This window comes from Bacteroides sp. f07 (genome assembly GCF_042854785.1).
GTDB lineage: Bacteria > Bacteroidota > Bacteroidia > Bacteroidales > Bacteroidaceae > Bacteroides.
In genome coordinates, this window is record NZ_BAABXI010000001.1 from 807,400 (window position 1) to 865,070 (window position 57,671).

Below are 57,671 nucleotides of genomic sequence, written 5' to 3' on the forward strand. Positions count from 1 at the left end.
TTAAATTCTTGTTTCTGAGCTGTTTGGGGTTTAATACGGTAACGCTACTATTCCCTAGACCATATTTATTGGCTTCATACAAATCCAATGAAAGATAATTAGGAATATTGTCATTTCCTACTGTACCCCAACCTAAACGAACTTTGAAATTTGAAATCCATTTAATATCTTTCATAAATGCTTCTTCCGATACACGCCATGCTGCAGAGAAAGAAGGAAAGAACCCCCATTTTTTATTTGCAGAAAACACGGTAGAACCGTCGGCACGTACTGTTGCTGTGAATAAATAGCGATTGTCGTAGTTATAGTTTCCACGTGCATAGAATGATAATAAGGTTTTATCGTAGTAAGTGCTTTCAACTCTACTTGGAGTTGCACCTATTCCCATGTTGTCATTTCCCATTTGGTCAAAAGGAAATCCCATAGCTTCACCCAACAAATACTCTGTACTTTTGTGTGATACTTCATGGCCTAACATGACATCATAATTATGCTTCTTGATTTTTTGTTTCCAAGTTAAAGTGTTAAAGTTGGTCCAACGTACATCACGTTGCATTGTTGTGCGTCCATAAGGTTGTTCACCATTACGATATGCTTCTTTGGAACCGTTTTTGTAGAAGATGTCAGTGCGACTATTGGTTGTATTATATGTTCCGGCACTTTTAAAAGTTAATCCTTTTATAATTTGCCAGCTGATTGATGCATTTCCCACCCACATTTCGCCACGTTTATTGTTCGTTACGGACTGTGTTTGCATTACAGGATTAACCTGCGCTAAACTTTCACCTGTTTCCAACATTTCGGGGTCGATAGCTGAATGTAATAATTCCTCGTCAGTCAGTTTATTACCACCAGTGGGACGTGCACTAAGAATTTGTGCTAACATATTAAAACGACCGGAATCTGCAGTTGTTCCTACACCTTTACGATTAGTTAAAGCATAGTTGACAGTAGCATTGAATGATATGTTTTTATTTATTTTTTGATCTATGCGAAATTTGGCTGTTGTTTTGTCAAATCCACTGTTGTTGAAAATACCATTTTCTACATAACGAGAAAAAGCTGCATTATATTGTGTGTCGTTACTACCGCCTCTGAGAGAAATGTTGTGATCTTGAGACCAAGTAGGATTGAATGTTTCTTCCTGCCAGTCTACTCCTTTTACACCCATATAGTCTTCTAATGAATGATACCTGATAGGTTTTCCAGCATCATCAAATTCTTTATCAGAAATATAGCTGTTTAAAAGATCTGTATTTACTTCACCTTGTAACTTTACAAATTCGTATGGAGACAATACATCCAGCATTTTAGAAATTTTACGGTAACTTGCAGAGCCATTGTAGCTTATTTGTGGTTTTCCGGCTTTTCCAGACTTCGTTGTAATCATTACAACGCCGTTTGCAGCGCGTGCACCGTAGATAGCAGAAGATGAAGCATCTTTGAGTACTTCAATAGATTCAATGTCAGAGTTTGATAAATAATCAATGTCGTCTACTTGGAAACCATCTACAATATAGAGAGGGCTTGAATCTCCAGTCAGACTTCCTACGCCACGGATATTGATATTGAACCCGGCGCCAGGAGTACCATCTGTAGATGTGATTTGAACACCGGCAATTTGTCCACCTAATGCTCCTGCTACAGAACTTGTTTGGAAACCTTCAATATCTTTGGCTGCGACAGAAGCAACGGAACCTGTTAGGTCACTACGTTTCATTGCACCATATCCAACTACTACAACTTCATCCAATGCTTGATTATCCGGAATCATTTTTATATTAATAGTTCCTTGACCATTGAATTTTATTTCCTGGGTTTTATAACCAATGTAGGAGATAGAAATAGTAGTTCCCTTTTTTACTTTTAAAGTGAATTTACCATCAAAGTCTGTGATAGCTCCTGTTGAAGTACCTTTAGCTTGTATAGTTGCTCCGATAAGAGGTGTATCTGTTTCATCTACAATGACACCTTTTAATACAGACTCTTGAGCATATACGCTGATTGTGATTATCAGTGTCAAGAGGGTAAACCACCCTCTTATGCTTATTGATTTTATTAGATTGTTTATGATATACATAATTTCTATTTTTAACGTATTAGTATTTAGAAGTTGGGGTCAAACCAAATAGCCAATGGGAATATTCCAGCTCCGCTTTGCGGATCTTTTCCTGTTTTGTCTATGGTCATTTGGAAAGTCACTATACCGTGTGGATATTCTCCATCCACTATCCATTTGTTTGGATTCAATTTGAATGCTAACCCGTTGCTAGGGTCTGCATAACCTACTGTATAGTGTAAGGTATTTGTGTTACCAGTTGAATTTGCGTAATAAGACATAGCATGTCTGGAGCCAGTGTTTGCTCCCTTTACGTTGGACTCTTCAACATATTTAACCCAGAGTGCATTCAAAAAGCTAGAATTTTTAGAGTCACCATTTGTAAATGAACCGCTGATAGCTGTATAGTTGATTGAACGTCTGTAGTCCATTGTAAATAGAGAAGCATCAAATTCGGCATCGCTACTTGTGATGATAGGTGTTGCAGAATAAGTACTGTTGCTAATTGTTTTGGGGTTTACGCAGAATACGAATGGATTGTATTGTACGTGAACGTTGGACACAATCAAGTCATAATAGATAAATACGGGTACTTCCAATGCAAATTCGGAATCTTTATTATCACCTACGGTGGCTGTTACGAAACAGAAGCCCATTCCGTTATTTGCTGCCGGACTGCTTTCTTTGTCCATTCCTGGCCAAATAGCGTTTTCGAATGAAATGGCACCTGTTGCCGCATCTATTTCAACACCATTACAGTTCCTACCGTTTCGAATACTCCAAACGACTTTATTACCCTGTTTGATATCTGTTGTAGGAGCCTCAATACTGAATGCTTTGAGAATCTCCGGAGCTTTAGTTCCTTTTTCTGCGGTAATTCTAAACTGGTTGGCATTATTTTCAACATCTACTCCTATATTATTTCCATAACGTATAAAAGTAAATCTATTTGGATTATTTTTAACTTTCAAGTTAAATGAAGCTTCTTCCGAATTCTTAGTATTTGTTGCGGTTACTGTAATTGTATAGTCACCATTGGGTATGGTATGTCCTTTCTTCGCAGATACTATTCCATCTTTGTCAATACTCAATTGTTTGTTTAAGTCATCCTTCAATGTGAACATAATAGCATCTCCTTCTAATCCTTCATTAGGAGTTACTTTTAAGGGTGACGACTCGTATATTTCTATATCAGATGGATAGCTAAGATTTGCTACAGGGGCAATTCTGTTTACTACTGTAAGTGTGTATGCATTGTTGAATGTTACCCCGTCTGTTGCATACCTATTAGCGACCTTTACAGATATTACATATTCCTGTCCTATTTCAAAACCATGATGTTTGTCTACTGAAAGTATGCCTGTTACTGGGTCAATCTTAATTTTATCAGTCGAAGGTTTAATGCTTTCAATAGAATAGGCAATATCTTCCAAAGAACCTTTTAATGTTGGGCTTTCGCTTTTAAAAGTCGTTTCAGGTCCTTCTGTTGTTTCAGCTTCTATCAATCCTTCGTTAGGCTCATAACTCAGATCTAAAGGCTTGGAAGTCACGTTGATAATTAATGCATTCTCGAAAATACCTTCATCTTCAGAAGATGCACCTGTAGTCAGTTTTAATGAAAGAGTGTGGATTCCCGGTGCTATGTCACTTCCTCTTACAATTGTGATTTCTCCTGTTTGAGAGATATTAAAGAATGAAGCAATTTCACTTTTGGCAATCTCATATTTTGTAATGGAAACATGGTTGCCATCAGTTTTTACTTGTGCAGTAGGCAATTCTTCTGTGCTCTTCGCATCTGAAATTATACTGTATTCCACTTGGATTTCATTAGGCTCTACAGTGATACCATCTGGTACTGGTTTCATCATATTAATTTCTACAATATCTTTGTAGTCGTAGTGTGAGCCACCAGCCATACATGATACAGATATTTTATAAAGTCCTACCGGTGTATCTTTGGCACTGTTGATTTCAATTGCACCAGTTTCTTTATTGATAATAAAATCATTACCTGTGTAGGGCTCACCATTCAATGTTATGCTTGTAATTGTAAAATCAGAGGGAACACTTCCTTTGTAAGAAGGCTCTGAAATTATTCCACTCATAGATGGACCTATATCGGTCATGCCTAAATAATAAAGTGCAAAACCGGTAGTGTCAGTGGTATCCTCATCTGAACAGGATGTATAAGTCATAACTAATACAACTGTCATCAAGGCACCTAAAAACTGTGAAATGTTTTTTAGTAATTTAGATTTCATATTATATGATTATTAATTTTATTTTGAAGAAAGTGTATATTTTGTACCATTTACTGCTACTTGAATGGATACACCTTCCGGATGGAAGGTACCTGCTGTTTCCTCCTCGTTGTCAGTGAATTGGGCATCAATGTTCAATGCTTTACGCTCTTCTTCTGTTCCGAAAGGATAAAGCACGGAAATGTAGCGAGCTGCCATAATTACATCATCTTTTGATGCTGGCTGGTTAACTGTTATCTGATAGCCTAAACGTAATCCGGAAATTGTTCCCATTGCATTAGAAATATCTGTAGCTTGGCTTGATGACAGGATTTTGCTTTCTTGAATTTTGGTTTCAGCAAATGTTCTGGCTAGCATATTCTTGTTGTCTGCAAAATTTGTATATGCCTGACAATAGGGCTGTTCTGTTGTATGTGGCTCAAATACAGACGGAGTACTTTCATCATCAAGTATGTGGAAGTTTAAATTGGTTTTCAGGCTTTTTGCTACCTTTCCATAACCTTCGTCAACGATAACAAAGAATTTTTTGTCCACAAAAAATACGGTTCTACGATGAGTTGCGTTATCAAAAGACGGGTTTTCTGTTACAAGGATATCCGTATTGTTTTTTGTTTCTAATTTGATTAACTTTCCTTCAATTTTTCCACCTTGTTCGCCGCCTATGGATTTACTCATTACGGTTAACGTATTATGGTTTACGGTCGCTGCGAATTTCGTGCGATCGTTGCCACTGTAAGCGTACACACCTGCATCTGGGAAGAAATTACGCCCATTGTGATAGAGTCCGAATGTATTATTGTCTGGTTGGCTGTGCCATTCTTTATAATTATGGTTTTTTAGAATCATCATAGTCGATTCTTTTTTCCATCCGTTGCGTAGGATGTAGTATCCTGAATCATCATAAGATTGTGTCAGGTGTGTTGGCTCTTTTCCAGATTTTCTTTCGGTCGCCATCCATAATAATTCTTGATCATTCGGATACATGGCTACGTATTCTTTTAATCTGTTCAATAAGGTGCTTTTTGCATATGAGCTTGAACGTGTATCATTGAAGTTGTCAAGAGAGTAGTCTGGATAAATTGTATTCATGACAACTTCCGTCGCAGCTTTTAGTTTATCGGTGAAGTTGCCAGGCAATAAACCTATTTTATCATTTGCTTGTGCTAACAAATAAATGGAACGGAAGTCACTAACAGCACCGATATGATAACTTAAATCCAATTCAAATTGTACACCGTCATTATTGAACTGTTCATCCAATTGTACGCCTATTTTCTGTAATCCTTCATTTGTCCATTGTTCCGCATTTTTAAATTCAGGCATCAATATACCTGCTGTAGCTACGGCCTGTGCTTGAGTTAAAAGAATATTTCCTTCTTGATAATAATTTAAACGCATGCATTCAACTTCTTTTTCAAATGCTGTAAGAAAGGTGGACAACCATTCTGGAGTAAAGTTGGGTGATTGAATAAAGTATGCCATGATATCTATTTGTGAAAGTACACGTTCGGCTACTTGTAGTCCTTTCCATTCATAGTCTTTGTCGTTTTCTGAACCACCAGCTGGTGGAAATTTGGTTCCCGGTTCGTATGGATAAGTATCCAGCCAGTCATTATATACTTCAATCCATGACTGAATGTATCTTTCGTCTTTGCTGATACGGTATGCTTTGGCTTGAGGAAGCATCCACTGGTGTCGATGACGTTGGTATCTAAATTCCTGATCTTTTTCAGTGTCTTGATGAGCTGTCCAGTCGATGCCTTTTTTGCTTTCATCAAAGAATGAATAATAAGTTTCCACTTTATTGTCATCAACACTTTCATAGAATCCTCTGACATAGAAACGGTATTCGAGTGCTTGCTCGGCAATTCGCTGGTCTTTTGCCGAGATTGTGGGATTAATTAAATTGATACTTGGATTTGTTACATTCGTTCTATTTCTATAATATTCCAATAGTGCGTGGGCCGCATAATAGTGCTCGCCTGCTTCATAGAAAGACTTTACTCTTTCCAATCCAGGATAATCGAGGTTGATAATTTCGAAAAGTTTAGGTTCGACGACATCATTAGGCTTATTCTCCGGGAGTATTTCTACACCGGAACTAATCTCACCAGATAATAAATCATCGTCATCGTCCACACATCCTGTAAAAGTGATAGCTGTGAACATGCAGGTAATAAAGAAGATGTTCTTCATGCTTTATTAGGTTTTAATTATTAAAAGTTATATTTTACTGTTTGCAAATGTAGCCTGTTTATTTATGATAATTAAGCTGTCTTGTTCAAGCTTTGTTCAAAAATGATTTTTTGATATTAAATTTGTTGAATCATATATTATTTCTGTTTAATAAGCCTGCTATAACTCTGATAGCAGGCTTATTATGTGCCATAATGTAATCTAATCCTATTTATTTACAAAACAGGTTTTGTACGTTTTTAGATATCCTATTGGATGATTTTTAATCCAAAATGATTATGGGAAGTATGGGGAATCGGGGAGATGACAAACTCCGGTTCTTCTCCTTTTGGGGAAATGAACACCTCTTCTCCTTTCTTTAAATCAATTTGGTAAGTACTGTTTTCGAGGGATTGCACAGTGAAATTTCTTTTTCCATTAAAGACAGGATTAGTTATGTCAGTCGTTATAATACAAGGCTCCCCTGCCAGGCTTTTGATATGGATAAATTGTGTCTTTCCCTTTTTTCTGCCGGCAGATACTTTGAATGCCCCTTCCGTGCGCAGACCGGAATATGCTATGTCTTTCCATGCATCTGGAATAGCCGGGAAAATGCGGATCTTACCACCCCAGCTTTGAAGTAACATATCATGAATACTTTGAGCACCGGATAGAGGTGTCTCAATAACCGGGCCGCTTTCCTTATACATGGTAGTAGGGCTGAGGAACTTGCCGAATAATTTGTTCAAATAAGATAATGCGTCATTTCCTTTTCCAATAGCAGAAGATATGGAAGAAGCACCTGTACATGAGTAGCCTAAGAGCGCCTTGGGTTTGCTTTGCCAAAAAACGAGTGATTTCTCAATCGTTTCAATATCGCCTGGTTGCTCTTTATTGATAAGATATAGGGGATAGATGGCAAGTAAGTGTGAATAATGCCTGTGCGAGAAAGCATATGGCATGTCCTTCCCGATAAGTAATCCATTCTCATCCATAGGGTAAGGAGTGAGATTATGAAGAACGTCTTCCCATGTTTCAGCCAATGGATCTTGAATATTCAAGCGTTGTGCTGATTCCAGTAGTGTCTGGCATCCCCAACGTAATAGTGCAAGATCAAAATTGCAATCTTCCGCAGTATCGTACTCTGGAGAGTAAGTTGCCGGAAGATGAAGTTTTCCATCTTCTCCCTTTTTTAGAAAGTGCAGATAGTAGTTGATTGATTCTTTCAATAAAGGAAATAATTTATTTCGCAGGATATCATCATCCATCTTGTGGCGATAAATAAGCCATAGGTTATGGCAAGCCCACGGGAGCAAACCTACTTGCGCTCTTCCTTTTCCTGGAATACCTACCTCTGTGCTCATACATTCCAAATTGGAAGCGACTCCTATTCCTAACGAATTATGGCGATAAGCCGGATTAATATTGAGACGTAGCTGGTCTATGTGATTGTAAAGTGCATTTTCTAAAGAGGCTGCGAGATCTAAATGGTCGGAAGCATTCAGTGCCCAGTATGTGAGCTGTACATTGAGGTTCCACCAGGCATTTGGCCAGGGAGTCTCCGTCAGCCATGGCCCTGTATTGTCTATTAGGGCACGGTCGCCACGGGTGGCAGAAGCTAGTTTGTACATTTGAATCCAATAAAAGTTCTCTTTTTGCGCTTCCGGCAATGTAATGAAGCTACTTGGGTAAAAGGAATTCCACCATTTACGATGTGTCTTTTGCAAGGATGGATAGCCTTCGCGTATAGCTTTCCGGATTTCAGTTTTACATATTTCACTCGAATTGTTTTGAGGGTATGTATGTGTAAGGTTTATCCATAAAGTACGTTCTTTTTTAGTCGGTTGAGTCTCTTTCCAGCCTACTGTTGTCTCACCACCTGCCAGTAACTTCTGAACAGATAAGTTGATATCCCCTTTCCGGTTGATTATCGGTGCAGGGTTGAGTTCATAGTCTTTGGGAATTTTATTGGTTTGTCCCCGTCTTTTAAAAAGTAGATAGCGGGGACTGTTAGCTTCTGCGGCTACCCATTCCCATTTGAAGTCATGCTCTTCTCCTTCAGTAGTTGCTTTTACTGCTATTATCATATTGTCAGAGTGGACAAAGGTTTGTAGATGGATAACCCCTTTGGTAGTGATAATATCTGTTGATGCTTCGGCATTCCAAAGGTCAAGACGCATCTTGCCGCTGATTATTTCTCCTTTGGGATGCAGGGCAAAATATCCGGTAAGTAGTCTGGGGATTCCGAATACATCTCTTTTTGTACGATGATCGTGCACATCACAGTTGCCCGTTTCAAGACGTAAGTAGTTTTCTCCGGGTTCTTTATAAATCATTAATCCTAATCTGCCGTTGCCCAGATAAGCCGATTCATGCCAGTATTCAGGTAACTTTTCCCATATCATATCTTGCCGGCTCATGAATTCAGGCCAATTAATATCCTGTTTAAGAGTTATAGGTTGGGCATCTACAGTGAAAGAGTAGATTAAAAATAAAAGGATGCAGTTAAAGTATCTGCGTCGAATGTTCATAGTGTTGTTTTTTATATTAATTCTTAAGCTGGTAATTTAAATTATATGTATCATTATCAATAGTCACTTCGATGGAGACATTGTCCGAATTTGAAGGATTATCTGTAAATTTAGCATTAATCTTGTGATTGGAAGCTGTTGTTACCGGATATAATATGGTAATATAACGTACGGATGTATTTTTCTTTTTCTCCATGACAAGTGAATAAGCCTTTCTGACAGAGAATTTTCTATCTGTCTGATAAGAGATTCGTCCCTCAAAAGGTTTTAATACAATGTTTTGATTCCCAAAACTGCGAATAAGTAAGTTATTATTGTCTTCAAAAGTAGTATGCGCACCTATCTCTTGAATATCCAAATTGACATTGTTGACTGATGCCTCGTCACAAAGATGGAAATATAATTTGGAATATCCGGTAGCTGTTCCGAAGCCTTCATCCACGAAAGCGAAGAATTCGACAGGCTTTTTCATATAGAAGATGGCGCGTCGGTGTTTGAAGTTACTGTATCCTTGATTTTCCGTTACTATTAGTTGGTAATTATCGTTTTCTTCCGATAATAATAATTTGCCTTGTGCCTTGTTGATATTTTCACTTCCGGTAGCTTCATGCTCTTCTGATTGTCCTAGGACCATTGTGTTGTGTGTCTTGGTTTGGCGGAACCATCTGCGTAGTTCCATTACTTCCGTATCATTTTCTTTCATATATGAACAAACTCCGGAATCAGGAAAGAAGTTACGTCCATTGTGATATAGCTCGAACGTCCCGTTATCGAGTTGGTTGTGGCTTGAGTCTTCTAATTTGGAAGATATATTGTTGCTGTGTACCAACATCGTCGATTGGGGAGTCCAGCCATTGCGTAGTACATAAAATCCTGAATATTCGAATGTTTTGATTTTATTATCGGGTGGAGTTCCTTGTCCATAAGTTTTCATGTAGTTAAGTTCTGAATCATCCGGGTACATTTCAGCGTATTTTACGAAATTCTTATTCAGTACGCTGCGTGTTTTTATCCACGAATCATTGAATGCGGGACTGCAATTCTTACTTCCTTTTGTGAAGTAATTGGGATATGTAAAGTGCATGACGACTTTAGTCGCTTTCAGTAGGGCGTTGTCCAGTTCCGGAGAAAGCAGATTGTCCGGTAGCTTGTTCAATTGGATGAGTCTTTTTAAATCGTATAGACCGTCCACTATACCGATATGATAATGGAGTGAGAGGTCATTCGTCATTCCATCTTTTAAAAACAATTTAGAGGTCTGTTCATTGATGATGTCGCATCCCGTTTTTTGCCATTGTGGGGCATTTTTAAGTTCAGGGAATAGAGTCCCTGCAAATACTAATGCTACTGCCTGGCTCAGTAGAATATTGTTTTCTCCGGCATATTTGTACAAGGACAAATAGTCGGCGTGTTCTGCAAAGTGTATGAGGAAAAAAGAAAGCCATTCGGTAGTGAAGTTGGGAGAGGACTTGAAATACTCGAATGACTCTGTTTGTCCCATGATACGTGTGGATACTTGAAGTTGATACCATTTGAATTTGTCCGGTTTCCCATCCGGCTTGGGGTTCTTGGCAATCCAGTCGGCATACACTTCTTTCCATGAGAGCATGTATTTTTCATCATGCGAGTTTTGGTAGGCTTTCCCTTGAAGGGGGATCCAATTGTGACGATGCAATTGTTTCTGATATTCGTTGTCAGCACCCTTTGGAGCAAATTCCCAATTGATTGTTTTATCGTTGTTTTGCAATGAATAAGGAATCTTTCTAGTTTTATCTTCCAGATAATTGTCATTGACATAAAAACGATATTCGTTTGTCGCATAGTCAGCATAACCCTGTTCCGTTTCATTAAGGGTGGCAGATAGATTCGGATTTAGAATCTCAGTTCTGTTTTGGTAATAGGTAAGCAGTTTTTGCATGGCTGCATCGTTATCACCGGCTTTATACAAAGCCTTCACTTCTTCTAATCCGGAATAATCAAGATTGAGAATATCAAATAAAGATTCTTCGGTATCCTCTTTTGGGGGTGTTGGTTCCTCTTTTGGCGGAATGTCGTTATTTTCTTTTTGTGGAATATCATTATCTGTACATCCTGCGAGTGTAATGATAAGAAACAGCCATATATTAATTCGGAATCTGTTTTTGCAATTCATAGTATAAACTTTAGTTTGGATAGATTTTGATTTTTATATTTGAGATGGTCACTAACTCTATGCAAATATATGGGAGAAAGTAGCTTTGTTGTTAATAGTTTTATCGAATAGTATATCAAATTTGTGTAATGATACTGTTGGATATGTATAAAGGACCGTATTCGTTCTCCAAATTATGCGGAAGTATAATGATTTCATCTAATTGAATTGTATAAATCATACTATCCTTTTAATGTTTTCTTCTAATAGAGTTGACTGGTTACAGTTGAGTACCTCATGAGTTACACTTGTGTATCTACTCGGAAAGACAAGTGTAACTTGGCGATTGCACAACTGTAATTCACTAATGATAAAAAAACAGGGGAAGATTATAGGTAATGTGTTGATAGATAGTGGATTCAGAGAAAAATGCAGTTCTCAGTCTGAAAAAAGCAAAATCATCCTATTGTTTTCTGTAAACTAATCTTAATTTCACCCTATTTTTTGGGGTAAATAGCTGATTATTAGTTCTGCCACATTTTTGTATTTCCCCCTATAATACGTAGAATAAATATAAAAATGTGGCAGTTTATGGATTTATGATTTCTCCGAGATTATCCTTTGGCCTTCTTTATATACTCCGTAGGCAAGCATCCGAAATATTTCTTGAAACTTGTAGCAAAGTAAGACGGCGTATTGAATCCTACCATCGTACTGACTTCCGCTACCGTATAACGTCCGTCTTTCAGTAACTTGGCAGCTTCATTAAAGCGAATCTTGCGAATAAAATCAATAGTAGACTCACCGGTGATAGCCTTCAATTTCAGATGCAGGTTGGAACGGCTCATGTTCATTTCTCTGGCAAACTCGTCCGTAGAGAATTCGATGTTATCCATATTCTTTTCTACAATGGCAACGGCGCGTTTCAGCAAGGCTTCATCCATGGCATTGAACGTAATCTTCTCCGGTTCCACTTCCAAAGACTTGGAATAGCGTTCGATCATACGCCTGCGGGTACGCATCATGTTCTGTATCTTTGTAGTCAGTATGGCAAGAGAGAATGGTTTGGGGATATAATCATCCGCGCCCATTTGCAGGCCTTCCATCTGGTCTTTTATTTCGCTTTTGGCTGACAGGATAATAACCGGGATATGGCAGGTGCGGATATTCTGTTTCACATTCTTACATAATTTGATGCCATCCATTACGGGCATCATCACATCAGTAACAATGATATCGACTTCATTGTCTTTCAGTTTCTCCAGAGCTTCTTCACCGTTTCCGGCTTCCAGCGTATTGAATAGCTCGGAAAGTCCGCTGCTGAGATAATGACGGATTTCATTATTGTCTTCTACAATAAGAATCGTTCCCCGCTTCTTGTCACCTGACTCTATGACTTCATTTTCAATCTTTTCCGTATCAATGAAATACATATCCTTGGAGTTGGTGGAATAGACTTGCTCTTCTTCGTTTTTGGTATCGTTGGAAGCTAGCTCGGATGGCTTGTAGATATTTATATCCTGCGGCAGATATACAGAGAATGTACTGCCTTTTCCCTCTTCACTATCCAATTCGATGCGCCCATGATGCAACTCTACCAGACGTTGTACCAATGAAAGACCGATACCGCTTCCCACGTGCTCGCTTTCAATCTGATAGAAGCGTTCGAATATCTTCCCCTGTTTGTTGATAGGAATACCGATACCAGTATCACTGACCTGCAATACCAGATAGTTATTTTCCTCTTTCAGGGTAACAGTGATACTTTGTCCGCTTTCCGTATATTTGAAAGCATTTGAAAGCAGGTTGTTGACTATCAGTTCCAGATAATTGGGATCGAACAACACTTCTTTGTCTTCCAACTCGGAATGGAGAGTATAGGTTATCTTTTTATGACGTGCCAACTTATCATAGAACAGGAAATTATCATGTATCAATTGGTGGGCATTCTCTTTCTTTACTTTTAATTCGAATACTCCAAGTTCAGCGCGGCGATAATCCATCAACTGGTTGACAAGGTGTAGCAGGCGATTGGCATTCCGCTGGATATACTCCAGTTGGTTCCGTGTCCAACGGTCGCTTATTTTATTGATGATTTCCTGTAAAGGAGCCAAGATAAGAGTCAATGGGGTACGCAGTTCATGAGAAATATTGATGAAGAAACGCATCTTCATCTGGTTGATTTCTTCCTGGTGTTCTTTGTCCCTGCGTTCTATTTCCAGTTCCGCTTCCATGCTTTTACGCATCCAGAAGAAACGGAATACGAAAGTGATGAAGCCGATGAAAGTGGCGAGGAAGAGAAGTATTGCCCACCACGTCTTATACCATACAGGGAGAACGATAATTTCGAGTACGGTGGGAGTCATATTCCATTTTCCGTCACTATTGGCAGCCTTTACCAGAAAATGATAAGTACCTTGCGGCAGGTTGGAGTAGGAGACAGAGCGTTTGTCTGTCAGATAATACCATTCTTTGTCATAACCTTCCAGCTTGTAGGCAAATGTATTATGCTGTCCTGAAATATAGTTGGATACGACAAACTCGATAGTAAAGGCGGTTTGCCAGGACTTCAATGTGATACTTTCCGTTTCATTGATATTCTTGGTCAGGATACCTGTTTCATCATCCGGACGAACCGTTTTATTGAACAGTTGCAGTTTGGTTATGACTACCGGCGGAGTGTAAGGGTTGTCCAGCAGTAATTCCGGACGGAAAGTTGTGATACCGTTGATACCGCCGAAATACATTTGCCCGTTGGAAGTGCGGCAGTACGAGGAAGTATTAAACTGGTTACTTTGCAAACCGTCTGATTCGGTAAAGTTGCGGAACTTTTCAGTCTCCGGGTTAAAGCAGGAAATTCCCCGGTTCGTACTTAACCAAAGGCGTCCGAAAGTATCTTCCAGAATACCGTAGACTACATTATTGGGCAAACCGTCGGCTGTGGTATACCGTTTAATTGACTTTTCTTTTTCATTGAAGCAATAGAAACCTTCGCGCGTGCCTATCCAAATGATACCATTATTGGCCTCATAAATACAGTTGGTAAACATTTTCGTAACGGAAGATGTCGGGAGAATAGGCGCCTTCTGTATATCCGACCCTTGTTGCTGAAAGACCGATACCCCCTCTTCGCCGCCAATCCAAAGACGCTTGCGCGAATCTCTGAACAGGATTGTTATCCGTTGGGAAGTGAATGGAGTACCATCTTTTTCCTTGTTTATCGTAGTAAAACTTCGTTTCTCCGGGTTGAAGCTGACCAGTGCACTTAGTGTCCCCAATAAAAGATTACCCTCTCCGTCGGGAAGAATGGCATATACATTTTCATTCACCAGTTGGCTGTTGCGCTGATTGAAACTTTCCATCTGCCCACCGTTACGATGGAGTACGGTCAATCCTCCCGCATGCGTACCTATATATACCAGTGATTTCTGCTCGTCTACATATACCGCTTTGATATTATTGGAACCGATTCCTTTTTCCCGCTCGTCTTCTTGCAACGCATAATGTGTAAACTGTTGCGTACCGGGCGTGAACAGATTCAGTCCGCCATCGTTCGTGCCTATCCATAAGTTCTTGTTCTTATCCTCTACGATACAACTTACGACATTGTCGCTCAATGAATTCTTATAAGGAATGCGTCGGATATTCTTAAAACGGTTTCGGATAGGATGGTAATAGTTCAATCCTCCGAAATACGTACCGAGCCACATCCCCCCTTGTGAGTCCATGTAGATGCTGCGTACGGAACGTTGCGACAGGCTGCCGTTTTCCACCGGGCTGCTGCTGTATGAAATGAACGAGTCGCTTGCCTCATGATAAATGTTTAAGTCATTAAATGTCCCTATCCATAAGCGGTTTTGCGAATCCAGTGCCAGTGAACGTATGTAATTGGAGCTAATGCTCTTGGGATTGGAAGAAGAGTGCTGATAGACCTTTACCTTTTGGGTTTTCGGATTGAGCAGAAGCAGGCCTGCTCCTTCGGTAGCCACCCAGATGCGGGTAGGTGATTGTTGTAAAATAGCTTGAATTTGCTTGCTGTCCTGTATGGGAATAACTTTCTCCAGTTTCTTTTCAGGAATGGAATAGCTATATAGCCCGTTTTCCATTGTGCCGATGTAGATAATATCGCCATATCTGTAGAGAGTGGAAGCTACAATCTTATGCATGGCCGTACTGAAAGAATCATCCACAAATCTGGATTCTTTTATGTCGAACATAATCAGGCCTTCCTGTGTACTTATAAGCAACTGTTCCGGTGATATTTCGGCAATGCCGTTGATTTGCAGGCGTTTCCCTTTCCTTTCATAGAAGAAATTGTTGAACTGGTCTTTTTCTTCGTTATACCATGACAGCCCGTCCCGCGTGCCTATCCAGACCCGTCCCCGGCTATCTGTCTTTACGATTCGTGCGATGTCATTAGCAATGCTGTTAGGGTCATCCTCATTATGCTGGTAAACCGTAAATGCATATCCGTCATATTTGTTCACTCCGTCATAAGTCGCAAACCACATATTACCCCGTCTGTCCTGGTCAATGGCAAATACGGTACTTTGCGACAATCCTTCATTGATAGAAATATAGGAAAAATTGATTTGTTCCGGAATTTCGGAAAAGGCTGAATTCGTTCCTATGCATAAAAAGAACAGGCAGATTACTATATTTTTTAGATAGCTCATTATTAGGTCATAAGATTAATAATGGCATCAAAGATAGTAAATTCTTTTATATGCTGTGTAAAATGACAGGGAATCTGTTCTATTTTTCCAGGGTTATGTTAAATATCTTGTAGGTGTGTAATTAGTGGAGATGCTTACTGAAAAACGAATAAGCCCGGTACATTGGCTGCCCGGGCTTGGTTTATATAGCTTGATTGTGAGATAAGTAGATTATTTGGCTAAATCACCTATCGCATCCAGATTCTTCTGAATATCTTCATCTGTCAATGAATAGTTGACCAAATCGCCGGCCAAATATTTATCATAAGAAGCCATATCGATCAACCCATGACCGGACAGGTTGAACAGGATTACTTTTTCTTCTCCTGTCTCCTTGCATTTATTGGCTTCGCGAACGGCAGCCGCGATAGCGTGGCAGGATTCCGGAGCCGGAATGATACCTTCCATCTGTGCAAACAGGCAACCGGTTTCGAACGATTCCAACTGTTGGATATCCATCGCTTCCATCAGACCGTCTTTGAGTAACTGGGAAACGATGACACCTGCGCCGTGATAGCGAAGACCGCCGGCATGGATATGAGCCGGAGCGAAATTGTGTCCTAATGTAAACATCGGGAGCAGCGGAGTATATCCTGCCTCGTCGCCGAAGTCATATTGGAATTTACCGCGTGTCAGTTTCGGGCAAGAAGCGGGCTCGGCAGCAACAAAACGGGTTTTCTTTCCTTCCAGGATGTTATGACGCATGAAAGGGAAGGAGATACCGCCGAAGTTGGAACCGCCACCGAAACAGCCGATGACCACATCCGGATATTCACCCGCCATTTCCATCTGCTTCTCAGCTTCCAGACCGATAATTGTCTGGTGAAGAGCTACGTGGCTAAGTACCGAACCTAGCGTGTATTTACAGTTAGGAGTCATTTGTGCCAGCTCGATAGCTTCCGAAATGGCTGTACCCAGTGAACCCTGGTAATTAGGATGCGCGGTTAGGATATCTTTACCTGCACGGGTGGACATGGACGGAGAAGGCGTGACCTGTGCTCCGAAAGTCTGCATGATGCTGCGGCGGTAAGGCTTCTGTTCATAGCTGATTTTTACCTGATAAACGGCTGCTTCCAAACCGAATACTTTAGCTGCGTAAGAAAGAGCGGCTCCCCATTGTCCGGCACCGGTTTCGGTGGTGATATTGGTAACGCCTTCCTGCTTGCAATAATAAGCCTGAGCCAGAGCGGAGTTCAGTTTGTGAGAACCGATAGGGCTTACACTTTCATTCTTGAAATAAATATGTGCCGGAGTACCGAGGGCTTTTTCCAATCCGTAGGCGCGTACCAACGGAGTGCTGCGGTAATACTTGTACATTTCGCGTACTTCTTCCGGTATTTCAATCCATGCGTCAGTCTGATTCAGCTCCTGGCGGCATAGTTCTTCTGCAAAAATAGGATACAAGTCTTCAGCTTTCAGTGGTTGCTTGGTTCCCGGATGCAATGGTGGCATCGGTTTATTTACCATATCGGCTTGAATGTTGTACCAGTAGTGTGGAATTTCTTCTTCCGGTAGGATATACCGTTTTCTTTTGTCACTCATAATATTGTGGTTTTTAATTTTCTGCTGCCAAATGTAGACAAAATTTTTAATATTCGGGTAATTTTGTCAACAAAGAATCGGTTTCGATTGTTATTTTAGTTAAGTTTGCACGACGTTATAAAAAATATGATATGAAGATTTATCATAAATTCTTGTTATACCAAAACAAACTGCTAAAACCTTATATACGTATTATACTGGGCTTAGTAGAAGCATTAACCTACTTGGCGTCTCTTGCGCTGATTGTCGGGGTTATTTACGAACATGGCTTTCCGCTGTCGGTAGATGAAATAGCGAAAATACAAGTCCTTTACAAAGCTGTCTGGGTTATCTTCCTGATTGATGTTACCTTGCACATCTCTCTTGAATACCGAAGTACTAAAAAGCAATATCGAAGGTTGGCATGGATATTGAGCGGATTGCTGTATCTCACTTTGATACCGGTCATATTCCACCGTCCGGAAGAGGAAGGAGCTATTTTGCAACTTTGGGAGTTCCTGCATGGAAAGTTTTATCATTTGGTATTACTGCTGATTTTCTCCTTATTGAATCTGTCCAACGGACTGGTGCGCCTGTTGGGACGCCGCACCAATCCGTCTTTGATACTGGCTGTCAGTTTTCTCGCTATTATTCTAATAGGTACAGGATTGCTGATGTTGCCACGATGTACGGTGAACGGCATCACATGGGTTGATTCGTTGTTCACGGCTACGAGTGCGGTATGTGTCACGGGGTTAGTTCCGGTGGATGTATCGACCACCTTTACTACCGGCGGTCTTGTCGTCATTATTTTACTGATTCAGATAGGTGGACTGGGAGTGATGACCTTGACCAGTTTCTTTGCGATGTTCTTTATGGGAAACACTTCTCTTTACAATCAGTTGGTTGTACGTGATATGGTCAGTTCCAATTCATTAAGCTCGTTGCTGTCCACCTTATTATATATATTGGGATTTACTTTGGTGATTGAAGGCATCGGCATGGTTTCTATCTGGTTCAGTATTCACAGCACACTGGGAATGAGTTTGGAGGGTGAGCTGGCTTTTTCCGCTTTCCATTCTATTTCCGCTTTTTGTAATGCCGGATTCTCCACACTTTCCGGGAATTTAGGAAATCCGATGGTGATGACTAATCATAATTGGTTGTTTATCTCAGTATCCTTGCTGATTATCCTGGGTGGTATCGGTTTCCCTATTCTGGTAAATTTCAAGGATATAGTATTGTATCATTTGCGTCATTTCTGGAAATTTGTACGTACCCGCAAACTGGAAAAGCACAGAATGCTCCATCTTTATAATCTGAATACGAAGATTGTATTGATAATGACTTTCCTGCTGCTGGTTATAGGTACACTGGCAATTGCTGCTTTTGAATGGAATGCTTCTTTTGCCGGAATGCCCGTCGCAGATAAATGGACGCAGGCTTTCTTTAATGCAACTTGTCCCAGAACAGCCGGCTTCAGCAGTGTCGACCTGGCTTCTTTGAGTGTACAGACATTATTGGTTTACCTGGTATTGATGTGGATTGGTGGTGGGGCACAATCTACTGCCGGTGGTGTCAAGGTAAATGCTTTTGCGGTAGTCGTCCTGAATCTTGTAGCTGTGTTACGTGGTTCAGAGCGGGTGGAAGTATTCGGCAGAGAACTCTCTCACGATTCTATCCGGCGTTCCAATGCGACGGTGGTCATGTCATTGGGAGTACTATTCCTCTTTATCTTTATATTGAGCATCCTTGAACCGCAGGCATCATTGATGGCGTTGACTTTTGAATGTGTGTCGGCGCTTAGTACGGTAGGTTCCAGTCTGAACCTGACTCCCCAATTATGTGATGCAAGTAAGTTATTAGTAGCATTATTAATGTTTATCGGGCGTGTGGGCTTGATTACGTTGATGCTTGGAATTGTGAAACAGAAAAAGAATACAAAATACCGTTATCCGAGTGATAACATAATCATAAACTAAAGATATGAAGTATATTATTATCGGCTTAGGAAATTACGGCTATGTGTTGGCCGAAGAATTATCTGCGTTGGGACACGAGATTATTGGCGCGGATATTAGTGAGAGCCGTGTGGATAGCATCAAAGATAAGATTGCCACTGCATTTGTGATTGACGCAACGGATGAACAATCCTTGTCGGTACTTCCGCTGAATAGTGTGGATGTGGTGATTGTCGCGATTGGCGAGAATTTCGGTGCGTCTGTGCGGGTAGTAGCCTTGTTGAAACAGAAGAAGGTAGCCCGTATTTATGCTCGTGCGATTGATGGGGTGCATAAAGCCGTACTGGAAGCTTTTAGCCTGGAGAAGATATTGACGCCGGAGGAGGATGCCGCCCGCAGCCTGGTGCAGTTACTTGATTTCGGGACAAACATGGAAGCTTTTCGCATTGATTCGGAATATTATGTCGTGAAGTTCACCGTACCGCATAAGTTTGTGGGATATTTCGTTAATGAACTGAATTTGTATGAAGAATTTCACTTAAAACTTATCGGACTGAAACGGGCGGATAGAGTAACCAATTGCCTGGGTGTTTCTCTGACAGAACTTCATGTGAAGAACGAACTGCCGGAAAATGAAAAAGTGGAAGAAGGGGATGAATTGGTTTGTTACGGTAAATACCGGGACTTTCAATCTTTCTGGAAGGCTATTTGATGATTATTCATGTTGGCTTATAAAATATGATTAGAAGAGCCGGATAATCTGTTGTAATCTGAAAAGACTACAATGATTATCCGGCTTTCTTATAAAGTCTAATTGGGAACAGCGTAATTATTTTGCCTGAAGACGGACTGTTCCGGCTTTCACACCGCCTGCTTTGGCGGTCAGTACGATTTCTCCGGCTGTTTCATCAGTCTGCACAATAGCCGTCAGCATTCCATAGAAAGCATGCATCTTCGGGAGATGGAATTGTTCCAGATTGGTGGGGTCGCCATTGGCTACTGCCCGGAATTTGCCGGCTCCTTTTACGGAGAAGTTTATCAGCCGGTTGTCGGCAGGACAGAGGTTACCGTCCTTATCTACCACTTTTACGGTGACATAGGCGAGGTCTTTCCCGTCGGCTGTCAGTTCGTTGCGGTTGCTGGTCAGTTCGATATGATGAGGCTTGCCGGCAGTGCGGACTGTTTTTTCTGCTACTGCTTTTCCGTCCTTGTTATAAGCTACTACTTTTACTTCGCCCGGTTCATATACGGCATCCATCCACATCAAGCGGTAACGGTTCTTCAAAGAACTGTTGTTCTTGCTTTGTTTGCCATAGCTTTTTCCGTTGATAAACAGTTCGGCTGTCGGGTAGTTGGTATATACGAATACCGGAGTTATCTCACCTTCGCGCCCCGGCCAAGTCCAATGAGGAAGGATATGCAGTGTCTCTGCATTCCTGTTCCATACGCTACGGTAGAGATAGTAGCGGTCTTTAGGAATACTGGCAAGGTCGATAATGCCAAACATGGAACTATGATTCGGCCATGAATCGGTATCATACGGTGAAGGCTCACCCAGATAATCGAATCCTGTCCATACGAACTGTCCGATAGTCCAGTGGTTATCATCGGCTAATGCGAAATCTTCATCCGGAATATTCGACCAAGGGCATACTTCCACGTCATACGAAGAACATTGGTGGTCTTCATATTTAGCACCTTTCTTATCTTCCACCGGAAATTTGTAGACTCCTCGTGAACTGACGGTAGAAGCTGTCTCGCTACCTAGAATCAAGTTCTGTGGAAGCTGGTCGTAAGATTCTTTATAACGCTGCGTACGATAATTAAGTCCCGGAATGTCAATCATTGCTGCAAAACCGTTGGCAAGCACACAGCTCACTTGATCCATTCCGCAAGTCACAGGGCGGGTCGGGTCTTCACGGTGGCAGATGTCCTGCAGGAACTTAGCCACTTTATAACCGACTGGGCTACACTGAGTGGGAACTTCATTACCGATACTCCACATCACTACACAAGGATTATTACGGTAATTGTGAAGCATATTCACCATATCGCGTTCCGCCCATTCATCGAAATAACGGTGATAACCATTTGTACATTTGGCAATATCCCATTCGTCAAACGGTTCAATCATCATCATAAATCCCATTTCGTCACATAGTTCAACAAGTTCCGGAGCGGGCATATTGTGCGATGTACGGATAGCGTCACAACCCATATCTTTCAGAAGGGTAAGTTGGTGGCGGAGTGCCGCTACATTGATAGCCGCTCCCAACGGACCCAAGTCGTGATGATTACATACTCCCTGGAATTTCCGGTGTTCTCCGTTCAGGTAGAAACCTTTATCAGCGATATACTCAATGCTGCGGATACCGAAGCGGGTAGTATAGGTATCTACCAGCTTGTTGTCTGCATAGATTTTAGAAACCGCTTTGTAGAGAGACGGGCTTTCCGGCGACCAAAGTTCAGGTGCGTTTACAATGAAATTCTGTTCGAACGGCTGTCCGTGGTTGATGCGGCTTGTATTCTCTTTACGGGTAACGAGCTTTCCGTCCGGAGACAGTATTTCCGTCTCTACACGGATTTGTGTTTTTTCACCGGCATTTTCTATCTTCGTTTGCAGGCGTACGGCTGCAAATTCTTTGCTCACATGAGGAGTTGTAATCTGTGTTCCCCATACAGGCACATGAACTTTGTCGGTAACAATCAAGTGTACATTGCGATACAAGCCGGCTCCCGGATACCAGCGCGAAGATTGCGGACGGTTTTCCAGACGTACGGCGAGTGTATTGCTCTTTCCGTCTTTATTCAGGAAAGGAGTCACATTGCAATGGAAAGAATTGTAGCCGAAAGGCCAGAAGCAAGCTTCTTTGCCGTTTACATAGACGCGGGCTTCACTCATAGCGCCGTCAAAGAGTAGGGTCACTTCCTTATCGGCAGGAGTATCAAAACTGGTACGATACCAACCGGAGCCTACATAAGGCAGTCCACCGGTGCGTCCTGTTTTCAAAGATGCTTTTTTCTCGAAATTCTGTGTGACGGCAACATTCTGAAGGTCGTTATTCATGTCGAAAGGGCCAAAGATTGCCCAGTCGTGCGGGATGACGACCGATTCCCATTTTGTGTCATTAAACTCAGGCTGACTAGCTTCTTTGAAGTCTCCTTTACTGAATTTCCAGTTCTTCTCGAGCAGCGTCTCGCTGCGCTGCGCCTGCAGGCTGCAAGCGGCTCCCATCAAAAGTACAGTTACTAACTGTTTTTGGTGTTTCATGTTCATTTTCACTTTTCAGGTATAAATAATTTTGGATTCGGGGTAAAGATATAAAAAAGCTTCCAATAATTTTATCTCTTGAAGGCATTAAATGAATCAGTGGGTCTGCCGCTGTCGTCAAACATTCCTTTGTGGTAGCCTTTCCAGCCACCATAGCACTGGGGTTCCCAAGTGAAAACGCCGAGGCATTGGTCTATTTCTTTAGCTTTGGTCATGAAGTCGGTAAAGAATGCTTCTGCTTTTTCATAATTCCAGTTGACGCCGATTTCACACATCATTACCGGAGTGTTGTATTTGGCTATTAGTGCTTTCATATTGGCGATACAGGCGTTATTCATAGCTTCCCAGTTATCGGGTTCTCCTTCATCGGGCATCATGTCCGGATAGAGTGACATACCGATGATATCCCATTTGCCTCCGTTTTGTTTTAGTCCGTCAAAAATACTGTTATACAGACTGGCCCTTTGTCCCTGGTCAAGGTGTACGATGACTTTGGCATCCGGATAGATTTCCTTTACCGCATCATAACCGGAGGTAATAAACCGGGCGAAGTTTCTACTTCCTTCATCTGTTGTAGTCTGGCCGGTGGGAAACAACATACCTTGATGTGTCTCGTTGCCCACTTGTACCCATTCCACATCAATGCCATTTGTTTTCAGCATATTAAGCACCTCTTTGGTATGGTCGGCAATAGCTGTTTTCAGTTCTTCCACATTCATGTTTTCCCAAGCTGCCGGCTTGTATTGTTTTCCGGGGTCGGCCCAAGTGTCGCTATAGTGGAAATCTATCATCAGACGGAAGCCCAGTCTTTGCGCTCTCCATGCCTTGACTAAGACATCGTTCTTGTTACACCAACCGAATACGTCTTCACTGGGATTTACCCATACACGCAGGCGGATAGCGTTCATGCCGAGACTGCGCAATAGTTCCATGCATTCTCTGTCCTTTCCGTCAGCGTCATAAAACAGATAGCCGGAGTTCTCCATCTCCGTCAACCAACTGACATCAGCGCCTTTGGCAAAGCCGGACATATCGTAATATTCTTCTTGTTGTTCCGGGAATACAGGAGTGTTTTCATCGTCGTTGCAGGCGGTGAAGAAGGCTCCGCACATAAGTGCGGAAGCCAGAAGTATATGTTTGAATCGTTTCATAACTCGTTCATTTAATTTTGTTTATCCATTGTAAATGTCATAGTTCTTATGTCAAGAGTAATCAAGTATGTACCGGCTTCTGCGGGTATATAGCTGCCGTCGCCAGCAGATGGCGCGAGATACAGACCGTCGGTACTTCCTTTAAGAGACCAATCCCAATTTTGATTTAATAAGAAATAGAATCCATTTTCTGTGTTGGAGATATTGCAGGTAGCACTCCACGTTTGTGTACCGGCGTTATATGTCATTACATCACTGGTTAATGACCAGTTGTTGAATCCACCACAGATGTTGATTTGACTGATTTTTGTCGGTGTCCATGTCATGTCGCGAAGGCTGGCTGTAATCATAAAACTTTCAAGGGCTTCTTGGTCAAACCAAAAACTCCAATCAGAACCGGCAACTAAACTTTGAGGAGAGCCGTCCACCGGACCATACCATATACTCCCTTCTGTGTCTGCAATCTTGAAATTCTCCCAACCGGTTTTCATTTGGAAAACACCTTGGAATGTACCTTCTTCTCCTTCTTTACCGGTAGGTGTCAGGGTAGTCAAGAATTGGGGGGATGTTTCTGCACTGTATATGGCTAATGTTGCCGGATAGGTAGGCTCGCTACTTCCTCCTGCGGTTACTGCCGCAGTCCATTGTTGCGGATTACTTAAATCAATCGTTAACGTACATTCGCCTGCTTGCGGAACATTAACCGTGATATCACTGGAGGTTGTTCCGAAAGTAAGCCCGTTGGAATTTCCGTTGAAGGCGAACGGGGTATCTTTAGCTAGTTCATCACTGATTGCGTTGTCGCTTCCGGTAACGGTTGTATGGTCATATTGCTTACCTGTACCACTAATCTGAATGGTGATATCTCCGGCTTCTGTTGCCGTGAATGTTCCTTGCCATTGATTGGTAGAACGGTTGTAAGTCATAGTGATGCCTTCTATTCCGTTGACGGTGAGTGAAGGCAGTAGTAATGCAGTCCATTGTTTGGCCGGAATATCGAAATTTACATAATAACACCCTGCCGGATTCGGGAACCAGATGCCCCATGTGCCTTCGGAAGTAATGATGAAAGGCTTTCCGATATCACTGGAGTTAGCTGTTCTCCAGATTGTTCCGTCAGCTTCCTGGAAAAGGAAGTTCATCCAACTGGTCGCTCCGATAAATCCTGTATAGATTCTGTTGGAGTTGGTGGAGAACAAGTCCAGGTTCGTGTCCTGTGCGTTCTGGTCAAGGATATTTCCGAATCTCATATCCAATTCGTAAGAAGTAACATTAACCTTTTCCACATTACTGTAAACCGGCTCCATATTATTTCCTGTTGTACCTTTCAGACGGAAATAGAAAGGGGTAGCTACGTTAGGGGTTGCTCCTAATGTATTGGCAACGATATTCAGGGTGGCACCCGTATAAGATTTGGAAAGTCCGCTTTCGGTAGACTCCACTATTGTCCCGGAGAAATCCTCATTCAATGATACTTCCAGTGCGGTTTTCAATACATCGGGGGCTTTCAGGACCGGGTCGCTGATTTGCAAGGTGCGTTCTGTCCAGGCAAATGATAAAGCGTAAAGTTTGGCGGTGGCTTCGGTCAGCACTACAGCGTCAGAGGAAGCAATCAGTTCGTTCTCTGTCGGGGTGGACAGAAAATATTTATCTCCGTCGTTCTCGCAGGCTCCAAGAAGCAGAAGTGCGGAGAATATTATTAATAGTTTATTAATTCTTTTCATATTGTAGTTCCGTATTAGCATGATTAATAATTCTCATTGAATAAATTCGGATTTGCGGTGAGTTCAGTGTTGGGTATCGGGTAGATATTGTACTTGCTGTTGACCGGCGCGCCATTCTTTTCCCCACCTTTCCATTGCCATAAATATTTGTTGGTTGTGAACATACCGAAGCGGATTAGGTCTGTACGGCGATGGCCTTCCCAATAAAGTTCGCGGGCACGTTCTTTCAGAATGAAATCTTCCGTCAGGTCTGCATCGGCTTTTTTATGGTTGTCATCACCGTAAGCACGTTCTTGCAATTCGTTTATATATCCCAGGATTGTACCCCTGTCGCTTCCGCTTCCGCCGCGTACTACGGCTTCTGCCATCATCAGATACACATCCGCCAGGCGAAACAAAGGATAGTCCGTATTGACGCCACCATCTGCTGTATTCGAGGCTGTTTCCCCTGCATCAGTCAGGTTAGTCCATTTAGTGACAAAGTAACCATTGCTTTGGTCGTCTATCTTATCCAGGTTCAGCGTTTGCCCGTCGGTGAAGAACATAGCACGTTTATCCTCTTCTCCCGTGAACAGGGAAGGGATTTCTCCACGTACACGGAACATGCCCCAACCGCTTTTCACTCCGTAATCTTCCGGTTTCTGCAAGTCCGAAGTATTACTTACCGCACCGCAGACAATGTAGGTGGAAGAACCCCATGATACGGTATGCGTAGCATCTACCGGCAAGGTAAAGATGATTTCATTGGCAGTGCGTTTATCATTATCTGCATTGAACAGTTTGCTATAATCATCTTCCAGCGAATATCCCTGCTTGATAACTTCTTTGCAGGCACTGATACATTCGGTATATTTCGGTGTATTGATGTAAACTTCCGCATTCAGATACAGTTTGGCCAGCAATGTGTAGGCAGCTCCCTGGGAAGCCCGTCCGTAAGGACAGTTGGCTTTGTCGAGCATATCGCTTGTGATGCTTGTCAGTTCCGATTCAATATAGCTGAAAACCTGTGTAGCTGTATATCGCGGAGGCAGATAGCCGACAGTCGGGTCATTCTCTGTAATAAATGGGATATTACGGAACAAATCCATTGCATGATAGTAGAACAAGGCACGCATGAAACGGGCTTCGGCACGGTAATGACGGATTTCACCCTGTTCCTGTTCCGTGAATTGGGAGAGTTTTTCATCCGTAGCATTACGGAGAAACTCGTTGCACAGTGCGATGTTGTAATAAATACGATAGTACATATCCGATACCCAAGGGTCGTTGGCATCCCAACTCAGATGAGTCAGTCCGGTAACATTATCGCCTGACAGCCAGGTGGAAGCTACCTCGTCCGTTCCACATTCCTGTAGATTGAAGAAGCAACGCATATAATCCTGACCGCTGTTACTGCTCAAATCCTCGTCGCCGCTTTTTTCCTGACCTGTGGTCACCATGGCAGCATATATTTTGCCTAAAACGGCTTTATAATTATCGGCACTTGTGTAAATCGTAGAAGATGTTTCGTCTTCATGCGGATATTGGTCCAAGTCGCCTATACAGGAACCCAGCAGCAATGCGCTGCAAAAATAGAAGGCTGTATATAATATCTTTTTCATGATTCGCTTGTTTTTAAAGGATTTAGAAATTGAAACCTACGTTAAGTGAGAATGTACGTGGACGCGGGTAGAAGGAGTTATCCACTCCGTCGGGCACTTCCGGGTCTACGCCACTGTACTTCGTGATGCAGAATACATTCTGAACCATTGCACTGACATTCAGGCTGCATCCCTTGCAAATTTTCCCGAAGTTGTAGTTCAGTGACAAGTTATCCATTTTCAGGAAAGAAGCATTCTCTACATAGTAATCGGACAAGTATTGGCGGGACTTGAATCCGGTTTCCAGATAACTGGTCGACAGATTGTTCAACTGATAAGAGTTGTAGCTCACTGTTTCCCACGCTCCGGCATTCATTGCCATGGCATTGTAGACGTAGTTACCGATATTGGCACGCAGACTGGTATTTAATGTCCATTTCTTCCAGCGTAGGGAAGTGCTGAAACCGAGGATATAGTCGGGAGCGGGAGAGTGGTAACGGTATAAATCTTCCGTGTTGATTTCCCCGTCTCCGTTGAGGTCTACGTAAGCACCTTCTACGGGCTTTCCGGTCTTTTCGTCATAGAGTTGGTGATACACGTAGAACATATAAGGAGCGTATCCTTCGGTCAACGTCTGTACTTGATAGCTGTCAATGGTTGGGCCGACCGAAGTATTGGTTGCGGCAGCACCGGCTACGAGTGACAAGTTCTTAACTTTCATCTTCTGCCATGTCATATTGAAGCTGACATCCCAGTTCCAGTCTTTTGTCTGAACAGGCGTTGCGTTTATACTGAATTCGATGCCCTGGCTGTCCACATTTCCTACGTTCGTAGTGATATTACGGTCGAAAGTCGTTCCGGCAGCAGCGGGAACCGTGGCAATCAAATCCTTTGTCTGACGGGTGTAGTAGTCGAAGCTACCTGTAATCCGGTCTTTCAGGAAGCCGAAGTCAAATCCGACGTTCCATGAAGTGGTCGTTTCCCATTTCAAGTCGGGCACGTACGAACTGGGACGATAGGTATGAATGTATCCGTTGCCCATGCTGGCTTCCGCTCCATTCTGGCTCTGAGTGTAGATAGGCAGATAATTATAGTTGCCGATACCGTCCTGCTGTCCGGTCACACCGTAGCTTGCACGGATTTTCAGGTTGCTTAATACTTTATTTTCTTTCAGGAAAGATTCTTCCGTCACTCTCCAGCCCAAAGCTACCGAAGGGAAAGTACCCCAACGTACATTCTTGGCAAAGCGTGAAGTGGCGTCCCGGCGGATAGTCGTAGTCAACATATATCGTGAATCGAACGAATAATTCAGACGGCCGTAGTAGGAGAGCAACACGTGGCGTTCGTCCTTCGCCTTGGAAGTCTTTTGTATCTCTCCCAGCGTATTCATTTCGCTATAAAGCGGAGTGGTCGATTTCCAGTACTGATAGTCGTAGCCGGCTGTCACGTCAAAGCTGCTCTTGATAGATTCGACGAGTTTGTTGTAATTGGCGTATAAGGTGAGCAGGCGGTTTTCCTTCTTTTCGGGGCCGTAGCTGTAATCCAGACCGGAGGTATTATAGTTTTGTGCCGCTTCTGCCGGGACATATACGCTGCCCTTGCCTTGTGCGTAGTCATAACCCAGTGTAGCGTGTAGCTTTAGGTCGGGGAAGAAATGAACACGGTAATCCGCATCTACATTTCCGATAAAACGTCTTACGTTACTTTGAGAATCATTCATTTTAACAAGTCCTACGGGATTCATTACAGCACCGTTGACGGGAGCTCCTGTGTTGTCCGTTGCTTCCGTGTATCCGCCGAAGGTATCCAGTCCCGAATAGACGGGAACCGTCGGATTCATGGTGGCCGCCGCCCAGATGGCGTCTGTATTGCCGAATGTGTTGTTATTGATAGAACCTTTGGCGTTGATATTCAACTTCAAGTGGTCTTTGAAGAAAGAAGGAGTCAGCATGATGCTTCCCGTATAGCGTTCCGCATTGTCGGTGCGTAGCAGACCGCTTTGGTTATAATAGCCTACCGACACACGGAACGGCCAGTTCTTGGCAATCTTTCCGGAGATGCTCAGATTGTTGTCCGTGCCGAAAGCGTTCTGATAAATCTCATCGTTCCAGTCCGTGCGGGCTGTTCCCAACAGAGCTTGCTGGGCGGTAGTCCCTTGCGTCCGGATTGTGTTGACGAACTGGTCGTAGCTCAACATATCCGCCAGTTTCGTACGCGTCTGAATGGAATTGGTAGTGCTGAATGTGATTTGCAATTTGTCCGAAGTCCCTTTCTTGGTAGTGATAAGGATTACCCCGTTGGAGGCACGCGAACCGTAGATGGCGGTGGAAGAAGCGTCTTTTAGAATCGTCATGCTTTCAATGTCGTTCGGGTTGATGAGGCTCAGGAAGTTTCCGTCGTTGCCGCTGATACCGCCCTGTTCCAAAGGGACACCGTCCAATACAATCAACGGGTCATTGCTGGCATTCAGTGAGGCACCGCCACGTACGCGAATCGTACTTCCCGCCGTGGGCGAACCGCTGTTGGACATAATCTGCACACCGGAGATTTTGCCGTTAATCAGTTGCTCGGGAGAACTGACCAGTCCCATATTGAAGTCTTTGCTGCTGACGTTTGTCACCGAGCCGGTCAGGTCACTCTTACGTTGCGTACCATATCCGATAACGATTACGTCACTTAATACCTGAGAATCGCTTTTCATCTGTACGTTCAATACAGAACCGCTTGCAGGAAGGGCTACGACTTTTGTTTCGTATCCTACATAAGAGAATTGCAACTCTTTGCTGCCTTGCGGCACGTTCAATGTGTAGTTACCGTCAAAGTCGGTAACCGTACCGGTAGAAGTGCCCATGATGAGGATGCTTACTCCAATCATCGGTTCTTTGTTCTCATCAATCACTTGTCCGGTGATTTTTTTGCCAGCCTGTTGGGCGAGGGCAGGAATCGCGCCTCCTAAAAAGGCTGTACACAATATTAGCAGTACAGTCAGATGGCGTAGATTTAAGATGTTCCTATTCATAATTAATGTGTTATTGATAATAGATTTATTGTATTGATTCTTATTTATTTCTTCTCTTGCTTTTCACTAATATATTTCGTATCTTTAAGAATTTTCCGCCTTTTGGAAGCTGGTGGTCACATTGCATGGTGATAAATGTCATGTTATAGAGTGACATTTGTTTCTTTATAAGGTGACTATTGTCACCTTGCAACGGGATAACTACGCGAGTGCATAAAAGATTATAGTTTACTGCACTCAAAATTCTTATTCTCCGCACTGAAAACTCTTATTTTCTGCATTAAATAAAAAACTCTTAGATATGTTTATTCCAGCCATACATCGCCGAGTTCAATCTCTACGGTTGGCTCGCTGGCTCCCGACATCGACAGTTCCAGTTTCTCTATCTTTTCCGGTCGGAAAGGAATTCCCGTCTCCGGGTGGAAATATTGTTTCAGGAATGTCGGATAAGCTATGGGCAATAATGCCGTGTCCGTCTGGCGCAATTCTTTCAGAGGTATCCGTATAATACCATCTGCAGTCGGAGCAGAGCATAAACTTTTGTAAGTATATCCGTCCGAAGTGACGAAACCTGCGCTGAATCCTTGTGGAAGGGGCTTGTCACAGTTTACGCGGATGCAGAGCGTAGTACAGTTTTTCACTTTATCTTTTCTTTCTTCGATTCCATCTTTCACGAATGTGCGGAGAAAGTGTTGCGGATTCTCTCCTTTCGGCGTGAATCTGAACCGGAGCAGCGGTTTTTCAACCGGAGAAGAATCAATCAAAGTACGTTGCAGGTCGTTCCATTCGGGAAGCGTATATGCTTCTATCCGGCTATCTGTATCTGTTATTTTCAGCAGTTGTATCGCACTGCCTGGGACGACAACACGAGTAGTCCAGTATGAATCGGAAGTGTAGTTCCAGTCTAATGGAGTTCCTTTTGTTCCCGAGGAATTTCCGGTGGCGGAGTTTCCGGCAGGATAAGTACGGGTGCTGTCGCCCCGGCAGACGATGATGTTATACCTGAAACAATCTTCCTTTATTTTTTCGGCAGGAATAGTAGCCTGATATGTATATCCGTTTGTACGTTTCATCTTTATATACGGGTTATGCTCGTTCCAGAAAGAAACCTTATCTGTGTAGATGATGACGGAATCGGGTAAAACACTTCCTGCTACTTGTGCGTTAATAGTCAGCGTTTTGCCTGCTTCAACAGTTGTTGCCGGAGTATGGGCGACTTTATAATTCATAGCGCGGGGAGCGGGAGCAACAAATTCTCCGATTCGAATCGAATTCCATTGGGAATCCCTTTTCCAGTTCTGCTTCGGGCTGCAACCGTTACGTTTCAACAGATAAACACCCGGATGAAGGTCACGGATAACTCCATCCGTTACTGTTTCTTCTTTCCGGCTATTCTCCTTATTTAGAGCGGTAAGAGTAAATACTTTACCCAAATCGGGGATTTGTAAGGCCATATCCCATGCACCGTAAATAATGCTGACCACTTCCTTCTCGGGTGACGGCTTGGCAAACGGGTCATTGACTACTATCGCATCCGGCATTATTTCGAGTCGCCATACTCCTGATTCGAGGCAATCAATGAAATAAGCTCCCGTACCTTCATAACCTACTATCGGCGAACTGCCGCATCCGGCAATTGAAACCAACTTTGATGCATCCTTGGGCTGTGTATTTGTCTGATTGGAGTAATAAAACTTCTCCCCATTATTCAACTCACTTAAATCTTCCGTATAACTGACGCGAAAGCCGTCACCGAATATAGTATCCTGCGGATAACTTCCATACGATTCTCCTCTTTTCAAACTTCGGGCAGCTTCGGCGGCGATTTTCATACTGATAGCTTTATTGGGAGTATAGGCAAGATTCAGAAAATGAGTCTGATACTCCGTATTGGCAGACGCAATGTCTATCGGGTCATAGGCAAACTGCGTAATCCACTGGAAACCGGCTGTGCGGAAAGTACGCGCCATAGCCGGATACATATAAGAATACATAATATCCGCCGGGTCGAATTCATATATCATCCGTGCTTTCTTGTTGAATCCTTTCACTTTATCGGCAAAGGGAATGTCATAGCGGTCTACGTAAGGGAGAAAATTCCCTTGTTGCATGTGTCCGGCCACCAGTCCGATAGGATACCATTGATAGGTAGTTCCTTGAATGGCTGTCTCATAGTAAGCATCTACCACATATCCGTTATGGCTTACATTATAGAATACAGGCTTGCGGTTTCCTGTTTTATTGATTGCTTTCAGCATCCGGTTGATATAGGTTTTTACATCTTCTTTTGTGCCGGAATGGCAGGGTTCGTTATTAATCTCGAAACCTACGATAGAAGGGTCGTCCTTATAAGCCAGTCCCGTATAAGGATTGGTATGTTTCACCAGGTCACGGAGATAAGTTTCCTGTGCGCTGATAGCTTGCGGATTGGAGTGTATATCGCATTTATCATATTTATAAGAGAAACCACCCGTTTGTATGTTTCGTTCCGGGTAACCATTTCCGAAGTTAGTCTGTGCGGTGATGACAATATGGATATTGCGCTCTTTGAGCTTGGCAATCAGATAATCCATGAGGTCAAGATGCTCGTTTTCGAGTAGATTACCCTGTTCGTCGGTCAGTTCCACGTCCCATAGATGAATGCGGTAGGCGTTCAGTCCCAGGCGGGAGAGATGGTATACATCTTTATCTATAGCAGCTTTGCGGTCGAGTCCCAGATAGCCGAGTGCGCGGTAGGCGTGGGCGAAAGGCAAGGTATAATTCGTTCCGAAGAAAGAGGCCTCTTCGCGGGTGTCGCTCCAGCACATCACTCCGTTTCCGTCTATATATATAATAGGTGGATTCGTTTTTCCCTGTATACCGGTGAAGAGGAACAACAAGCAAATAAAGGTAAGGATAAACTGTCTTTTCATGCTATCAAATTTAGCGGGTTATTTATGCCGACAAAGGTATACGAAGTGCTGATTTGATGAAAGCACAGATTGGACATATAAGGATAAAAATAGGACGAAAGGGGCTTAACTTCCTATGAAAGCGTTATTTATAAGTTCATATTTTAAAGTGACGGTGAAGAAGCGTTGAATTGTCTCATTGCATATATTGCTTCGGCGTTTCTCCGAACTCAGCCTGGAAACATTTGGAGAAATAAGAGTGATTGGAGAAACCTACCATATACATCACTTCGGCAACAGTGAATTTCTTCTGTTGCAATAACATTGCCGCCTTTTTCATCCGGATGGACTTGATATATTCTACCGGAGACATTCCCGTCAGTTGTTTAATCTTCCGGTAAATCTGCTTGTTACTGAAGCCGGAAAGTTCGCACAAAGCATTAACATTCAGGTCTGCGTCGGAAAGATGGTCTTCGATCAGGCGGATAATATTCGACAGGAATTTCTCATCCTGGGATTCGGCTTCAATCGGTTTGAGTACAGGCAGTGATTCCAACGACTTTTTCGTCTGATTAGCCGGTACTTCTTCCTCTTCGATGGCGGCGACAGGAATGCTCAGCCCTACACTCGTTCCCTGGTTCTCTTCAGAAGTGACACCGTTGATATGTCCTCCATGCAGTTCCGTATAAGTTTTCACTAGATAAAGTCCGATACCTGTGCCATCCTTATGTCCCGAGCGGGGAGACTGGTAAAAGCGCTGGAAGATATATGGAATGTCCTGTTGTGAAATTCCGGTTCCGGTGTCTGAAACACAAATATCCAGTTGCCCGCTTTCCTGCGAATAGAAAAGGGAGAGACGTACGCTTCCGCTGTCCGGGGTAAACTTCACGGCATTTGAGAGCAGGCTGTCCAGTATTACTCCCAGTTTGATAGCATCCATATCCGCATAAATCTTGGCCTTGTTCGCTTCGAACTGGAAAGTGAGCCGCGGGTTTTCTTCATAAACGGAGAACAGGCTGCGACTGAAAGATACCAATTCAATACGCGACAGGATAAGCAACGAATCCGCATTGTCCTCAATCCGGTTGAAGTTGAGCACCTGATGAATCAATGAGTTTATCTTCATCGCATTACGTTGCACTTCTTCTAGAGTTTGCTTCTCATGCGTCGCTTCCGCGGCAGGAAGCAATTGGCTGACAGGAGCGATAATCCGGCTGAGGGGCGTTTTCAGTTCATTGGACAGGTTGGTGAAGAATGCCATTTTCTGACGTGACTGTTCCAGAATCTTCTCTTTCTCCAGACGTTCCATCTTCAACCGGTTTTTAACCCGGAAAAAGTTGATAGTCCAAGCGACCAGGCTCAGGAATAAAAGGCAGTAGAGTACTTTCGCCCAAAGCGTATAATACCAGGGTGGCAGAATCTTTATATCCAATATATAAGGGTGCTCGGAAGGAAATCCGTTCTTTTCTACTTTGCTGATAAGTAGCTGATAATCTCCATAGCTTAAATTGCTGTAAGTGATACGGTTTGTGTTGGATTTCAGAGAATTCCATTCTTTATCCATCCCTTCAAGCCTGTAAACGAATTTGTTTTTTTCTTCGAGAGAATAGGGGAGGTCGGACAACTCAAAAGCCAGATTGTTCTGGTCATGCTTCAATTCAATGGCGTTTGTGTAGCGGATATTGGGGATATCTGCGGTAGCCGGATTCATCAATTGATTATTGATGTACAGAGCTGTCAGGAGAATGGGGCGTTCCTGATGATGCATTGCCTGTATATCGGGATGGGATACGGCGAAACCGTCGGCACCGCCCAGATAGATATTCCCGTCCTTCGAATCGAACAGCAAACTGGTAAAACGTTTGTCCGTCATATTCTGCTGACGTGCCTCCATTGTTTTCCGGTTGATAATCCATAGCCCGTTGGTGGTGGAAACCCAAATATGGTCTTTCACCGATGTCATGGACAGAATCTCGTTGTTATTGAAACTTCCGAATGATATGCTTTGCCGGCTGGAGTCTTTAGGATTGATACGCATCACTCCCCCGTGATATCCGACCCACAGCATACCGTCTGTATCGCAAAGCAGGTAGTTCGGACTCTTTTCCCCACTCAACTCGTCGGCAAATAGCTTGGTGATTTGCCGTGTACGCGGGTTGATTTTGTCCAGCCCTTTACTATTGTACAGCAATACCCATACGTTCCCTTCTTTATCGGGCATGATTTGATTGATAAACATACCCGACAGTCCGTTGTGAACGGAGTAATTTTGTTCGGCTATGTATTGTCCGCCGGCAGATTGCATTAATTTATGCTTGTCTACTACAAAGATTCCACCCAGACAGGTGGCAATCCATAGATGGCCGGAATTGTCTTCAAAGAGGTAATAAGCCCAGTTTGTATTGTAAGTCCCCGTGCTGTCAATGATGTTATAATGTATAAACTGCTGAGTGGCATAATTATAACGGTTGATGCTGCCATCCGTAGCTATCCATAATTGCTGTTCCTTATCTTCGTAAATATGACGGATACGGTTGTGGGATAAAGGATATGTTTTATCTCCCATTTTATACCAGGCTGCCTCGTGGCGTGTTCCGGTGGGGTGGATGAAACGGAGTAGCCCGTTCGTGCCGCCAAACCAGTAAAAGCCTTTTGAATCGCGGAACAGTGAGTAGAACTGGTTTCCGTCTCCCGTGCCCGTGATTTGGGAGATTGGCACGAATTGCAGGGCACTGTTATAGCGTGACAAAGAGATTCCATAATCAGTCCCTAACCAAATATTCTGTTCCTGATCGGAAAAGATATTCCAGACGATGTTGTTGGTCAGCGACTGGATATTGCGTGAGTCATGAATGATATGTTGCAAAGGCTCTTCATCGTTCTTATATACATAAAGTCCGTTATCCGTACCAGCCAATAAGTTTCCGTCTCCATCCAAAGCCAGTGATTTGATGGAGTTATTATGAAAAACTTCTATCGCATTCATCTTTCCTGTTGCAGGAATGTATTGGAAGAGATAGCCTTCCATGCCAATCCAAATGCACTGCCGGGTGATATCTTCCAATAAGGAATTGACAAACAGATTGCTTATCGCCCGGTCGACAGGCAGAAAAATGCTTTTAAACTTTCCATGTTCCGGTATATAACGGCACAAACCATTATAAGTGCCCACATAAATCTGATTGTCTTTCGTGTGGATAATAGAATAGATTGTATTATGAGACAAGCCGCTACGATTGCTGTTGAAACGGGACAACTTGCGGTCTTTTAACCGGTAAGTGTAGAGCCCGTTCAACGAACCTATCCATAAGGTATCTCCCTGAAGTGCCATGGTGCGGACATCGGTGGGGAAATCCGTCTCCGGCTGTTCATATTTGTCTGTGTGGTAATTGTAAACAAGTATTCCGTTATCTGTTCCCAGATACAGATACGTATTGTCTGCGATAATACCGCAATAGATGCGTGTATTATTGCGTTCGCCATACGTGAAATGTTGTTGGGTGGAATAGCCGTCATAACTGAATAATCCTTTGTTGGAACCTATCCATATCAGCCCCTCGCTATCTTGCAGGAAACAACTGATAACCGAAGCTTCGGCACCGAGATAGATATTGTCGAACTGCTGATAATTCACTTTTTGCCCATATACATCACAAGGGATGCAGCAGATGCAAATGAGTAAAAGAATCCATCTAATCCGTCGGTACATGGTATCAGGTTTACAAGTTTTATTTCGCAAATGTAGGAAAAATGTCGGTTACACTTGTAAATATCCCGCTCTTTTTGTTCCTTTGTTACCTATTTATAAACAGAAAACTTTAGTATGGGAAAACTAATTTATTTGCTTTTGTTGCCATTGGCAGTGGCTGTGACTGCATGTGGCGGTAAAAAAGGAGCTTCAGATAATAAATCGACGTTGGCTACAATGGACAGTGTGGATGCCCGCGGACTGCAACGTATGCAAACTTCCAAAAGCGAAACGGACTTCAAGTTTAAAGGAAAAGATTATCATTCCATGGTTTCGCGTACGCCGGACGAAAGTCTGCCCCATGTCACCAACGAAATGGGAGATACCTATGTCGATAATAAAATCGTGTTGCGCCTGACACGTGGCAGCGAGAAGGTGTTTGATAAAACTTTTACTAAGAATGACTTCTCGTCCGTAGTGGATGCTAAATTCCTGTCGCATTCTGTCCTTGAAGGAATCGTATATGACAAGACCACTCCGCAGGGAATAGTGTATGCGGCAAGTGTTTGTTATCCGCAGACGGATTTGTATATGCCGCTTTCTATCACCATTACTGCCGATGGAAAGATGAGCATACAAAGAGTGGATATGCTTGAGGAGGAATATAATGACGAACCGTCCAATTAAGCCTGTGAACGGGTACTGACAGTAGAATTATACAAATGTGAAAACATTTGAGACAAATGAAGGGCAGCCGAAGAGGTTGCCTTTCGTATTTTTGCACTGTCAACAAACTTAATACCGAATAGAATGAAGAAAAACATTTTAGCTGTCTGTGTGGTAGCAGCAGGATGCACGGCACTGACCGCCCAGACTAAAAATACACAAACGCTGGTTCCACTGACCGAACGTGTAAACGTGCAGTCAGATTCGGCACGTATCAATCAGATTATAGATGGTTGCTGGGTAGCAGTCGGTTCTAAAAAGCCGCATGCCATTCAACGCGACTTCACCTGTATGTTCGACGGAAAACCTTCTTATCGTTTCGAACTGAAAGAAGATGATAACACACTGTCGGGATACGCCAAAGGGGAAACAAAAGGGCGTGCGGAATTTTCTTATTGTTATGCAACTTCCGATGATTTCAAAGGGAAGCCTGCCGATACGTATAAAAAGGCACAAATAATGAAGACTGTATATCATCATGGTAAAGGAGCTTGCCCGCAAGGCTCTTCCCGCGACTATGAATTCTCGGTATATATTCCTTCTACATTGGGCAGTGATGTCTCGACAATTTTTGCCCAGTGGCACGGAATGCCGGACCGTACTTTGGTTCAGACTCCGCAGGGTGAAGTGAAGACACTGACTGTTGATGAATTTATCGAACTGGACAAGACCACTATCTTCAAGAAGAACATGGGACACGAGAAAAAAGCCAAACTGGACAAGCAGGGCAATCCGGTAAAAGACAAACAGGGCAATCCGGTGTACGTAGCCGGTAAAGCCAACGGCTGGCTGGTTGAACAGGGCGGGTATCCGCCTTTGGCATTCGGATTTTCCGGCGGCTGGTTTTATATCAAGGCAAACTCCGACCGTAAATGGCTGACGGATAAAGACGACCGTTGCAACGCAAATGTAGAAAAAGCGCAAATAATGAAGCCTGTGACCTCTGAATATAAAGCATCTACCATTGCTTACAAGATGCCTTTCGCTGATTTTCCGAAGGATTGCTGGATTACGTTCCGTATCCATATTGACTGGACGGTCTATGGGAAAGAAGCCGAAACAATCGTGAAGCCGGGTATGCTTGATGTGCAGATGGACTATCAGGACAAGGGAAAAAAGGTTAGTAAACATATTGTGGATAATGAGAAAATCCTGATTGGACGTAACGACAAAGACGGCTATTATTTTAAATTCGGTATTTACCGTGTAGGTAATAGCACGAAGCCGGTATGTTACAATCTGGCAAACTATTCAGAGAGGTAAATTAGTCAAAAAGGTAAAGAGAGTGTGTTATCCGGATGTTCTTCAGTGGGCATCCGGATATTTTTTTTATGTGAATCTGGTAATATTAAAAAATGTCAATAATCATATGCCGTTTGGCAAATACGTTCCAGGTATGCGAAAAGATTCGTTTTTTTGCCACCTGCCAAATGGTATATGTATAAAATAACTAGTGATGTAAATGATGAGTAAAAATGGATTTAGCCGGTGTGGGGAACTCTACATCGGTCGTTTACGAAAAGAGGGACGCCACTCTACGGCGCACGTCTACAAGAACGCCCTCTTTTCTTTCAGCAAGTTCTGCGGCATATCTAATCTGTCGTTCAGGCAAGTCACCCGTGAGCGTTTACGGTGCTACGGGCAGTATCTTAATGAATGTGGTCTGAAGCCTAATACGATTTCTACGTATATGCGCATGCTTCGTAGCATTTATAATCGGGGAGTGGAAGCGGGGAATGCCTCTTACGTGCCGCGGTTGTTCAGTGATGTCTATACGGGCGTGGATGTCCGTCAGAAAAAAGCCTTGTCTGCCGCCGAACTGCACAAACTTCTTTACGAAGATCCTAAGTCTGAGCGTTTACGCCGTACACAATCTATTGCTGCTCTGATGTTCCAGTTTTGCGGGATGTCATTCGCAGATTTGGCTCATTTGGAAAAATCGGCTTTGGAAAGCAATGTATTGCGTTATAGCCGTATCAAAACTAAAACTCCTATGAGTGTGGAGGTGTTGGACAGTGCAAAGGAAATGATTGACCAACTACGGAACAAGCAGGACTCTCTGCCCGATTGCCCTGATTACCTATTCGATATTCTCCATGGTGACAAGAAACGGAAAGATGAACGTGCTTACCGTGAATATCAGTCTGCCCTCCGTCGGTTTAATAATAACTTGAAGGATTTGGCAAGGGCGCTACATCTGAATTCTCCGGTTTCTTCCTACACGTTCCGCCATTCCTGGGCTACTACCGCCAAGTATCGGGGGGTCTCAATTGAAATGATTAGTGAATCATTGGGGCACAAATCTATAAAGACCACGCAAATCTATTTGAAAGGCTTCGGACTGGAAGAACGTACAGAGGTAAATAAAGGGAATTTATCTTACGTAAGGAACTACTGCGCTAGCAGATGACTATGATATAATGTATTGGTAATCAGTGATAGTAACTAGCCGTTACTTCTTAGGTAACGGATATAAATTTGACGCAAAGATAGACAAAAACATAGATAGCACACAAATATTTCTTCACTTTTTTTAGTTTTATCTGAAACATAGGGCAAAAAACTATCTGAACATGAAATAATATAAATTTCATGCTCCAACTTTTTATTGCCAAAATTCAGGGACTTTCTCGCTGAATAATAGGCAGTTGCTTTTCTCGTGCCCTGTCTATGTGTGTAATTTCCCTTTTCATTGCTGTGTGTACTCAATCCGTTACCTAAGAAGTAACGGACAAATATGGGGTAAAAAAACATGATTTTAACAAAAGCAAAATCAGTAATTGCTGGGCCTAGTAATGGGACAGGGGAAGGCGTAGCACACTCTAAACGCTGGTATGTAGCTTTGGTTCGTATGCATCACGAGAAGAAGGTTGCAGAGCGTTTGGACAGAATGGGGATTGAGAGTTTTGTTCCTGTCCAACCGGAAATTCATCAATGGAGTGACCGGCGAAAGATGGTCGAGTCAGTCTTGCTTCCAATGATGGTTTTTGTCCATGTTGAACCGAAAGAGCGCATGGAAGTTTTGAGTTTTTCTACAGTGAGTCGTTATATGGTGATGCGGGGTGAGAGTGCACCGGCGGTGATTCCTGATGATCAAATGGCGCGTTTCCGTTTTATGCTTGATTATTCCGAAGAAGCAATCTGTATGAACAGTTCTCCTTTGGCACGTGGTGAAAAGGTTCGTGTCATCAAAGGTCCTTTGACCGGACTTGTTGGTGAACTGGTCAATGTTGACGGTAAAAGTAAGATTGCCGTTCGCTTGAATATGCTTGGTTGTGCTTGTGTTGATATGCCTATTGGTTATGTAGAGGCAATCAGCGAGAAAAACTAATTTTTCCCCTCTTTTTTGTTTTATCCTCAATTTATAATGAATATGAAAAGCTGTAGAGTTTCCTTCCTTTTTATGTTATTAGCATGTGTTTTGGGTGGGATGACTTCTTGTGTGTCATCCAAAAAGATGCTTTATCTGCAAGGTGCTGATAAACTGCATGAGAATCCACAGAAAATAGAAAATAATTATGAATTGCGTATCAAACCGGATGACCAGCTTCTGATTACGATTAATAGTAAGGCTCCGGAGTTGTTAACTCCTTTCGCGAACAGCCAGGTATTAGGTTCAAGTTCGTCTACGAATACCCAGGAAAGCACCGGCCTTTTAGTCAGCCAGAGTGGTAAAATAGAAATACCTGTTTTGGGTGAGATGCAGGCGGCAGGGTTGACACGCCAAGAATTGGCGGATGCGATTAAAAACAAACTTATTGAAGGCGAGTATATCAAAGATCCTACCGTATTAGTACGCTTTAAAGGTGCAAAAATAGTAGTGCTCGGTGAAGTGGGCAGTCCCGGAGTAAAAGACTTGCCCGGTGAACGTGTTACCATACTCGAAGCTATCGGACTGGCAGGTGATTTACCGCCGACAGCCCATCGGGAGAATATTTTGGTTATCCGAGAGGAAAATGGTGAACGTAAGAGTTATAGCGTTGATCTTACTTCGGGAGAAGATATTTTGAATTCCCCCGTTTTTTATCTTCAGCAGAATGATGTAGTTTATGTGGAACCCAACAAGGCTATTAATGTGAAAGGAAGTTCCGCACTTACCTATCTGTCTGCCGGTAGTAGTATTATTGGTGTATTAGCTTCTGTATTATCATTAATATTTATTCTTGCAAAATAAAAAGATGGAATATACACAAGAAAATAATGAGAAAACAGTTAAAGAAAGCGGATTTAATATTAATTTACGTGATGTCGTTGAATTAATAATCGCTAATTGGTACTGGTTTGCTCTTTCGGTGTTTATTTGTGTGAGTATAGCTTACCTTTATACCCGTACTTTAGTTCCCATCTATCAGCATCAGGCTGTGATGTTGGTAAAAACGGGAGGGAAGAGTACAAATTCCGACATCTCTGCTATGTTGGAGTTGCAGGGTGGAGTTACCGGTAGTGGTGTGGAAAATGAAATGTTTATACTCCGTTCTTATCAATTAGTGCGTGAGGTTGTCAATCGCCTGCATCTGGATGTATCATATGAGAAAGAAGGCTTTTTCCGTAATACATCTTTATATGCTGAATCTCCGATTGAAGTAAACTTCATAGACCCATATCATACTTACTATCGTACGAATGTCACTCCATTGGATGTGAAGAACTACTCCATTTCGGGTGAAAAATACGCTTATGGTGATACCATTCAAACAGAAGCCGGAAGAATCGTAGTGAATTTGAGACCTGAAAATCTTAGTACCTATATAGGTAAGCCTGTCCTGGTGACACGAATGAATCCCGAAGTGGCAGCGTCCATATATAAAGGTGGTATTTCAACTTCGCTTGCAGGTAAAGGAACTTCTATGGTACAGATTACCTGTACGGGAGATAATGTATCCCGTGCCGATGCGATCCTGAACGCTTTGATTAATGTATATAATGAAACTATCATTGAAGACAAGAACCGCATAGCGGTAAATACTGCCAAGTTTATAGATGAACGTATTGCAGTAATCGGTAAAGAATTAGGCGATGTAGAAGAAGAATTGACTGACTTCAAGCAGCGTAACCGGATTATAGGTTCGGAAGGAAACGGAACGCAGTTTCTTGCTGAAAGTAGCCGGATGAAAACGGAAAATCTTCAGATGGAAACGGAATTATCCATTGCCCAATCCATTAAAAGCTATTTATTGGATGCTACCCGAAACAATCAGTTAATACCTAATGTATCCGGTGTCGGAGATGCAAGTGTACAAAGTCAGATAACTGCTTATAATGAATTGATGCTTCAACGCAACCATCTGTTGGCTGAATCCGGTGCAAAGAATCCCGTTGTACAGACTGCAGATAAGAATCTGGCAGAGATGCGTACGGTAATTTCCGGCTCCATGGATAATTATATAAAGAATCTTCGTCTACGGTTGGAGAAAACTCGTGCAGTAGAACGTCAGATCAACTCTGAAATTCAGGCTGTTCCCAAGCAGGAGAAGATGGCATTAAGCATAATCCGTCAGCAATCCATCAAAGAAGCGTTATATACTTTCCTGTTAAATAAGCGTGAAGAAAACGCACTGCAACTGGCAGTAACGGAAGCAAATATCCGTGTAGTGGAATCTCCATTTGGTTCCAATGCCCCTATTGCTCCCCATTCTACAACTTTTTTGTTGGCGGCTTTAGTTGTAGGATTGGCTATTCCATTGGGGATACAAATATTAATCATGCTATGGAATACATCTGTCCGCGGTAGAAAGGATATTGAAGATTATACGACGATTCCACTTTTGGGTGAGATTCCTTCCCGCAAGGAAAATATGGCAGACGATGCCATTGTGGTAGACGATAAAAAGAATGACATTATTTCCGAGTCGTTTCGTCTGCTTCGTGCCAATATAAACTTTGTAGCGAAAGATGCGCGTGTTCTCATGTTCACTTCTACCATGCCGGGAGAAGGAAAGTCGTTTGTATCTCGCAATTTGGCAGTGGCAATCGCTATTGCCGGGAAAAAAGTGGTATTGGTTGATACTGATATGCGTAAGAGAACGCAAAGTAAATTGGCGGGAATTAAACATAAAGATGGATTGAGCACATACCTGTCTGGACAACACAATGATGTTGACAGCATTTTGGATAAAGGACTGATTCATCCGTCTGTCGACTCCCTGTTTGTTGGTCCTATTCCGCCTAATCCTTCCGAACTATTGATGAGTGAACGGTTGGAGAAATTAATAGAGGAACTGAAGAAACGCTATGACTATATCATATTGGATAATGTTCCGGCACAAGTTGTGGCAGATGCCGCCATTGTGAATCGTGTAGCAGAACTGACTTTGTATGTCATTCGTGACGGACAACTTGACCGTCGCTATCTTCCGGAATTGGAACGACTGCACAAGGAAGGTAAGTTTAGTCACTTGTGTATTGTATTGAATGACAGCCATATTGAAAAGAAAAAATATGGCTACGGTTACGGATATGGTTATGGCTACGGGTATGGTTATAAATATGGGGAATATAAATAATAGAGATGAAACAAAATTTGGAAAAATTTATCCGGTATATAAGCAGGACTTATTTTAGTTATTGGATAATATGGGGAATTGACTTAGTCATTTCGGTGACTTCCACCTGTTTCACTTATTGGTGGATACATTATCTTACGGGTACATTACTGAATGGTTGGGGAATGATTCAGGTCGGAGCTTTAGCAGCGGTTGCCACTACGATAGCTTCCTATCTGTTTCACACATACCGTAATACTGTACGTTATTCTCAACTGCGTTGCTTATGGCCGCTCATTTGTAGCTCGTCATTTAAGATGGCATGTATAGGAATCGCTGTCTTTGCCTTCCTGCCTTCTGTCAGCTTATCGGCCAATCAGAAACTTCTATTTATCCTATTTGACGGAATGTTGACTATCATTGCATTTGCTACATCCCGTATGCTGATGGTTATTATCTACGAGGCTTTGATAGATATGATGAATAAGGAGAATATGCGTATCTTGATTTATGGAACGGACGATCAGAGCGTAGCCTTGAAGACTCGCTTGTTGCATAGCTCTCATTATAAAGTAGTAGGTTTTTATTGCTATGGCACTATCTATAAGCATCGTCGTTTGGCAGAATTGCCTATCTATTATTTTACGAACGAACAGACTTTCCATCAACTGGTCCATAAACGCCATATTCAAGGTATCCTGTTTGCTCACAATGAGTCGACCCGTGCGGAAGAGACCCGTTTGCTTCAATACTGCAAGGATAACCATATAAAGACACTCATTGCTCCTTCTATCAGTGAAGCTGACGAAGACGGGAATTTTCATCAATGGGTACGTCCGGTAAAAATCGAAGACTTGTTGGGACGCCCTGAGATTAATATCAATATGGGTGAGGTCGCAGATGAATTCAGTGGAAAGGTGGTCATGGTTACAGGAGCTGCCGGTAGTATCGGTAGTGAACTTTGCCGTCAATTGGCGCAGATGAATATCAGTAAACTGATTATGTTCGATTCAGCCGAGACTCCTTTGCATAACATTCGTCTTGAGTGTGAGCGGAAGTACCCTAACCTTGACTTTGTTCCGGTGATAGGAGATGTCCGTGTGATAGACCGTCTGCGTATGGTGTTCGAAATTTATCATCCTCAAATCATATTTCATGCAGCAGCCTATAAACATGTTCCGCTGATGGAAGAAAATCCTTGTGAAGCTGTCTTGGTGAATGTCACAGGTAGTCGCCAGGTAGCGGATATGGCAGTGAAGTATGGTGCGGAGAAGATGGTAATGGTTTCCACGGACAAGGCTGTCAATCCTACCAATGTGATGGGATGCTCCAAACGATTGGCGGAAATCTATGTGCAGAGTTTGAGTTATGCCATTAAAGAAGGTAAGATAGAGGGTAAAACCAAATTTATCACTACTCGTTTCGGCAACGTCTTGGGCAGTAATGGTTCGGTGATTCCCCGCTTCAAGGAACAAATAGAAAATGGCGGTCCCGTCACCGTGACACATCCTGATATCATACGCTATTTCATGACTATCCCCGAGGCGTGTCGCTTGGTGATGGAGGCCGCTACTATGGGAGAAGGAAATGAGATCTTTGTATTCGAGATGGGTAAACCGGTGAAGATTGTGGACTTGGCTACCCGTATGATAGAACTGGCGGGATATAAGCCGGGAGAGGATATTGAGATTCAATTTACGGGTCTTCGTCCGGGAGAGAAATTGTATGAGGAAGTGTTGAGTAATGAGGAGAATACGATTCCTACTCATCATAAGAAGATAAAGATAGCTAAGGTTCGGAGATATGAGTACGCAGATATTGTAGAAACATACGATGAGTTTGAGAAACTATCTCGTTCAGTGAAGATTTGGGATACGGTGAAGTTGATGAAACGGACGGTGCCTGAATTTAAGTCGAAAAACTCGAGGTTTGAGGAGTTGGATCAGAGAGATTAAGTCTCAGTTGTTTTTTTATTTATAATTCTTTTTGGTATTCCTTTATTTTATAAATTGATGTTACAAGTTTCAGTTATAATTCCTATTTTCAATGTAGAAAAATACATTGTGAAATGTATTCATACATTGATGAGACAAACAATGAAAGAAGGTATTGAATTTATTTTTATTAATGATTGTACACCTGATTCTTCTATGAAGCTGCTTAATGATACTCTTTTACTTTATCCCGAAAGAGCATCTCAGGTTATAATTGTTAATAATGAAAGAAATTTAGGAATTGCGGAAACTCGAAAAGTGGGGGTGCGGAATGCGTCTGGATTATATTGTGGGTGGTGTGATCCTGATGATTGGGTAGAATTGGATATGTTTGAAAAGATGTGGGAAAGCTCTTCACAAGGAGAAAAGGATATTATTGTGTGTGATTGTTTTGAGGAGACTAATGAGGGGAGGAGGATTACATCATTTATTCCAGCAGCAACTCCCCATGATGTTTTAGCTAATAGTTGGAAACATAGATATATGCCTTATGGCTTGACTTTTCAATTATTTCGAAGGACATTGATTTTAGATTCGATAGAGCAATTGGTGTCGACTAATCAAGGTGAGGATACTTATTTGATGAGATATGTTTATTTTTATGCAAAATCAATTTCTTTTGTTTCAAAGCCTTTATATCATTATAATAGGATGAATGTGGATTCAATAACACATAATCCGCTACTCACACAAAAAGAATGGAATGCGCATCAACAGAATATTGAAAAAATTGATAAGATTTTATGCGGAGATGAATATGGACGTAATAAATTTCGTATTTCTATGAGTTCTTTGAAATTTAATAGGAAGTATCAATATAGAAAATGTTTTAAATCTATGTATGATTATTATACGAAATATGCAGAATGCTATAAAGATATCAATGAATTTCAAAATGTTCAGTCCAGACGATACAGGATAAAAACTTATTTTATGTATAATTTTTATCTTCTGTTTTGGCTTTTCTTTTATAAAGAATGGAAACGAAATTAATATATTAATTAAATAGAAAACAAGATATGAGAATTGTAGTAGCAGGAACTGGTTACGTTGGTATGTCAATTGCTGTTCTATTGGCACAGCATAATGAAGTAGTTGCGGTGGATGTTATTCCTGAAAAAGTTGATCTTATAAATCAGAAGAAATCACCAATACAAGATGAATATATCGAGAAATATATGGCAGAGAAAGAACTTAATCTAACTGCTACTCTTGATGCTAAATCTGCATATAAGAATGCAGATTATATAATTATTGCTGCACCTACTAACTATGATCCGCAAAAGAACTTTTTTGATACGCATCATATTGAAGATATCATTGATTTGGTTTTAAGTGTTAATCCTGATGCGGTAATGGTCATTAAGTCTACTATTCCTGTTGGTTATACACGTTCTCTTTACTTGAAATATGCACCTTTGTTTTTACATCATCCTGCATTTAAATGTAAGAAATTTAATTTACTCTTTTCTCCAGAATTCTTGCGTGAGAGTAAAGCGCTTTATGATAATTTATATCCGTCACGTATCATTGTTGGATATCCCAAACTGATTCCTATAGATGGAGGGCATTTTATAGAGGAGAATGCGGCTATTGAGGCTATAGGTAATTGTGCTGCGGAACAGCATGCTCGTGTTTTTGCTCAGTTGTTGCAACAAGGAGCTATGAAACAACAGATCGATGTGCTTTTTATGGGACTGAAAGAAGCAGAGGCTGTAAAGCTATTTGCTAATACTTATTTGGCTTTACGAGTAAGTTATTTTAATGAGCTTGATACTTATGCAGAAATTAAAGGGCTTGATGCACAAGCCATAATTAAAGGTGTCGGATTGGACCCACGTATTGGCACATATTATAATAATCCTTCATTTGGTTATGGAGGATATTGTCTGCCTAAAGACACTAAACAGCTTCTTGCTAATTATGCGGATGTTCCACAAAATATGATAACTGCTATTGTAGAGAGTAATCGTACTCGGAAAGATTTTATAGCCGACCGTATTTTACAAAAAGCAGGGTGGTGTCCTTGCAGCAAGGGAAATGATGAATTCAATAAAGAAATGCGGGACTGTGTTATTGGAATTTATCGACTTACAATGAAAAGTAATAGTGACAACTTTAGACAGAGTTCTATTCAAGGTGTAATGAAACGTATTAAAGCCAAAGGTGTTGATATTATTATATATGAACCTACCCTTGAAGATGGTACTACATTTTGGGGCAGTAAAATTGTGAATAATCTTTTTGAATTTAAGAATAAAAGTAATGTTATCATTGCTAATCGTTATGATGTTTGCCTTGAGGATGTGCAGGCTAAAGTATATACACGGGATATATTTAAAAGAGATTAATGATGTCTGAATACCCTCTTATATCTGTTATTATTCCTGTGTATAATGCTTCGAAATATCTGCATCGTTGTATTGATTCTATTTTAGTACAGGATTATCCACAGATTGAATTAGTGTTGATAGATGACGGGAGCAGTGATGAGAGTCCTATTATTTGTGATAAATATGCTTCTGAATATGTAAATGTTATAGTGGAACATATTTCGAATGTAGGAGCTTCATTGGCACGTAAAAAAGGGATAAATCTTGCCAAAGGTGTTTATTTGACATTTATCGATAGTGATGACTATGTAGCGGTCAATTATGTGTCGGCTATGTATAAAGCTATAAGATATTATGATACACAAGTAGCTGGTTGTGGTGTGCAAATTGTAGCAGTTGATGATAAGATTCAGCGGGAATCACAACCTCAAACATACTTATTGGAAGGAGAGATGTTGATGTCTCGTTTCTTTAATTATGAGTTTTGGGGGATGTGTGGCGGACTTTATGAGGCAGATATTTTTCAACAGTTGATTTTCCCAAAAGCAACACTTAGTGAAGATTATTTCATTAAAACTCAATTGTTTTTGTATGATTGTCGGATGGCATATGTAGATGCTCCTTTGTATATTTATGAAAAGCATATAGGTTCACTTTCAAAAACACCTCTGTCAGTTCGTGCTTTTGAGGAATTTGAAAATGTAAGTTCTGTTTATGATTTAATTAAGGTAGAAGCTCCTATATATACATCATTGGCATTTAAAAATGTTGTAGAGACAAGTGTCAAATTATTGTTGATGGGAACGGCAAAGGAGCGTATGCAGTACAAAACCCTTTATCATCCCATTAGCGCATTGCTTAAAAATACCACTGGTGAAATTTGTAACAACCCATATTTGCTAAAAAAAATAAAAATAGTGGCACTTATATTGCGCTTTTTCCCAGCTATGAGTGGAGTATTTAATTGGATTCTTCGTTAGTTAGAGCAAATGTCAGATAATTTAAGAAACAAAATGTTTTCTGGGATGTTTTGGACACTTTTGCGCCAAACTTCTTTACAAATGTTTTCTCTTGTTGAAGGTGTCATACTTGCACGATTGTTATCCCCTTCAGACTATGGTTTACTTGCCATGCCGGCTTTTTTTATGGCTATATCAGGTTGTTTTATAGATTCCGGTTTTGGTTCGGCGTTAGTACGCAAACAGGACAGAAAGCCTATAGATTATTCTACTGTTTTTGTCACTACTGTATGTATGACAGCTTTCTTTTCTATATTACTTTGTGCTTGTTCTCCGCTTATTGCAGACTTCTATAATGAACCGATACTGATAAAAATTATTTGTGCCAATGCGGCTTTACTGTTTTTGAATTCATTTTTATCTATACAAAATACACGTTTGACAATCAAGATGGATTTTAAGGCACAGAATCTGTTTAGGGTGATAACTAATATAACTATTGGCATTACAGTTATAATTTGTGCATTTTGTGGAATGGGGGTTTGGGCTATGGTATGGCCTAATTTCATTATGCCTTTTATGAATGGATATCTTTATTATCGTCACGATCCATGGTTTCCTGGTTTTAAGTTTTCTTGGAAAGTTTGGCGTGAATTTTTCGGATATGGCTCAAAACTTCTTGTGTCTAACTTAATTACTACGACTTTTGATAATATATATCCATTGGTAGTTGGTAAGAAATTTTCTGCGTCTGACCTTGGCTATTATTCAAAGGCGCAATCGTATGCTTCTTTGCCCAGTTTTACTTTACAGACTGTTGTTGGACCTGTTGCTTTTCCTGTCATGTGTTCTATTTCAAAAGATGAACAAAGATTACAAGAAGCTTATCAGCGGCTTGTAGCTTTAACGTGTTATATGACGTTTCCTATGATAGTTGGACTTGCTGTGTTGGCTGAGCCTTTTGTTATGGTGTTGATCACCAGTAAATGGGAGGCAGCCATCATATATTTGCAAGTACTCTGTTTTGCATGTATGTGGAATTCATTTAATGTACTGAGTTTGGATGTATTTCAAGTTAAAGGGCGCTCTGACTTGTTTTTGAGGTTAGAAATTGTTAAAAAAATGCTCAGTATTGTCATTCTTTTGGTTAGTATTCCTTTTGGACTTCTTATTATGTGCTATGGACAAGTCATTGCTGCTAATGTAAGTACATTTATAAATGTATACTACATTAAAAAGGTGTTAGGGATGGGGTATTGGCAGCAGTTGAAGAACATTCTTCCATCCTTTTTCTATGCTGCATCTATGGGAATAGTTGTATACTTTTTGCTCATGTTTGTTAAGTCTTATGTTCTAAAATTGATTGTTGGATTCTTAATTGGTGTTTTATATTATTTTATTATTTCTGAAATTACTAAGTCTTCAGAATGGGATTATCTTAAAAGACTATTTAAGGATAAAGTGTTGATCATACTAAAAAAGTCACAATGAAAACTCAAATCGTATATTCACTTATAAGTTCTGTATCGGATTACTACTTGGAACAATTGATGATAAGTATATATTCTTTGCATTTATATAATCCGGAAGCAAAGGTAATTGTAGTTACAGATTCGTCAACAGTACAATCACTTGTTGGTTGGCGTGCATGTATTAAGGATATGATTGATGAGTTGAAAGTGGTACCTATGCCCGAAGGTTATAACAATATGCAATGTTCTCGATATTTGAAGACTAATTTACGTAAGTTTCTTACAGGTGATTATCTTTTTATTGATACTGATACTATTATTAGCGATTCATTAGCTGATATTGATTCAACCAAAGCTAATATAGCTCTTGTTGCAGACTGTAATGCAGCTCTTACACTTACTGAGCAAGCTACAATAGAACGATGTGAATTGGGGGGATTTGGTGGTATGAAGGGGAAATCCTATTTTAACAGTGGAGTGATGTGGGTGCGTGATACACAGTTAGCCTCATTGTTTTATGAAGAGTGGTATAAACAATGGCAATGTTCGGTTAGTAAAGGTCTTAGTTTAGATCAACCTTCAATGAATTATACTAATCATCAGAAAGGGGATTTGATAAAGGAATTACCTGGAAGTTGGAATTGTCAGATTTTCTTTGAGGGGTGGGATTATTTGCCACAAGCTAAGATTATTCATTATGCTGGTGGTGGTCATCAAGAAAAAATGCAAAAGCTTTATACATTAGTAAGGGAACAAGGAGTGGACTCTCCTTTTATACAGTCGCTCTTGGCAAGTCCTAAAATTAAGTTTTATGCTTATCTTACTAATCAAATAGCTAATCGTAAAGCTATGTTTCTGTTGTATTTATATGTGAATTACAATAAGTTATATCATTTTATGTTTGACTCTCATGATAAAAAGTAAAATATATTACGGTTTTGATCTGTTGAAATTTTTGATGGCATTGCTGATTGTTGCCGGACATTCCAATTTGTTTATAGAGTATCTAAATGTCTATCATATTGCTTCTATTATTTATTCGTTGGCAGTACCTGTTTTTTTTGCAATTTCAACTTATTTGTATGCTAAAAAACTGATAGCAGCACAATCTAAATTCGATGCATGGCAAGTATGTAAAAAAGATGTCATACGATTGCTTGCTCTTTCTATTTTTTGGATAATTGTGAACTTTCCAATGGCTTATGATACTTTTTTTAGTATAGCTAATTGGAAAGAAATAGTAGTAGGTCTGGCTATACTTGATCCGATTAGAGGATTATGGTTTATTAAGGCGTTAATTATTAATAAAATAGTAATTTTTGTGTTTCGCAATCATGTGAGAACGTTGAGTATTTGTTCTTTAGTTGTATTTGTGTTGTTCTCATTGGGATATACTTCTTTATTGAATGGTTTTTCGGAGTTGTTTCATCCTTATTTCAACTTTTATTTTCATACATTTTTCTGTTGTATAGGTCTTTTGTTTGCAAAATATCCTTGTGTTGCTACTTTTCGATTGGATATATTGAGCATGTTTTTAATAGCTATTTTTATATGGCATATTTGTAATTACGAATATGCAGTGATTGCTTGGCGTATAATCTGTCCGTTTTTTTTTATAAACTTGTTTGCTCGTGTGAAGGAGCCTACAGATGCGATGAAGCCTTTATTCTTATTGATGCGAAAATCAAGTATCTTATTTTATTTTTTGCACTTTAATTTTTTATGGCTGTATGATAATATCTTGAATATTAAATTTTTAAACACTGAGATAAAATACGTTGTAGTATTACTTAGTTGTTTGCTGTTATCTATGTTGATTTTAAAAATAGAGAATAGGAACAAGTTTTTGAATTTTTTGAAATATAGTCATTAGGATATGTCTAAAAAGAAAATATTATTTGTTACGGAGAATCTTTACGGTGGAGGGGTTGAGCGTATTTTGCAAATTATATTATCACATTTTAATTATGATAAATATGATGTGACATTATATTCAATATGTCGGTATGATTATAATTCGAGTTTTTTTTCTCCTTATGTGACTTATAAGTATATTTATGATGCGTTGTCACCACAAGATTCGGTGTGGACTCGTTTATATAAAACGGGCAAAAATAAGTTGAAATTGATGATTTATACATATTGTTCTGCTAATTTGTTTTATAAACTATTTGTGAATGAAAACGCTGATGTAGTAATTGCTTTTATTGAAGGTTATGCAACACGTGTAGTGAGTGGCTTTCCGGAATACATTAGAAAAATAGCATGGGTTCATACAGATTTAGTCAATAATCATTGGACCAAGGTTGCTTATCGCAACAATAAAGAAGAGTTATATGCATATAGTTGTATGGATACTATCGTTTGTGTATCAAGGGTTGTAAAGGAGATGGCTGATAAATGTTTAGGAGTTGGAGATAAAACGATAGTATTATATAATCCTATAGATTATCAAGAAATTGTACGAAAGTCAAATGAATTGGTAGATGTTGCTAAATCTTCAAAACTTCAGATTGTTTCTTTGGGAACTCTTATCCCGATAAAAGGATTTGACCGATTGATACGAGTTCTTGCTCAATTAAATAAGGAGGGGGTTGATATAGAACTTTGTATTTATGGAAGAGGTGAAAATCTGAATGTTTTGAAACAGTTATCTCAAGATTTACATATAAGTGATATAGTACACTTCTGTGGATTTAAAGAGAATCCATATCCATATTTGAAAAATGCAGATATATATGTATGTTCTTCTATAGCTGAAGGGTATAATACAGCCATAACTGAAGCATTGATATTGGGAAGACCTGTGGTATCTACAGAATGTTCTGGTGTGAAAGAACAATTGGGAGATGACAATGAATGGGGAATATGTTGTTCTAATAGTGAGGAAGGTTTGTATGAAGGGCTGAAGGAGATGCTTACAGATGATAATATGTTGCATTATACCCGGCAGGCTTGTAAACGTGGTACTCATTTTACTCTTGAATTGTCCATGAATGAAATATATAAACTGATTGAATTATGATATCTGTTATAATACCTGTATATAAAGTTGAACAATATTTGGATAATTGTTTGCAGTCTGTACTTGCACAAACATACACAGATTGGGAATGTATCTTGGTGGACGATGGTTCACCGGATGCAAGTGGAGAGATTTGTGACCAATGGCATGCGAAGGATGGACGCTTTATATGCATTCATCAAAAAAATCAAGGAGTATCTACTGCAAGGAATAATGGCCTCAAGCAAGCAAAAGGTGAGTATATTGTTTTTATCGATAGTGATGATTGGGTGGGACCAAACTATTTGATTAATCTTAGAAATGCAATAAATGAGGAGGATGTAGATATTGCTGTAAGTGGAATAAAAAATGTTAATAAGAATGAAGATTATGTTTCTTCTATTGATACCACAATACAAATGCGACTTTCTGATTCTGATATATTTTTAGATAATATAGATTTATTATATGCTCCTTTTTCAAAAATTTATCGTAAATCATTAATCTGTAAATATTCAATAGAATTTCCTGCAGGGTTATCTTTGGGAGAAGATATGATCTTTAATTTTTCGTATCTATACCATAGTACAAAATTGAGATTTGTTCCTATCGTTGATTATTATTATCGACAACAAGACAATGGACTTTGTAGTATGTATCGTGTTGACTTGTTCGATTGTTTATTGGGTACTTGGAATTTTAGAGTAGACACTTTGAAAAAGAAAGGTATGTGGAATGATAATATATATAAATATTTTTCGATAAAATTGTGGGGGAATGTATATGATAGCTTGTTTACTAAAATACCCTTGTCGTACAGTGAAATAAGAAGAATTTTAAGCAAGTTGGATACAAACATTTTACGTGAATTCAAAAATGATTTTTCTTGTGCGGCATGGATTAAATTTGCTATTTTATATAAACTAACAGCACCAATATATTTAATTACTCATTTAACTCATTTAAGATAATATGGATTATAGTAAACTGAAACTTGTGATATGGGATCTTGACGATACTTTTTGGCAGGGAACGTTGAGTGAAGGAGAAATTGAAAGTATTGAAGAGAATATTCAGTTAGTAAAGACATTAACAGATTGTGGGGTTATTAATACTATCTGTTCTAAAAATGATGAACATCCTGTAATGAAAAAGTTACAGGAGTGGGGTATTGCAGATTATTTTGTGTTTTCTTCAATCAACTGGTTACCCAAGGGAAAACGTATTCAAGAACTGCTTAAAAATATGGGGTTGCGTGCTACGAATACTCTCTTTCTCGATGACAATATAGTAAACTTGAATGAAGCTAAGTTTTATGAACCAAATTTGAATGTGGCGGAACCTCACATCATATCGGATTTGGTGGCATATTTTTCTGTGCAACCTAAGAAAGATTTGAATCATATACGATTAGATAATTATAAAGTACTTGAAACTAAACGTAAAGCACAAGCTGAAGCCTCAGATAATTTAGCCTTTTTATTTGAGTCGGGGACGCATGTAGAGTTATATAATGATTGTGAGAGTGAGTTTGAACGCATTTTTGAATTGGTGCAACGTACCAATCAGTTGAATTATACTAAAAAAAGGAGTTCAAGGGAAGAGCTCTTGGCAATAATTCATGATAGAGAAGTTTGCTCCGGGTATGTAACTGTGGGTGATAAATTCGGTGATTATGGAGTTGTCGGATTTTATGCAATTAAACACAATGAATGTATTCATTTTCTTTTTTCATGCCGTACAATAGGTCAGGGGGTAGAACAATATGTTTATGCTTCATTAGGGTATCCTAAGTTGACTGTGGTGGGTGAAGTAATTAACAATGTGGATACATCTCCAAAACCAATGTGGATAAATAATGAAAGAGATGGTATTTGTGAATTGGTTAAGTCAAATGCCAAAGTCATATTCAAAGGTGCATGTGATTTGCAAATAGTGTGTGCTTACTTAGAATCTTCTAATATTATAGAAGAATTTACTTATGTGAGTGATAATAATAAGTGGGTGGAACATCATAATAATTCTGTTAATTATTTGAGCCATCCTTTTTTATCGAAAAAAGAGCAGGATGAGCTACTGGCAGATTGTGTCTTTAATGATCCTAAAATGTTTAATACTGCTATATATGATAAGGATACAGCTTTGATTTTTCTAAGCACTATGGTAGAACCAAATCTGGGAATTTATCGTAATAAAAAGACGGGTATACGTATCGCTTTTGGTGAGAGTTGTTATCCGTTGACAGATTGTAATAATTGGGATTTATATATTAATAAGAAAGTATTTACGGCGGAAAATGAATTTACAAAAGAATGGTTGGAGGAGTTTAGCTCTAAATATGAGTTTGAAGGTGAGTTAACACCGAATATGATTCTTGCTAATGCAAAATTGTTATTAACTAAAATTGCACCTCATACGAAACTCTGCTATTTTCTTGGTAGCGAAAAACCATATTTGGCAAATACACAAGAAAATTATAAAGATAGACATATTGTGTATCAGCAGATTAATAAACTATTTCGTGATTGGGCAGCAGTGGAAGAACGTGTGTTGTTGATAGATTTTAATGATTATATTCGTGGTCAGGAAGATTTTACGAATAATATCAACCATTTTGTTCGTAGAGTTTATTATGATGCTGCAACCAAAATTAATGGATACATTGCTGAAATAGCAGGAACCAAAGTGAAACAAAAGTCATGTATTTATCTTTGGTTTTGGAGTCTTGTAGATAGAATTGGTAGAACTGGATTTTATCAGAGTCGTTTTTGGCTGATAGTTAGGAAAATGTATGTATGGGTGAAAAGAAAGTAAGCTTTCAATATCGCATGTGCTGTAATCAAGTTGTGTAGAAATAAAGTAACCTCATTATTTATAAAATAATAGTGTATCATGCAATTACTCGCATTCAATAAAAACAGAACAAATGTCATCAAGGGGGTAGCAATCCTTATGATGATATGGGTACACGCTTTTAGCTCTTCTGATTATTCACGATATATCTCATTGGTGTGGATAAGTGGAAGACCACTGGCTTCATGGCTACATGATGCCTGTAATCCTGTAGGTATATTTATGGTGCTGAGCGGATATGGAATGTTCTTCTCATACCTCAAAGCAAAGAAAGACGGGTTGTCGACTATCAAATGGCAACATTCCTTATCAAGAATAATACGCCTCTATGTACCATTTTGGATAGCCACATTACTTGCAATGTGTATAGAAAAACCACATACTGTTGTGGATAAGTTGACTGATATCCCAATGCTGATTGCCAATCTTACTACCTATAACCCTACTTACAACATGGGAGGTTGGTATATAGCTCCTTTTGTGTTGACAAGTCTCTTTATTGATAGAATTTTCAAGTGGTTTGAGAAGTATGAAATAGCTTTTCTTATCTTCGGATTATTGTTTTACTATGGTATGGCAAAGGTTTATGGCATGGCATACAGCAGAATAGCAGAACACCCGTGGTTATTAATATTGTGTCGGACATCCGAGTTCTATTTGCCAATGATGCTTGGTGCATCAGCAGCAAAACATTCGTCATGGAACTGTAAGTTTATAATGAACGAAAAGATTGTTACAGCTATTTGTGCTGTTGTTGTAATCCTAATGTTTGTATATAGCTCATGGAAGGGCATTCCGGCTTATCCTGTATATTGTGCAGTATTGGTGCTGCTGATAGCCAATGTCAGGTTAAGTAGATACTCCGAAAAGATATTTGCATTTCTTGGAGTACACTCCATGAACATTTGGTTTGTACATACTTTCTTTTTCAAATGGGCATTTATGGCTCAATATCCTATACTTATTCTTATAACTGACATTATAATCAGCATAGGACTATCTTATGTGATTAATTTTTTGTCTAACCCCATTGTCACAAGACTTACAAAGTTTACGCGAGACTATTAATGAGAGGGTGTTTTACTTTAAAGATGTAACCTTAATTAATTGGAAGATTATTGTCACCAAGATGCTGAATAAGATAAGAAAGTAATGGGAAAACAACGCACA

34 protein-coding genes (2 of these 34 only partly in view) are annotated in these 57,671 nt (G+C 40.7%); 20 read left to right on the forward strand and 14 right to left on the reverse strand.

All coding sequences use genetic code 11. The features are described 5' to 3' along the window. The 7 genes from ACGHVY_RS03340 to ACGHVY_RS03370 form a co-directional block, all read right to left on the reverse strand. Window positions 1–2,080, reverse strand: the 5' portion of a protein-coding gene (locus ACGHVY_RS03340) for a SusC/RagA family TonB-linked outer membrane protein (protein WP_390597108.1). Its footprint begins 1,076 nt before the window's first position; only the first 2,080 of its 3,156 coding nucleotides appear in the window; it begins with the start codon at window positions 2,078–2,080; its stop codon lies off the left edge, out of view. Between the two features lie 26 nt (window positions 2,081–2,106). Continuing rightward, the gene (locus ACGHVY_RS03345; RefSeq protein ID WP_390597110.1) at window positions 2,107–4,320 is read right to left on the reverse strand and encodes a surface glycan-binding family protein; all 2,214 of its coding nucleotides are present in this window, start codon (window positions 4,318–4,320) and stop codon (window positions 2,107–2,109) included. An 18-nt stretch (window positions 4,321–4,338) separates the two neighbouring features. After that, window positions 4,339–6,516, reverse strand: a complete 2,178-nt coding sequence (gene hepC / locus ACGHVY_RS03350) for a heparin-sulfate lyase HepC (RefSeq protein WP_390597112.1) — start codon at window positions 6,514–6,516, stop codon at window positions 4,339–4,341. A gap of 248 nt (window positions 6,517–6,764) precedes the next feature. Further along, complete coding sequence (locus tag ACGHVY_RS03355; RefSeq protein ID WP_390597114.1) at window positions 6,765–9,026, reverse strand: glycosyl hydrolase family 95 catalytic domain-containing protein; 2,262 nt, start codon at window positions 9,024–9,026, stop codon at window positions 6,765–6,767. A gap of 16 nt (window positions 9,027–9,042) precedes the next feature. Next, the gene (hepC, locus tag ACGHVY_RS03360; RefSeq protein WP_390597116.1) at window positions 9,043–11,178 is read right to left on the reverse strand and encodes a heparin-sulfate lyase HepC; all 2,136 of its coding nucleotides are present in this window, start codon (window positions 11,176–11,178) and stop codon (window positions 9,043–9,045) included. 593 nt (window positions 11,179–11,771) lie between these two features. Then, window positions 11,772–15,833, reverse strand: coding sequence for a two-component regulator propeller domain-containing protein (locus tag ACGHVY_RS03365; protein WP_390597118.1), 4,062 nt, complete (start codon window positions 15,831–15,833; stop codon window positions 11,772–11,774). A 210-nt stretch (window positions 15,834–16,043) separates the two neighbouring features. Continuing rightward, window positions 16,044–17,414: a TrpB-like pyridoxal phosphate-dependent enzyme gene (locus ACGHVY_RS03370; RefSeq protein WP_308744319.1), complete on the reverse strand. Its 1,371-nt coding sequence runs from the start codon at window positions 17,412–17,414 to the stop codon at window positions 16,044–16,046. Between the two features lie 131 nt (window positions 17,415–17,545). On the opposite strand from ACGHVY_RS03370, the gene ACGHVY_RS03375 reads away from it, so the two are divergent. Together ACGHVY_RS03375 and ACGHVY_RS03380 are read left to right on the forward strand one after the other, a co-directional pair. Then, window positions 17,546–19,375 carry a TrkH family potassium uptake protein gene (locus ACGHVY_RS03375; protein ID WP_390597120.1) on the forward strand — a complete coding sequence of 610 codons (1,830 nt, stop codon included), beginning with the start codon at window positions 17,546–17,548 and terminating at the stop codon, window positions 19,373–19,375. A 4-nt stretch (window positions 19,376–19,379) separates the two neighbouring features. After that, window positions 19,380–20,066 carry a potassium channel family protein gene (locus ACGHVY_RS03380; RefSeq protein WP_390597122.1) on the forward strand — a complete coding sequence of 229 codons (687 nt, stop codon included), beginning with the start codon at window positions 19,380–19,382 and terminating at the stop codon, window positions 20,064–20,066. 117 nt (window positions 20,067–20,183) lie between these two features. On the opposite strand, the gene galB is transcribed toward ACGHVY_RS03380, so the two are convergent. From galB to ACGHVY_RS03415, 7 genes are all read right to left on the reverse strand, one after another. After that, on the reverse strand, window positions 20,184–22,631 hold the full coding sequence (gene galB / locus ACGHVY_RS03385; RefSeq protein ID WP_390597123.1) for a beta-galactosidase GalB: 2,448 nt from the start codon (window positions 22,629–22,631) through the stop codon (window positions 20,184–20,186). Between the two features lie 65 nt (window positions 22,632–22,696). Then, window positions 22,697–23,776, reverse strand: coding sequence for an arabinogalactan endo-beta-1,4-galactanase (locus ACGHVY_RS03390; RefSeq protein WP_390597125.1), 1,080 nt, complete (start codon window positions 23,774–23,776; stop codon window positions 22,697–22,699). 11 nt (window positions 23,777–23,787) lie between these two features. Beyond that, complete coding sequence (locus ACGHVY_RS03395; RefSeq protein ID WP_390597127.1) at window positions 23,788–25,500, reverse strand: DUF5114 domain-containing protein; 1,713 nt, start codon at window positions 25,498–25,500, stop codon at window positions 23,788–23,790. Between the two features lie 23 nt (window positions 25,501–25,523). Beyond that, on the reverse strand, window positions 25,524–27,101 hold the full coding sequence (locus ACGHVY_RS03400; protein ID WP_390597129.1) for a RagB/SusD family nutrient uptake outer membrane protein: 1,578 nt from the start codon (window positions 27,099–27,101) through the stop codon (window positions 25,524–25,526). 22 nt (window positions 27,102–27,123) lie between these two features. After that, window positions 27,124–30,099, reverse strand: coding sequence for a SusC/RagA family TonB-linked outer membrane protein (locus ACGHVY_RS03405; RefSeq protein WP_390597131.1), 2,976 nt, complete (start codon window positions 30,097–30,099; stop codon window positions 27,124–27,126). A gap of 305 nt (window positions 30,100–30,404) precedes the next feature. After that, the gene (locus tag ACGHVY_RS03410) at window positions 30,405–33,011 is read right to left on the reverse strand and encodes a cellulase family glycosylhydrolase (protein ID WP_390597133.1); all 2,607 of its coding nucleotides are present in this window, start codon (window positions 33,009–33,011) and stop codon (window positions 30,405–30,407) included. A gap of 175 nt (window positions 33,012–33,186) precedes the next feature. Continuing rightward, a complete protein-coding gene (locus ACGHVY_RS03415) occupies window positions 33,187–36,699 on the reverse strand; it encodes a two-component regulator propeller domain-containing protein (RefSeq protein ID WP_390597135.1) in 3,513 nt (1,170 codons plus the stop codon). Between the two features lie 114 nt (window positions 36,700–36,813). On the opposite strand from ACGHVY_RS03415, the gene ACGHVY_RS03420 reads away from it, so the two are divergent. The 18 genes from ACGHVY_RS03420 to ACGHVY_RS03505 all read left to right on the forward strand — a co-directional run. Beyond that, window positions 36,814–37,365, forward strand: coding sequence for a DUF4738 domain-containing protein (locus tag ACGHVY_RS03420; protein ID WP_390597137.1), 552 nt, complete (start codon window positions 36,814–36,816; stop codon window positions 37,363–37,365). Between the two features lie 123 nt (window positions 37,366–37,488). Continuing rightward, window positions 37,489–38,667: a heparin lyase I family protein gene (locus ACGHVY_RS03425; protein ID WP_390597139.1), complete on the forward strand. Its 1,179-nt coding sequence runs from the start codon at window positions 37,489–37,491 to the stop codon at window positions 38,665–38,667. A 199-nt stretch (window positions 38,668–38,866) separates the two neighbouring features. Beyond that, window positions 38,867–39,814 (forward strand): tyrosine-type DNA invertase cluster 3b, encoded by a 948-nt coding sequence (locus ACGHVY_RS03430; RefSeq protein WP_390597140.1) that lies wholly within the window; start codon window positions 38,867–38,869, stop codon window positions 39,812–39,814. A gap of 342 nt (window positions 39,815–40,156) precedes the next feature. Then, window positions 40,157–40,735 (forward strand): UpxY family transcription antiterminator, encoded by a 579-nt coding sequence (locus ACGHVY_RS03435; protein ID WP_390597142.1) that lies wholly within the window; start codon window positions 40,157–40,159, stop codon window positions 40,733–40,735. Window positions 40,736–40,777: 42 nt separating this feature from the next. Further along, complete coding sequence (locus ACGHVY_RS03440; RefSeq protein WP_390597144.1) at window positions 40,778–41,578, forward strand: polysaccharide biosynthesis/export family protein; 801 nt, start codon at window positions 40,778–40,780, stop codon at window positions 41,576–41,578. A gap of 4 nt (window positions 41,579–41,582) precedes the next feature. Beyond that, window positions 41,583–43,907 (forward strand): GumC family protein, encoded by a 2,325-nt coding sequence (locus ACGHVY_RS03445; protein WP_390597146.1) that lies wholly within the window; start codon window positions 41,583–41,585, stop codon window positions 43,905–43,907. A gap of 5 nt (window positions 43,908–43,912) precedes the next feature. Then, window positions 43,913–45,841 (forward strand): polysaccharide biosynthesis protein, encoded by a 1,929-nt coding sequence (locus ACGHVY_RS03450; protein WP_390597148.1) that lies wholly within the window; start codon window positions 43,913–43,915, stop codon window positions 45,839–45,841. A 57-nt stretch (window positions 45,842–45,898) separates the two neighbouring features. Next, entirely contained in the window at window positions 45,899–46,873 is a 975-nt protein-coding gene (locus ACGHVY_RS03455) for a glycosyltransferase family 2 protein (protein WP_390597150.1), read from the forward strand. A gap of 26 nt (window positions 46,874–46,899) precedes the next feature. Further along, a complete protein-coding gene (locus ACGHVY_RS03460) occupies window positions 46,900–48,231 on the forward strand; it encodes a UDP binding domain-containing protein (RefSeq protein WP_390597151.1) in 1,332 nt (443 codons plus the stop codon). Between the two features lie 2 nt (window positions 48,232–48,233). After that, window positions 48,234–49,193, forward strand: a complete 960-nt coding sequence (locus tag ACGHVY_RS03465; RefSeq protein ID WP_390597153.1) for a glycosyltransferase family 2 protein — start codon at window positions 48,234–48,236, stop codon at window positions 49,191–49,193. Window positions 49,194–49,202: 9 nt separating this feature from the next. After that, window positions 49,203–50,663, forward strand: a complete 1,461-nt coding sequence (locus tag ACGHVY_RS03470) for a lipopolysaccharide biosynthesis protein (protein ID WP_390597155.1) — start codon at window positions 49,203–49,205, stop codon at window positions 50,661–50,663. Beyond that, entirely contained in the window at window positions 50,660–51,568 is a 909-nt protein-coding gene (locus tag ACGHVY_RS03475) for a glycosyltransferase (protein ID WP_390597157.1), read from the forward strand. Before ACGHVY_RS03470 ends, ACGHVY_RS03475 begins: the two co-directional genes overlap by 4 nt. Then, window positions 51,555–52,517, forward strand: a complete 963-nt coding sequence (locus ACGHVY_RS03480; protein ID WP_390597159.1) for an acyltransferase family protein — start codon at window positions 51,555–51,557, stop codon at window positions 52,515–52,517. Before ACGHVY_RS03475 ends, ACGHVY_RS03480 begins: the two co-directional genes overlap by 14 nt. 3 nt (window positions 52,518–52,520) lie before the next feature. Beyond that, window positions 52,521–53,669, forward strand: coding sequence for a glycosyltransferase (locus tag ACGHVY_RS03485; protein ID WP_390597161.1), 1,149 nt, complete (start codon window positions 52,521–52,523; stop codon window positions 53,667–53,669). Continuing rightward, window positions 53,666–54,619 (forward strand): glycosyltransferase family 2 protein, encoded by a 954-nt coding sequence (locus ACGHVY_RS03490; RefSeq protein WP_390597163.1) that lies wholly within the window; start codon window positions 53,666–53,668, stop codon window positions 54,617–54,619. Before ACGHVY_RS03485 ends, ACGHVY_RS03490 begins: the two co-directional genes overlap by 4 nt. A gap of 1 nt (window position 54,620) precedes the next feature. Next, window positions 54,621–56,462, forward strand: coding sequence for an HAD-IIIC family phosphatase (locus tag ACGHVY_RS03495; protein WP_390597165.1), 1,842 nt, complete (start codon window positions 54,621–54,623; stop codon window positions 56,460–56,462). A gap of 78 nt (window positions 56,463–56,540) precedes the next feature. Further along, window positions 56,541–57,569, forward strand: a complete 1,029-nt coding sequence (locus ACGHVY_RS03500; RefSeq protein WP_390597167.1) for an acyltransferase family protein — start codon at window positions 56,541–56,543, stop codon at window positions 57,567–57,569. An 84-nt stretch (window positions 57,570–57,653) separates the two neighbouring features. Continuing rightward, window positions 57,654–57,671: the 5' portion of an acyltransferase gene (locus tag ACGHVY_RS03505; RefSeq protein WP_390597169.1), read on the forward strand. 1,011 nt of this gene lie beyond the right edge of the window; only the first 18 of its 1,029 coding nucleotides appear in the window; it begins with the start codon at window positions 57,654–57,656; its stop codon lies off the right edge, out of view.

Coding starts and splice junctions, on each gene's coding strand:
- ACGHVY_RS03345 (WP_390597110.1), bottom strand. CDS start 4,320: ATGAAATCTAAATTACTAAAAAACATTTCACAGTTTTTAGGTGCCTTG.
- hepC (WP_390597112.1), bottom strand. CDS start 6,516: ATGAAGAACATCTTCTTTATTACCTGCATGTTCACAGCTATCACTTTT.
- ACGHVY_RS03355 (WP_390597114.1), bottom strand. CDS start 9,026: ATGAACATTCGACGCAGATACTTTAACTGCATCCTTTTATTTTTAATC.
- hepC (WP_390597116.1), bottom strand. CDS start 11,178: ATGAATTGCAAAAACAGATTCCGAATTAATATATGGCTGTTTCTTATC.
- ACGHVY_RS03365 (WP_390597118.1), bottom strand. CDS start 15,833: ATGAGCTATCTAAAAAATATAGTAATCTGCCTGTTCTTTTTATGCATA.
- ACGHVY_RS03370 (WP_308744319.1), bottom strand. CDS start 17,414: ATGAGTGACAAAAGAAAACGGTATATCCTACCGGAAGAAGAAATTCCA.
- ACGHVY_RS03375 (WP_390597120.1), top strand. CDS start 17,546: ATGAAGATTTATCATAAATTCTTGTTATACCAAAACAAACTGCTAAAA.
- ACGHVY_RS03380 (WP_390597122.1), top strand. CDS start 19,380: ATGAAGTATATTATTATCGGCTTAGGAAATTACGGCTATGTGTTGGCC.
- galB (WP_390597123.1), bottom strand. CDS start 22,631: ATGAACATGAAACACCAAAAACAGTTAGTAACTGTACTTTTGATGGGA.
- ACGHVY_RS03390 (WP_390597125.1), bottom strand. CDS start 23,776: ATGAAACGATTCAAACATATACTTCTGGCTTCCGCACTTATGTGCGGA.
- ACGHVY_RS03395 (WP_390597127.1), bottom strand. CDS start 25,500: ATGAAAAGAATTAATAAACTATTAATAATATTCTCCGCACTTCTGCTT.
- ACGHVY_RS03400 (WP_390597129.1), bottom strand. CDS start 27,101: ATGAAAAAGATATTATATACAGCCTTCTATTTTTGCAGCGCATTGCTG.
- ACGHVY_RS03405 (WP_390597131.1), bottom strand. CDS start 30,099: ATGAATAGGAACATCTTAAATCTACGCCATCTGACTGTACTGCTAATA.
- ACGHVY_RS03410 (WP_390597133.1), bottom strand. CDS start 33,011: ATGAAAAGACAGTTTATCCTTACCTTTATTTGCTTGTTGTTCCTCTTC.
- ACGHVY_RS03415 (WP_390597135.1), bottom strand. CDS start 36,699: ATGTACCGACGGATTAGATGGATTCTTTTACTCATTTGCATCTGCTGC.
- ACGHVY_RS03420 (WP_390597137.1), top strand. CDS start 36,814: ATGGGAAAACTAATTTATTTGCTTTTGTTGCCATTGGCAGTGGCTGTG.
- ACGHVY_RS03425 (WP_390597139.1), top strand. CDS start 37,489: ATGAAGAAAAACATTTTAGCTGTCTGTGTGGTAGCAGCAGGATGCACG.
- ACGHVY_RS03430 (WP_390597140.1), top strand. CDS start 38,867: ATGATGAGTAAAAATGGATTTAGCCGGTGTGGGGAACTCTACATCGGT.
- ACGHVY_RS03435 (WP_390597142.1), top strand. CDS start 40,157: ATGATTTTAACAAAAGCAAAATCAGTAATTGCTGGGCCTAGTAATGGG.
- ACGHVY_RS03440 (WP_390597144.1), top strand. CDS start 40,778: ATGAAAAGCTGTAGAGTTTCCTTCCTTTTTATGTTATTAGCATGTGTT.
- ACGHVY_RS03445 (WP_390597146.1), top strand. CDS start 41,583: ATGGAATATACACAAGAAAATAATGAGAAAACAGTTAAAGAAAGCGGA.
- ACGHVY_RS03450 (WP_390597148.1), top strand. CDS start 43,913: ATGAAACAAAATTTGGAAAAATTTATCCGGTATATAAGCAGGACTTAT.
- ACGHVY_RS03455 (WP_390597150.1), top strand. CDS start 45,899: ATGTTACAAGTTTCAGTTATAATTCCTATTTTCAATGTAGAAAAATAC.
- ACGHVY_RS03460 (WP_390597151.1), top strand. CDS start 46,900: ATGAGAATTGTAGTAGCAGGAACTGGTTACGTTGGTATGTCAATTGCT.
- ACGHVY_RS03465 (WP_390597153.1), top strand. CDS start 48,234: ATGTCTGAATACCCTCTTATATCTGTTATTATTCCTGTGTATAATGCT.
- ACGHVY_RS03470 (WP_390597155.1), top strand. CDS start 49,203: ATGTCAGATAATTTAAGAAACAAAATGTTTTCTGGGATGTTTTGGACA.
- ACGHVY_RS03475 (WP_390597157.1), top strand. CDS start 50,660: ATGAAAACTCAAATCGTATATTCACTTATAAGTTCTGTATCGGATTAC.
- ACGHVY_RS03480 (WP_390597159.1), top strand. CDS start 51,555: ATGATAAAAAGTAAAATATATTACGGTTTTGATCTGTTGAAATTTTTG.
- ACGHVY_RS03485 (WP_390597161.1), top strand. CDS start 52,521: ATGTCTAAAAAGAAAATATTATTTGTTACGGAGAATCTTTACGGTGGA.
- ACGHVY_RS03490 (WP_390597163.1), top strand. CDS start 53,666: ATGATATCTGTTATAATACCTGTATATAAAGTTGAACAATATTTGGAT.
- ACGHVY_RS03495 (WP_390597165.1), top strand. CDS start 54,621: ATGGATTATAGTAAACTGAAACTTGTGATATGGGATCTTGACGATACT.
- ACGHVY_RS03500 (WP_390597167.1), top strand. CDS start 56,541: ATGCAATTACTCGCATTCAATAAAAACAGAACAAATGTCATCAAGGGG.